The organism is Bacillus sp. Root131 (assembly GCF_001429475.1).
Lineage (GTDB): Bacteria > Bacillota > Bacilli > Bacillales > Bacillaceae_G > Bacillus_A > Bacillus_A thuringiensis_S.
Genome location: NZ_LMJQ01000009.1, coordinates 1 through 57,671, shown reverse-complemented (window position 1 = coordinate 57,671; position 57,671 = coordinate 1). Strand labels below are relative to the sequence as shown.

Sequence of the window (57,671 nt, the reverse complement as noted above, 5' to 3'; positions counted from 1 at the left end):
ATTTTAATTGTCTGTGGATTAACAACTTGAATACCTTCAATTGAAGTTGCTTTTCCTTCTTTATATTCTTTACCACCTTTAACCGCATATTGAGAGATATCTACTTCACCCTCATATGCCTTATCATGTAAAAGCGTCAATGTGAAAGCTACATCATCCGCCGTTAATGGCGATCCATCACTAAATTTCAAATCTTTACGTAAATGGAATGTATATGTTAACTGATCAGAAGAAACGTCCCACTTCTCAGCTAATTCTGGAATTGGTTTCCCTTGTTTATCGGTTGATACGAGAGATGCAAAAATAACTGAAGTTACGTTTCCATCCCAACCATTTTGTTGGAAGTATGGTAAAAATACGCCGCCTGGCTTACTAATACCAACTACTAACGTATCTTTTCTATTCTTCGCTTTGTCTGGCACTTTCGTTTTATCTGTCGCAGCGATCTTTTCAATTTTCACATTTTTTAAATCCTGCTGTTTAACCGGTTCTGTAGAAGCCGCGTCCTCCTGTCCCCCACAAGCAGACAACACAAGCGAACTACTAAGTAATACTGAAAATACACCAGCCCATTTTTTTGTCTTTTTCTTCATTGTCCCCACCCTAACTGTTTAATAGTTATACCCTTTGAACTTATTAGCTTATGTATGCCTCCCACAGCACATTTATAGCCAATCGGAAAAGTCGGTTTTAATCAGAAAAAAATAGATGTTTTTGAGGGGTAACAATCTTATTCCGACCTTTCCGGTAGACTTTATGGTTATTAGCTTATATCGTTCAGTATATTTTGTCAATTCTTTCTAAATAAATATTTTTAGAATTTTTCCAAAATTATCACTCTATCCTTATACTTTAAGAAAACTCAGCTATAATTCGTATTAAAAACTTAAAAATCTACTTCTATTTCTTCAGCATGAAACATAGAATACTAATAACCAATTACCAAAAAGGGGGCGAAAATATGGACAACCTATTCCAATACGTCCTGCACTACGTATTATTAACAATTATGATAGTCGGGGCGCTATTACTATTCCCGTTCTTCCCAAAGTTCGTCCTCTTTTTAGCTTTTTTTATCATGCTCGGGATCGCTATTATAATTTCAACGAGAGAAGATACCACGCAAAAAGAGAGCAGAGTTCAGCGCGTAAAGCTGTAACTTTGCTCTCTTTTCGTTTTCATTCACTAGTCTCTTTTACACATATTTATCCCACTATTTTCCGGTCAGTAAGACCCTCACCTCAAAATTCAGCGAAAGCAAAGAAGTTAGGTGGGGGGCGTGCTGCCCGTAAAAGCCCGATTCGTGAGGACTGATTAAAGTCTCACTTTATCTCTCGGGAAATAATTAGCCTTTGTTTTTGTAATTACTCCTATCGAAAAACCACTAATGACATTTATTTTTCACCTTATCATTTCATATGTTTCACAAGCTATGCAAATTGAGGAACACGGATTTATCTAAGTTACTGTTTCACGTGAAACACATCGCTTTATTTAACCTTTAAAGCCAAATATCATTATGAAAAAAGCCACTTCCTCCAGCAAAACTGAAAGGAAGTGGCTTTCTACTCATTACTCCACAATATTCTCTAATTCATTATATAACTCTGCTCGTAACAACTCTTTCTTCGTTTTTTCCTCATATAATTTTTCAAGTCTTTCAACATCAGCTACATGTTCCATTTCACATTCTATTGCATATACATCTTCTTCTACATGCATTAACTCGTTTTCAATCTCTTCAAGATTCCTAGCTTCTTTCTCTTTTACAGGAACCGTTTCAACACTTTTTTTTCCTTGGCGTTTCTGCTTTATTACTTGCTTCTCAAGCTTTTCTTCCCACTTTTGACGAGCCCATGCATAGTTTCCTGCAAACTCAAATAATTTACATTCATCAATCCAGTACGTCTTTTCAAATAACTTATTTAAAAAATATCGATCGTGTGAAACAGCTAAAATCGTCCCGTTATATTGCTCAAGGGCTTCCTCTAAAACTTCTCTTGATTCAATATCAAGATGGTTTGTCGGCTCATCTAAAATTAGAAAATTGATGTCTTGATACATAAGTTGCGCAAGTCTTAACCTCATTTTTTCTCCACCACTAAGTTGCGTTACTTTCTTAAATACTGCTGGACCATAAAATAAAAACTTAGCTAATATATGTCTTGCTTCTCCCTCTGTTACAGCCACATTCTCCCTGAATGCTTCCAATACATTACTCTTCATATTTTCATACGTATGCTGTGATAAATAACCGATTTTCACACTACTACCAACCCTAATTGCGCCAGCTTCTGGTTCCATTTCTTTTAATAGTAATTTTAGTAAAGTGGTCTTCCCTGTGCCGTTGCGACCAACGATAGCAGCACGCTCTTGAAAACGAACATGTAAATTCGCTTGTTCAAATAAAGGTCGGCCAGCAAAACCTTTACTCACTTCTTTCATTACAACAACATCTTTCCCGCTTCTCTCTTGCCCTTCAAACTGAAGACCCATCTGTTTTCGTTCTAAAATCGGCCTCTTTAATTTCTCTATACGTTCTAACGCACGTTCCATATTTCTCGCTCTTTTATGCAATCCTTCATTCGGAGGGTTCGCTTGATTTGCCCATTCACGTAGACGCTTAATTGCTTCTTTCATTTTCTTTATTTTCTTTTGTTGCTCCTGATAAGCTTGAAACTCTCGAAGTAATCTTTCTTCCTTCTCCTCAACGAACTGAGAATAATTCGTATGGTACACGTGAATCTCTCCATCTTCCAAATCAAAAATTTTCGTTACAACTTCATCAAGGAAATAGCGATCATGTGAAATAACCATAACTGTTCCATTATATTCTTTTAAAAATTGCTCTAACCATTCAACTGCAAACAAATCTAAATGATTTGTTGGTTCATCTAATAGAAGTAAATCTGGTTTCTGCAATAGCATATATGCAAGGCTTACTTTCGTCTGTTCTCCTCCACTTAATTCCGTAAATACTCTTGAAAATAAGTTTGTCACTTGTAAGCCATTTGCTACCTTCATTATATTTGCCTCTATTTCATAACCACCGAGAAATGCAAATTTTTCTTGAATTACTCCGTACCTCTCCATTAGCTTTTGCAAAGAAGATTGTTCCTGCTCTTCTGCCATATTTTTTTCTAGAGTATGCATTTCTTTTTCTAATTCCTTTTCTACTTTAAAAGCGGAACTCAATACATCATATACAGTCATGGCCTCATCAAACTTCGGAATTTGTGCGACATGACCAATACGTGTACCTTTCTTCATATGAATAACTCCTGTATCCAAACTCTCCATTCCCGTTAGAAGCCCAAAGATTGTTGTCTTCCCACTACCGTTACGACCAACTAACCCAACACGTTCACCATTCTTTATTTCAAGCGATATATTTTCAAATATGATGTTTCCACAAAAAGATTTCGTTACATTATTTACACTACAAATAGTCATTTTCCGTACTCCTTTCAATATAAAAAACCATGAGAAAGAAACATTCCCCATGGTTTTCGGCATAGAAAAAGGAAGCCAAATAGCTCCCTTTTCACACGTTTATTAAAAATGGGTGAAGAGATTCCTATCGTTCAATAGTCACTATGCAATTGTTAAAAAAGGGCATACGTATCCCGTTAACAACTACATCATGAAAAATCGCACGACAAAAATAGATAAAATCTAAAAATTTGGCACGTGCAGCTAAAGAACGTTTCATCTCATTCACCCCTTTCGTACGGAATTTAATACTTACTTCTTTATTATACTTCCCTATTTCATGTTTGAATAGTCATTTTTCTGAAAATAATGAAGATAGACTAAACATTTCAATGAGTGACATCAAATCTTACAAAACTGTTATGTTCACGTAATAGAAAGCGATAGTACGAAAAGATGCCTCCCTATACAATAAAGATGTAAACAAGAGAGACAAACAAAAGGAGGAAACAAACATGATAAAAGAAATCGTAAAAGCAATCTTTGAGGTATTAGTGAACGGACAAGCAGTTGTAAAAGAACTAAATGAACTATAAAAAGGAGTGAAGAAATATGATGAACATGGTAAAAATGATTTTACACGCTTTGGTCGATGCAAAAGCAGTTAGCCAAGAATTAAACCAACAATAAAAAGGGGTATATGAATATGAAGAAAGCCATTATTATAATTGCAAGCACAGCAATTACCTTATACACAATAAAAAATAGAAAAAAGAAAAATACTGAAAATGTTCTATATTATCCATACACACTATTAGAGAAAAAATAAAAGACAAGGTACCCTATCGTAATGAGGATATCTTGTCTTTTATTTTTCCCCTTATTCCTTTAGAGGATTTCCTTCTCCTTTTCCCGAATGTATTAAGCGGGATTTTTACACATATTTTAAAGGGGCATATATATAAATGGATACACAACAACTATATTTTTTAAACGATATCGGTAAACAAAAACCAGAAAGTATTCGGAATAGAAGCGCTGCATGTCCATTTTGCGATACAGAACATTTAACGGATATTTTAGCAACTGATGGTTCTATTATTTGGTTAAAAAATAAATTTCCTACATTACAAGATACATTTCAAACAGTGTTAATTGAAACCGATAATTGCGAAGATCATATCGCAACATATACAGAAGAACATATGCGGAAATTAATGCAATTTTCTATTCAACATTGGTTACACTTACAGAAGAAAGAAGAGTTCGCATCTGTAATTTTATACAAAAATCACGGTCCATTTTCAGGTGGAAGTTTGCATCATGCACACATGCAAATTATCGGAATGAAATATGTAGATTATCTTGAAAATATTGAAGAAGAAAATTTCCAAGGGGTAATTGTTCAAAAAAACGAACGCATTGAGCTTAATATTTCAGAGCGTCCCATTATTGGCTTCACTGAATTCAATATAATCATTGATAATATTTCATATATAGATGACATGGCAAATTACATTCAGCAAACTGTACGTTACATACTGACAGATTTCCATAAAGGATGCAGTAGTTATAACTTATTCTTCTATTACTTAAATGGAAAAATCATTTGTAAAGTTGTTCCTAGGTTTGTCGTTTCACCGCTGTATGTAGGATATAAAATACCTCAAGTTTCCACAAAACTAGAATACGTAAAAATACAACTAGCGGAGTATTTCACAAAATGAAACGATTATCAAAAAAAAATAGAGTAGGTATCAAAACCTACTCTTTAATTACACCTTTATTTCGATAGTACACATCTTCTAATCCGATGTTATACTTCATGTTATTATCCGTCCACTCTGGCCCTAAATTCCCTGGCCATCCAGATGTATTCGCTATATATTTCAGTAATGCAAAATCAGTCAAACCTTTTTGCACCCCACGCTTATATCCTTTCATTAAATGCGGCATTGCAATTTGCGCATTTGTACGTGGATCTTTCAGCTCATCATCAGTTAAATGTTCTGGTGCAAGCCCGCCGCCGCGGTGTAGTTGAAACAATCCGAATGAAGTTCCATTATCTCCAACACTTCTTGGATTTAATCGACTTTCATGCTCAGCAATTGCAAGAGGTATCCATTCCGGAAGATTTACTTTCTTCGCTTCCTCTATAATGATTTGTTTCATCTGTTTTGCTTCTTCTGAATCAACATAGCTTGTTCCATTCACTAGCTTATCCATTCCTTCAGACTTTCCTTGGAAATATAAATATACTCCAAGAACAACTAAAAATCCTACAAAGAATTTCTTCACTACCTCTACCTCTTTCTCCGCTGAAATTTGTCCCCTTTCAGCCTTCCCTTTACAATTACCTACATTCTACTACTCTTTTATCATAGCAAATAACTATACATATTATCATCATGCTTTAGACCGATTTTGTGAAAAAAAATCTGGTAAATACGTGCAAAAATGTAACTTTCATAGACTATAACGCGTTTATTGTATATAATTGTAAATTGAATTCTAAATATAAACTAGGAGAATAATAATATGAAAAAATGGCTGTTACTCTTATTTAGTTTACTACTATTAATTCCTGTCCCTATTTCCGCACAAAAAACCGAACAACCAAAAACCCTTATTTTATACAGTTCAAACGATGATCAAATTACAAGTGATATCCAAATACTTAATACACAAGTAGGACATTTCACTAATAATATAACAATTAAAAACATAAAACAGTTAGCTGAAATAACTGATAAATCTTCGTATACACATGTTATTTACATGAGTGAAAAACAAGAAGAACTTTCTACTGAAGCAAAGAAATTTCTAGAAGGATTCCCAGGACCATTACTAGTTTTAGGTCAAAATATAGAACAGTTATCTAATCGTTTTTCATTTATCACACTTAACAATGAAGATATAAACTCTGATACAATTGAATATCCAACACGTAAACTAAAGAATATATTAGAAGAAGAAAGAACAATTAAACAACTTGACACAAATGGAACAATTCTCGCCCATGCTTTAAGAGGAAATAATACTTATCCATTAATTGTACAGCAAAACAATTCTTATTATGTAGCAACTTCTAACCTCTTTGATTGGATATCTTATTATATTGGCGAAAGCCTATTTTCTTATTTTCAGCAAAAACCCGAAACTAATAAAAAATTAGCTTATTTACGTCTTGAGGATGTTCACCCAGCCGCAGATACATATCAATTAAAAGAAATTGCTGAATTACTAAAAGAGAAAAAGATTCCTTACATGATCACTGTTATTCCTGTATATACAGATCCAGATACAGGTAAAACACTACATTTAAAAGATAAACCCGAACTAGTTGATCTTTTACGCTCTATGCAAGATGATGGTGCAGCGATTATTATGCATGGTTACACTCATCAATTTTATGATAGTGAAACTGGGGAAGGTTTTGAATTTTGGGACGTAAAGACAGATCAACCAATTCGCCAACCGAAACATGAAAAACCTAAGACAAAAGATGACTTTCCAAATATAGAGGCATATAACCAATATGTAAAAAAAGGGGAAGAGTTTGAGGAAAAATATACGACAGATCATATCGAAAAGGGGATTCAAGAACTTGTAGATGCTAAACTATATCCTGTCGCCTTTGAAGCACCTCATTACACAATGTCTCAAAAAGGGTATGAAATATTATCAAGATACTTTTCAACTTATGTAGGACAACTACAGTTAAGTGATACAACTTGGAAATCCATGCACTCTCCAGCATATAGAAGTACACCATCATTTCTACATGGAATGAAATTAATGCCTGAAACAGTCGGTTTTATTGAAGAAGATAAGCCACAAGCTATTGCTAAAATGAAAGCAAATGCTTTATCTGTTGCTAAATTATACGATGGGGTTATTGGAGCATTCTATCATCCTTACTTAGGTGTGAAACCATTAAAAGAAGTGTTAAAGGATCTAGAGAGTATTCCAAATATAGAATGGATTGATTTACAAAAGGAAAAGAATGAAGTAAAAATGAAAGATATTCATATTACGACGAATAAAGATGGCATTCACGTTGAAAAACCAACCAGTGCGAATGACATAATTGATTATATAAAGCAATATGGCTTCTTCCTTATACTAGGGTTCGTTATCATTGTCTTTCTTTTATTATTAAAACGTGCGAAAAAATTAGAATCCTAATACAAAACCACCGAGCGGAACGCTTGGTGGTTTTTTATCATATATCAAACCGTGGTATTTTACTAAATAAATTCAACTTTTACTTTTTCCGTTACATGATTAAAACTATAATTCTCCTATCCTTTCAAATAAAATCGACTTGTATTTTCATATATTGTTTCTGCGACCTTATCAATGGATATGTTTTTTATAGAACTAATTTCCTTTAATACCTCTCGAATCATTCTTGGGTGCGTTATAACATCCTCTTGAAATTCCCACGGTCCATCTGTTTCTACCATCATATATTCAAGCGGATAATACGAAACGATTTCTCTAATCTTCTCCTTATGTAAAACATCCGGTGTAATCGAAATATAATAACCATTTCTCATCATCCGTTTCATTGTTTCATCGCTTCCTTTAAACCAATGGAAGTGTGCACGTGAAACTTTATATTTCTCTAGCAAATCACATACAATGTCAGCATCTTCATAAACTGCGTGTAATACAATCGGCAAATTATACTTACTAGCTAGTTCTATAAATTTTTTCAATACAGCTATGTATGGATCTGCAGCAATTCTTTCATCTTCTTTTCTCAAATAATAGGGCAAACCTACTTCACCAATCGCAACAATTCCCTCTGCGTTCTGTTCAATAAGTTGATAAATCTGTTCACACTCCTCTTTATGAATCTGTTGCTCTGGATGAAACCCTATCGCTGGATATATAAAAGGATACTTCTTCGCTAAAGATAACGTTTCCTTACAAGAGTGATAATTTATAGATACTGCAATAAGCCCCTTTATTTCATTACTATTTTCCACCTCTTTTAGTAATCTGCTCTTCTCTTCATCCTTATATTGATCAACATGTATATGACTATCAATCCATTTCATCTTTATGCCCCCATAAAAAAAACAAGAAAGGACTTCCTTTCTTGTTTTAGCATCTATATTATTTAACAATTAAGTTTGTTATGATATCAAATAATCCAATACACACTACGGCAACAGTAAAGTAGCTACAGAAATCTTTAATTGGTAACTTCACTACTTCTTCTTTACGCATCCCATTTTTCTCCCTTCTTACTAGATCCCTAATTATTTTTCTATCTGTATCTATTATGCAAAAAATATGACAAATTTACTATCGAATTAACTTACGTAAACCTTACAATGTTGTAAGGTTTAAAAAAGGATCCTCATCTTTATTCAGATGAGGATTATTAAAAATTAGTTGGTTTTTCATTCTTCATTACAAACAGAAAGTAATACATTAAGACTTTCTAGTTATACTATATGAAAATTACTATCTTTTAACTATCGAATTACATTACAGAAGGCTTACATGTTTGTAAGTTATGTGTAATGTAATTCGATAGTTCCCCTTACTTATATTTCGTACAATAACGTTAGAAAGTAAGCCAAATAAGAAGAACACTCACATAACCAAATTACATTGCTAGTAGCTACTCTTCTTATACCTTTCACCTATGCTACTACAATGTACCCCCTTCCCCTTTATATAATAAAAAAGCCTTAGTCTATATGTACTAAGGATTTTTTATTAATCTCAAAAATACCCTTACCCAGTATTTTTATTTTCGACAAAAAATAGCTGGGGGTATATTTTACTATCTCATCGTTAAAAGTTTGCTCTTCGCATTTATAGGAATATTTGCAACCTCAATCTCTTCAATCGATTCACCGTAACGTCCTTTTGCAAAAACCTTTAATGCTTCATCTCTCTTTAACATATGCTTAACCGTTTTCTTTATTTTCTGCTCTCTACCACGTTCATCGAATGCAATAAATTCATATTCATACCACTCATCACCAATATGCTGACCAATTGTATTCACAACCGTATAGTATTCTTTCGTCTTATAAAATGGATTATATTTATCGATAACCGGCCCAAGTTTCGTAGGCAGTAACATTACTACTATTACTATCATCGCTATTATAGTAGTGATCATTTTTTTCTTCATAATAAACATTCCTCCTCTGCAGGATATATATACATCCATTTTAAAAAGGGGGAATAAAATCTACTATTTAATCTCATTACATTACACTTACATTTTTGTAAGAATTAAAAAAGGTGAACGAATTTACTCGTTCACCTTTTAGCTTGCTTTAAAGCCACCGCCAAGTACATCACGTACATCATGTATAACAACGAAAGCATCTTCATCTACCCGGCTAATAACTTGTTTTAACTTAACAAGCTCTTGTTTATTAATAACAACATATAAAACTTCTTTATTTTTACCAGTATATCCGCCGCGCCCTTCTAATACAGTAACACCGCGTGTCATATTTTTCGTAATAGCCTCACGAATTAAATCTGGTTGATTCGAAATAATCGTAACAGCCGTTTTTGTATCCATTCCTTCTACAATGAAATCAATCACCTTCGCTCCGATGAACACAGCTACAAGTGTATACATTGCCTTTTCTTGCCCTATTATAAATACAGAACCAGCAATTACAACAATATCAATAATTAGTACGCCTTTACCTACGCTCCAACCTAAATATTGATTCGCTAACTGAGCTAAGATTGCTGATCCTCCCGATGTACCTCCGGCTTTGAACATACAGCCTAATCCAATACCCACAAATAAGCCAGCAAATAAAGCTGCTAATAATGTATCACTATTTACATGATATTCAATATGTTCTGTAACGTATAAAAACAAAGATGTTTCTACAATCCCTAAAATTGTATAAATCATTGTTTTCTTATCAAAAAATTTATAACCAACAGCTAGTAAAATTGCATTTATAGCAAAGTTCACAATTCCTGGTGACCAATCAAATAAGTAGTACGTAACAACCGTTAAACCAATAATTCCACCTTCCGATAAACGGTTTGGAATTGCAAAGTAATTAATACCAATTGCGAATAATAATGAACCAATTGTAATTAGTGTTATTTCCTTTATACGTTGATTAACCATAGTTCATACCCTCCCCCCATTTGACATTGTATCACTATCTCCTAGAGGTTTAGAAGTGGTTTTTATTCCGCATTTTCTCTCTTAAAAATTGAAATATTATGTTTAAACAGAGGGTTGATTAATTATTCATATTTGCTCTAACTGCACGGACAAATTGCTCCACATTCCCTTTCTGAATATACTTAGCGCGAATGGTTTCATGATTACAAGTAAACTCAAAATACGGATGAAAATCTATGCTATCTATATGCAAATATGAATACTCTTTAAATGTTGAAGAATAGTACGGAAATTTCCCGTAAAAAAGGAGACGTCTAGTAGTGGCAACAAAAATCCCATGTTGATACGATAATATAAAATTATCCTTCTCAAATATCCCTACCACAAAGGCCAAAATCTTTTCATCATCATCTACATACTTTTTCATACTCAATAAAAGTTCATTCATGCATATTCCTCCAAATTCTATTCACTGCTTTAACACTTGAAAAGAATCCATGGATTATTACAGACCGGTTTAACTCCTTTATAAAGTATGAAACGCGTTTCCTGTCAAAGATATTCCAAAAAAATAATCCGTTATGCGATTATACACATAACGGATTAAGATTAAACTGTAGAGCGTTCCACAAGTTCGTATGGAATTTCCAGCTTTTCTTGTTCAGAACTCTCGTCATTCACTTTTCTATGCAACATTTCAAAAGCAGTTTTCCCTATCTCCTTTAAATTTTGATCAATAGTTGTCAATTGTAACACTTGCGAGATAGGTTGATTATCAAAGCCAATAATCGCTAAATCCTCAGGAACTTGAATCCCTAATTTTTCAACCTCTGTCATAACCCCAATCGCAACTTCATCACCTGCTACTATTAATGCTTCAGGAAGATCCTGCATCTCTTTTAACTTATGAGCCACTTTTACACCATCTTCTAGTGTAAAACATTCTGTAAAAATCCATTCTTCATTAACCTCTTCGTCTATAGATTGCAATTGCTGTTTATAAACATCAAAACGCTTTTGACTACTCGGCCCTAATTTTCTTCCCGTACAATAACCAATTTTTTTATAACCTTTCTCAATCAAATAATCCATTCCTAATTGAAAGGCCGCTGAATGATTCGTATATACACTTGAGATGTTTGAAATATCATTGTCTTCACAAGCAATTATTGCGCCGTAAGAAGCATACGGTTCTATCGTTTCCCAATCATTTGCACGTGAACAAATAATAAGACCATCCAATTGTTTTGTTTTTAACATATGTAAACTTTTCATTTCTTCTTTTTTATTATAATTCGTTTGGCAAAGTAGCACCCTGTAATTATGCGCTAACGCAGTCTCCATCATTCCGCTCACCATCGCATCAAAACACGGATGATTAATATACGGTAAAATCACACCAACAATATTCGTTTTTCCTTTTGATAAATGAACAGCATTTGCGTTTTGCGAGTAATTCAATTTCTCAACTATCTCTATAACCGCTTTTCTTTTTTCTTCACTTACATATGGGTGATCATTCAACACTCTCGAAACAGTCGTAACTGAAACTCCCGCCATCTTTGCAATATCTTTAATATTAGCCATACACTCACCTCTACCTTTAACTTAATGAATCTCATGAACATATGTCAAATCTTCTTATCATTACACCTTCATTCGTTTCTCTTACAAAAGTGTAATTTTTCTGTAAGCTAATTCGATAGTGACTTTCCGCAACATTTCATACAATTGAGTCAGAAACAGGGTAACAACTATTCGAAAAGGAGCGGATTAATATGATGAACAAAATGAAAACAAACAATTTCTTAAATACAATGGGCATGGTATTTTCCGCTCTTATCGACGCAAAAGCTGTTGCTTCTACATTAAACAAGTAAGGAGAATGTATTATGAATAACATCACTTTTAACAAATTAGATTTTTTAGGACTAGCTAGTGGCTCGCTTCTTCTTACTGCTTTTATTTACGCCGCTACGCTTGTATAACTTTGTGTCCCCTTTCCCCTTTATTATAAATAGTAATAGAAAAGACGACCGTCTATGCCCGGTCGTCTTTTCTTATTTTTGATTTGATTGCAAAGCTTCTTTTAACTCCTCAAACTTCTCATTTAATTGATCTGTCATCATTTTCATAGCGGTTTTTCGATCTATTTGTTCTCCAGCCTCAATTTGAATTGGATCTCCAAAAATCAATTGTGCCTTTTTCCCCTTTATTAATTCTTTTACACTTGATGGACCAACATAAGCTGCTGGTACTAACGGAACATTAGAACGCATCGCAATTGTCACAGCACCCGCTTTTAATGAAACATCTTCCGCTGATCTCGTTCCACTCGGAAAAATCCCTACTACCTTTCCTTCTTTTAATAAACGTGATGGAATTTTAAGTGTACTTGGTCCTGGGTTCGCACGATCTACAGGGAATGCATTTACATTTTTAAAGAACCATTTTTTGAATTTCCCTTCAAATAATTCTTTTTTGGCCATGTAATGAATTTGAGTTGGATACATCCCTGTAGCTAACATTAATACATCCATAAAACTTGTATGTGTACATGCAACAACATACGGTCCACCTTCTGGTAGCTTTTCTCTTCCTTGTACTTCTACTTTTCCAGCTGTTTTAAATATATATTTCAACAAAAATGTAATTGGTTTATACATTTGTTTCGTTCCTTTCTAAACATCCGAAGTATAATCATATTCTTATAACAATTATAACACTAAGTTTTAGGAGTTGGTAATAAAATTAAGTATGAATTGTTAAATTTCAATTCTTACAAAAGTGTAATTTTCTTGTAAGCTAATTCGATAGTTACTTCTTACTATATTTCATACAATTAAGTCAGAAACAGGGCAACAATTATTCGAAAAGAAGTGGATTAATATGATGAACAAAATGGAAACGAACAATTTCTTAAATACAATGGGCATGGTATTATCAGCTCTTTTCGATGCAAAAGCTGTTTCTTCTACATTAAACAAGTAAGGAGAATGTATTATGAATAACAGTACTTTTAACAAATTAGATTTTTTAGGATTAGCTAGCGGCTCTCTTCTTCTTACTGCTTTCATTTACGCTGCTACGCTTGTATAACTTTGTGTCCCCTTTCCCCTTTATATAGAAAAAGACGACCGTCTATGCCCGGTCGTCTTTTTAATTTTTTCTTTCTTTCAATTCTTTTAAAAGCTGTATCAGCTCAGCTTGTTGTTTTATCTTTTTACGACCATTTCGATTAATTGCTGCAAGCTCACAGGCAACTCCGACGGCGAAGAAAAACAATAAACTTTCTAACATGTGAAATCCTCCATTTGCCTATTAAACAGCTTGACGTAATTGCTCTTCTTGTAAAACTCTCTTATTTATATTTTCTTCTTTTCTCTGACAAACGTTATTGCGAATAAGCGCTGCAATAACAAGTACAGTCCCTATAATATCAAACATTGTGATTTGATACCCTTGCATCATCATAATAGCTAAAGTCGTAATTGGTACAAAATTAATAAATAAAATCCCATTAATGGATGATAAAATTTTCACACCGTAGTTCCAAGCAAGTAGCGCTACAATACCTGGCAATGTCATCATAAATAACAAATCATATTTTACAATAGAAATCGTTCCCATACTCGGAACTGAAATATATCCAAGCGACGTAATAATTACCGTTATAATTCCTGTAACAGTCGTACCGAATACACACGTCAACGTAGAATAACGTAATGTTGACCAATCACTACAAGTTTGACCACCCATCGTATAAATAACCCAGCCTACAACACCAATAAATATAAATGCTAATGAGAACATATTATCTTTCAATGTTACAAAGAAACTCATGTCACCTTTTGTAATAACAAACACAGCTCCTACAAAAGCAATAACCATACTCGTTATCATATACTTCTTCGGTTTTATATGCTTATATCCCCATAAAATACAAATAGAAATCATCGGCATAAGTGCCTCCATAATGGAAGCTACCATTACACCCGACTTACCCATTAACATTTGCCCTAAAAATATGAGGACATTATATACTGTAAATGCCATCGTTCCAAAAAAGACGAGTAACTTTCCTCTTCCCTCTAAACGAAATGCCTGTTTTCCTTCTTTCATTAACAACAATACAATCAGTACGATCGCCACCGCTCCATAGCGAATAAGCGAAAAATAAAATGGATCTATGTATTCTAGCGCATGATCAGCAACTGGAAACATCGCTCCCCATGACATACTCGCAATTAAACAAGCTAAAGCCCCTATTATCATTTGACCTCTTCTCACCGCAATCCCCCGTTTCTTTCTATTTGCACAAAGAGAATTGTAAAAGAAAAAATATATCACGTAAAATGATTCAAAATGATGTTAACTATCATTTATAATGATAGTTAACATCAAGGGGGATTACAAAATGGAATTAAGAGACTTACAAATCTTTAAAAGCGTTGCCGACCAGGGTAGTGTAAGTAACGCAGCAAAGGAATTAAATTATGTACAATCAAATGTAACTGCACGTATTAAACAACTAGAAAACGAATTAAAAACCCCACTCTTTTACCGCCATAAACGAGGCATGACTTTAACAGCTGAAGGAAGAAAAATGCTCGTTTATGTTAATAAAATTTTGCAAGATGTCGACGAACTAAAACAAGTATTTTTAGATAGTGAAACACCCTCCGGTATATTAAAAATCGGTACAGTAGAAACAGTAAGTACATTACCTACCATTTTATCTTCTTACTATAAAAGCTATCCGAATGTCGATTTATCATTACAAGCGGGTCTAACAGAAGAATTGATTAGAGAAGTACTTGATCATCAATTAGATGGTGCCTTTATATCAGGTCCTATTAAACATCCACTAATCGAACAATACGATGTTAGTACAGAAAAATTAATGCTTGTAACACAAAATAAAGCTTTTCATATAGAAGAATTTACAACAACGCCTCTACTCGTTTTTAACCAAGGATGTGGATACCGTTCCAAACTAGAACGATGGCTGAAAGACGAAGGTTTGCTACCAAAAAGAATTATGGAATTCAATATATTAGAGACAATATTAAACAGCGTTGCACTCGGCCTCGGAATTACACTCGTACCACAGTCTGCTGTCCATCATCTTTCTAAAGCAGGTAAGGTACATTGTCATGCAATCCCTGAAAAATACGGCAGTATTTCAACGGTTTTCATACGCCGTAAAGATAGCTATATGACGAATTCAATGCGTAGTTTTTTAAAAACAATTGAAGAACATCATCATATCAATATGCTGTGAAAGACATTCTTACATGAATGTCTTTTTTTCTTACAAAAGTGTAAGTCTTTCGTAAGCTAATTCGATAGTTGCAAGTGGACATATTTCCTATAATTAAGACATAAGCAGGGCAACAACAATTCGAAAAGGAGCGGATACGCATGATGAACAATATGAAATCAAATAAATTTTTAAATACAATGGGCATGGTGCTATCCGCACTTGTCGATGCAAAAGCTGTTGCAACTACATTAAACAAATAAGGAGAGATTATAATGAACAACATTACTTTCAACAAATCAGACTTTACCCCGCATTAACGGGCAGTAAGACTCCCACTTCAAAATTCAGCGAAATCAAAGAAGTTAGGTTTAGGATCAACTGCCCGTAAAAGCCCGATTGGTTCAACTAATAATCAGCGAGGGATACCCCGCCCTCACTGATTAAAGTTTCACTTTATCGGACTTGCAAGTGGAGCTACTCTTCTTACAGCTTTCATTTACACACTTGCTCAAGGTCTTATTTAATACTTTGTTTCCCCAAACCCCTTTATATATAGAAAAAGCTGTTCGTCTTATAGACAAGCAGCTTTTTAGTTTGTTTCATATATAATTTGACCTGTTTTCTTAGTATCATATCCGCCAATTGCATTTAATTCATTATGAAATTCTTCCGATTGCAGAATGTCTTTCACGACTTCAATCAGCTCTTCATTTTCTTTATTCTTCAAAATTACTAAATCATACTGTTCTTTCATGATTGGAATAAAGTCCACATTTACAATTTGCGAAAACTTTTCTGAACCTACTCCTACATCAGCTTTTCCATTTGCAACTTGCGTGGCAACACCCAGATGATTCGATTCTTCCCATTCATATCCACTAATATCAGCTTTATTTAATTTTTGGATTCGTAATTGTTCATCCACTAACACTCTAATACCAGAACCCTTTTCTCGATTTACAAACTTTATAGTGGATCCGGATATGTCAGCCCATGTCTTTATTTTCTTCGGATTTCCTTTTTGGACATAAAACCCTACATTTCTGGACAATAAATTAATCATAATACATGGTTGACCTACTAAAATGCGTTTTACGTAAGGAACATTATATGTACCCGTTTCACCATCAAACAAATGCAAACTAACGATACTTCCTTCTCCTTGATACATTTTCACTAAACTTGTTAAGCTACCTTGATACGCTCTTAAAACATTAGAACTTGGCAAACGATTTTCTATACGTTTAGCTAACATATCTAACGTTAGTTCTTGACCACTAATAATACACGTGTTCAAGATACTACTACCATCGTTTTTCACAGGAGTAACTTGTACCTTTCCTGTTTTCATTTGTTTTATATATTGATCTAAATCCACTGCATCAATGCGCATCTGTCTACCAACTCTATAAGAAGGAAGTTCTCCTTTTTTAATTAAGTCGTATACAGTTAATTTTGATACCTTTAATCGCTTTGCTACTTCTTCCGTTGTGTAGGAATGATGATCCATAGACGATTCCTCACTTTCTCCTTTCATTGTAACAAAGAAAAGAATATTTCTCCTATTTTTTAAAAATAGATATATGTTCAAATTATATTCAATTATAACTAGTTATATTTAGTTATACTTAGTTATAATTAGTTATATCAAAACGAAAGGGGATTTTTTTATGAATAAATTTACATTACGTTCTATTGGGGCACTTATACTTTCTTTCCTTCTTATATTTAGTGCTGCTTGTACAAGTGGGGAAAAGAATACAAAGTCAGCTGCTAAAGAAGATAAAACAGTTGAACTGACTATCTCAGCTGCTGCAAGCTTACAAGATGCATTAAAAGAAATTGAAAAACAATATAAAGAAAAAGAGCCAAATATCAAACTTTCTTTTAACTTCGGTGCTTCTGGAGCACTTCAACAACAAATTGAACAAGGTGCACCTGCTGATTTATTCTTCTCTGCAGCAGAAGATAAATTCCAAACCCTTGTAAAGAAAGGATTCATTAATGAAAAAGAAGGGAAAAATCTTCTTGGAAATGAACTAGTTCTAGTCATCCCTAAAGATAGTTCTCTTACAAAATTTCAAGATTTAAAAGATGAGAAAATCAAAAAAATTGCACTTGGTACACCTGAATCTGTACCTGCTGGAAAATATGCAAAGGCTTCTCTAACACACGAAAACCTTTGGAATGATGTTCAAAATAAAGTCGTATTTACAAAAGATGTTCGCCAAGTGTTAACATATGTAGAAACAGGGAATATCGATGCTGGTATCGTATACAAAACAGATGCTCTCATTTCAGATAAAGTAAAGATTGGTGAAACAGCAGCAGCTACTTCTCATGAGCCAATCCACTATCCTTTAGGTGTTATAAAGGAATCTAAACATAAGAAAGAGGCGACTTCATTTTATGAGTATTTGCAGTCAAAAGATGCACAATCTATCTTTAAGAAATATGGATTTACAGTCCTGTCGTAATTACTATGAGCATTGATGCTATTATATCGCCTGTCTTTCTATCTTTAAGAGTAGCTGCGTGTGCCACTATTCTCGTTACAATTTTAGGGACGATTGTCGGGCGAGCACTAGCTCGCTCCTCATGGCGATATAAAGTACTATTAGAAACCATATTTTTATTACCAATGGTACTTCCACCAACTGTTATCGGCTTCTTTCTCATTATCATCTTTGGAAACAACAGCCCGATTGGAAGGTGGGTTGAATCATTATTTCAGCAGTCTATTATGTTCACATCTACCGCTGCGATCATCGCTTCTACAGTTGTTGCATTTCCGCTTATGTACCAATCAGCGAAAACGGGATTTTCTATCGCAAATGTACAAATTGAAGAAAGTGCTCGTGACCTTGGCGCAAGTGAATATCAAGTTTTTCTGCACGTTACACTTCCGCTCGCATTTCCTGCATTACTAAGCGGGATGATTTTGAGCTTTGTCCGCGCGCTCGGTGAGTTTGGTGCTACACTCATGTTTGCCGGGAACATTCCTGGTAAAACACAGACAATCCCAACTGCAATTTACATGGCCATTGACGCAAGTAATATGCAACTCGCCTGGACACTTGTGGTTATCACTATTAGTATGTCACTCCTATTTCTGCTATGTATTCAGCTTATTAACAAAAGAATTACTAACCTTTAAAGCAGCTTTTTTGGAAGCTGCTTATTTATTTCTTAGGAAATAAATAAGTCGTTGGGAAATAACTGAATTTTACCTCTTATTGAAATATACATTTTATTTGAATTCACTTTCTAAAATAGGCAATTTCCTGTTATTATATGGAGGTGTTTCAAAAAATGAAGAAATGAAAACGCATTTATATCGTGAATTCTTCATCCTGTTTTAGCGATCGGTAATCTTCTACTCTATTAGTGGGGCATTACCGATCGTTAGAACGATATGTAATTATATTGGTATAGGAAACCGAAGGGAGTCTTGTAATGGACATTTTATTAGCGCTTCTTCCTGCAATTGCATGGGGAAACATCTTATTAGTAAGCGTAAAAATGGGCGGTGGTGCATATAGCCAAACGGTAGGTATGACAATCGGTGCTCTATTCTTCGCAACAATTATGTATGTATTTACTCAACCAGCTTTAACAATGACAGTCTTAATTGTTGGTTTTATTTCAGGTTTATTCTGGGCTTTAGGACAAGTAAACCAATTAAAAACAGTTGAAAAACTAGGTGTTTCAACTACCGTAACAATTTCTACTGGTATGCAACTTGTTGCAACTTCTATCTTTGGGGTTATCGCTTTCCGTGAATGGACTACTACGACAACAATTGTTCTGGGAACGATTGCAATCCTATTAATCGTAGTTGGTGTTGTATTCACATCACTAGATGATAAAGAAAATGCTCAGCCACCAGGACAATTGAAAAAAGGACTTCTTACTTTAATTGTTTCTACTTTCGGCTATCTTGTATATGTAATTATTATTCGTTGGTATAATATCGATGGTTGGTCTGCTATTTTACCACAAGCAGTTGGTATGTTTGTTGGTGCGGTTGTACTGACGTCTAAACATAAACCATTTAACAAATATGCAATTCGTAATGCTTTATCCGGTTTACTATGGGGAACGGGAAACTTATTCTTACTTCTTTCATTACCACGTGTCGGAGTAGCAACAAGCTTCCCATTATCTCAAACTGGAATCGTTATCTCAACATTCGGTGCAATTGTCTTCTTAGGTGAAAAGAAAACAAAACGTCAATTGATCTTTATTGCACTAGGCAGTGTTTTAATTATCGGCGGTGCTGTATTACTTGGTATGACAAAAGCATAATCTTATATTCTATCAGTAAACCCCTGAAGCATATATGCTTCAGGGGTTTTTCAATTCTAATTATTTTCTAGATATAATTATTTGTATGTTCTTGCCCCTTATAATTGCTCTTCCACTCTAGCAAACCAGCTACACATATAAAGAGATTAATAACAGCTAATATTAGTATGACGTAGAAACCAGTATAAGTAATAGCCCTTTCCTTTACCATGAATTTCCGCCTTCCCATTATCCATTCCATCTACGGTAAGTCTTTTCTTTTTACAAAATTCTCTTAAAGATGATATCGTTTTTATAACATATCTCTACTAGAAAGGAATAAAGGATATGCTAACTAAACATCGAATTTTATTTATTGGTGCCGGTCGTATGGCCGAAGCTATATTTTCCGGATTACTTAAAACAAGCAAAGAGTACATCGAAGAAATTATCGTCTCTAACCGAAGCAACGCAGAAAAACTAAAACAGTTACAACATCGATATAATGTGTCTACTGCAACAGATTGGAAGCAGCATGTTACATCTGTCGATACGGTTGTTTTAGCAATGCCACCTTCTGCTCATGAAGAGTTATTAGCTGAGCTATCTCCGTTAATATCAAATCAACTTGTCGTAACAGTAGCAGCTGGCATTGGACCATCTTATTTAGAAGCTAGACTCCCAAAAGGCACGCCTGTTGCTTGGATTATGCCTAATACAGCTGCTGAAATTGGAAATTCTATCTCCTTATATACAATGGGACAATCAATAAAAGAGATGCATCAAGAAACCCTGCAACTGCTTTTAAGAGGTATTGGTACTTCGCAACTTTGTACTGAGGAAGAAGTTCATCAGCTTACTGCAGTTACTGGAAGTGCACCAGCCTTCCTTTATTACTTTGCTGAAAGCTTAATTGAAGCAACAAAAAGTTATGGAGTCGATGAAGAAACCGCAAAACATCTTGTCATTCAAATGATTTCTGGCTCTGCTTCTATGCTCGAACAAACGCAAGATCCAGCTAACCTCCGCGAACAAGTAACAACGCCAGGTGGTTCCACAGCTGAGGGTCTCAAAACTTTATATGAATATAATTTTTCAGAGGCAATTCAAAAAGCAGTAGAAGCAACAAACAAAAAAGCTAGGGGGAAATAATATGACTTTAACAAGTTTAAAGGACTATACAACATTACATAACGGTGTAAAAATGCCTTGGTTTGGTTTAGGTGTTTTTAAAGTAGAAGATGGTTCAGAAGTAATTGATTCTGTAAAAGCAGCAATTAAAAATGGCTACCGCAGCATCGATACTGCAGCAATCTATCAAAATGAAGAAGGCGTTGGACAAGCGATTCGTGAATCCGGTGTTTCACGTGAAGAATTATTTATTACCTCAAAAGTATGGAATAGCGATCAAGGATATGAAACAACACTTCAAGCATTTGAAACTACATTAGAGAAATTAGGTCTAGAATATTTAGATTTATATTTAGTACATTGGCCTGTAAAAGGGAAATATACCGAATCATGGAAAGCATTAGAAAAGCTTTATAAAGATGGCCGTGTTCGCGCTATCGGTGTGAGTAATTTCCACATTCACCACTTACAAGACTTATTTGAAATTGCTGAAATTAAGCCAATGGTCAACCAAGTGGAATACCACCCACGTTTAGCACAAGAAGAGTTACACGCTTTCTGTAAAGAACATAATATCCAGCTTGAAGCTTGGTCACCATTAATGCAAGGACAACTACTAGATAATCCAACGTTACAAGAAATTGCGACAAAATATAATAAATCAACTGCGCAAATTATTTTACGCTGGGATTTACAAAACGAAGTTGTAACAATCCCTAAATCAATTAAAGAACATCGCATTATTGAAAATGCAAACATCTTCGACTTTGAATTAAGTGCTGATGATATGAAAGCAATTCAAGCTTTAAATGAAGATCGTCGCGTTGGTCCAGATCCAGATAACTTTAACTTCTAAGCGAAAAACCACTGCCATATGCAGTGGTTTTTTCATTTGAGATAACTGAAAATTTAAACTATATTCCATTTGGTTGACACTTCATTGTTCAAGGTGTAAGATTTTGAATTATCAAAGAAACACAAAAATTAATAAAATTTATTCGTTTACTCATTGTATCAAGAGAGGTGGAGGGACTGGCCCTTTGAAACCTCGGCAGCAGGTTCATTTTGAATACTGTGCCACTTCCTGCAAGCTTTATGCTTGAAAGATAGAATGAGGGACTTCGTTTATATACGGGTGCATAACTTGTACGTAAAAATCCCTCTTTCTCAATATGAAAAGAGGGATTTTTTATTTTTCATTTCCCTCATCATCATCCAAACTTAATTATTTAGGAGGAAAATCAAATGAAAAAGAAGTTTGTACCCGGTATTGCATCAGTTGTAGGAGTAAGTATTTTATTAACTGGTTGCGGTAGTTATAAAAACGAAGCAAGCGGAGCAAATGCAAAAGACGAGGCACCTAGCAAACAGGTTTTAAATTTATCTTCACCTACTGAAATACGAACAATGGATACGGCCCGTGCTACAGATACTGATTCTGGTCAAGTAATGAGAAACGTATTTGAAGGTTTGTATAATCTTGGTGAAGGTAACAAACCTTTCCCTGGCGTTGCAAAATCTCATGAAGTAAGTGGCGATAAAACAAAATACACATTCCACCTGCGAGATTCAAAATGGTCAAACGGCACTCCTGTTACAGCGAAAGATTTTGTGTTCGCTTGGCAGAGAGCCGTAGATCCAGCAACAGCCTCTGAATATGCATTTCTATTCTTTGATATTAAAAATGCAACAAAAATTAACAACAAAGAACTTCCAGCCGACCAACTTGGTGTAAAAGCAGTTGATGACCATACGTTTGAGGTAGAATTGGAGCGTCCTGTTCCGTATTTTATTAGCTTAACAGCGTTCCCAACATTTCTACCAATTAACGAGGAATTCTTTAGAGCACAAGGTGATAAGTACGCTTTAGAAGATCATACAATCTTGTACAATGGAGCTTTTACACTAAGCGATTGGAAGCACGAACAAAGCTTTAAATTCAAGAAAAACCCTACCTATTGGGATAAAGATACTGTCAAACTAGAAGAAATCAATTTTAACGTCGTAAAAGAAAAATCAACAGAAGTAAATTTATTCGAGTCAAAACAATTAGATCGTATAAAACTAACATCTGACTTTGTCGATAAATATAAAAAGGATGCTAACTTTAAAGAACGTCCAAACGTAGGCGTACAATTTTTACGTATGAATCAACAAAACAAAGTACTTCAAAATGTTTCTGCACGCCAAGCAATTAATCAAACAATTGATAGAAAATCCTTTGTAAATACGTTATTAAATGATGGCTCTACATCAACACTTGGTCTCGTTCCAAAAAACTTTGCAAAAGGACCTGAAGGAAAAGACTTCCGTACTGCAAACGGCGATTTAACAAAAGTTGATACAAAATCTGCACAAGAGTTATGGAAAAAAGCTAAACAAGAGCTTGGTTCTGAAAAGATAACATTAGAATTATTAACGAGTGATGCTGACCTTGATAAGAAAACTGGTGAATTCTTAAAAGGGCAACTAGAAAAGAATTTAGATGGATTAACAGTAAATATAAAACCGCAACCGCGTAAGCAACAAGTTTCGCTTTTATTAAAAGGTGACTACGAAATCGGAATTGACGGCTGGAGCCCTGACTTTGCGGATCCAATTACATTCCTTGAGCTATTTACAACGAATAACCCTTATAACTTAGATCATTACTCTAATAAGGAATTCGATGAAACAATAGCAAAAGTGAAAACAACTTTAGCTGGTGATGAAAAAGCTCGCTGGGAAGCATTACTAGCATCCGAGAAAATATTATTTAAAGACTCTGTTATCGCTCCTCTTTACCAAAAAGGCGAATCTTATTTAGAACGTTCTTATGTGAAAGGAATTGTGCAAGTAGACTTTGCGGGTCAATTAAATTTCAAGTGGGCAAAAATTGAAAAATAAAGTAAAACCGTAATAAGTGAGGGTTCTTCATCCCCACTTATTATTAGCCCACACCAATTGTTTTTTTAGCAAAATATATTAAAAGCGGGTTCTCTCACACAAGAGAATCTACTTTTTTAATATATTATTCTAAGAAATTAACATTCTATTTTTATTATTGACATATAGTTCTTTCCAGTGTTAATATTCTAAATAATCAAAGAAACAAAATATTTCACCATCAAAATATAATGTCTACTACGTTGAAACATATAACGATAGATTATAGCTCAACATGTATATACATATAGAACACCTGATTACCTATAAACAAATATTTATAATAGGTTTCATCTCCTTCTATAGCTACTTCAAGACATGGACATTATGACGTTACGAACAACACATTTAGGGAGGAACGAACAATGAAGAAAAAAGTTGTACCTGTTGTTGCATCTGTTTTAGGGGCAAGTCTATTACTAACTGCTTGCGGGGGAAATAAAGATAATGCAGGCGGAGCGAAAGCAAACGATAAAGTACCTGATAAACAAGCAATTAACTTATCATTCGCTTCAGAAATTCCAACAATGGATGTTGCAAAAGCAACGGATGGGGAATCCATGAATGTAATGCGCAATGTTTTTGAAGGTTTATATGCAATGGGAGAAGATAATAAACCGATTCCTGGTGTTGCTGAGTCGGTTGACACTAGTCCCGATAAAACAAAATATACATTCCATCTGCGTGATTCAAAATGGTCAAACGGTACTCCTGTTACAGCAAAGGACTTCGTCTTTGCTTGGCAACGTGCCGTAAATCCTGATACAGCAGCTGAATACGCATTCTTATTCTTCGATGTACAGAATGCGAAACAAATAAACCAAAAACAATTACCAATTGATCAACTAGGGGTCAAAGCTGTTGATGACAAAACGTTAGAAGTACAACTAGACCGTCCTGTTCCTTACTTCTTAAGCTTAACGACATTCTCAACATTCTTGCCAATTAATGAAGAGTACTTAAAGTCTCAGGGCGATAAATACGGTTTAGAAACAAATCATTTAATTTACAACGGTGCTTTCACATTAGATAACTGGAAACACGAACAAAGTTTCCAATTGAAGAAAAACCCTAACTATTGGGATGCTAAAACGGTAAAATTAGAAGAAATCAACTTCAATGTCGTTAAAGATAAGTCTACAGAAGTGAATTTATATGATTCAGGACAAATTGATCGCGTTGCTTTAACTGCAGAGTTTGTTGATAAATATAAGAGCGATCCAAACTTCAAGGAACGCGCTGAAGTCGGCATTCAATTCTTACGACTAAATCAGAAAAATGAAACATTAAAAAATCAACATGCACGCCTTGCTATTAACGGCGCAATGAATAAAAAAGCATACGTAGAAACAATTTTAAATAACGGTGCTGTTCCAGCTGAAGGAATGGTTCCTGCGAAATTTGCAAAAAGTCCAGAAGGCAATGACTTCCGTAAAGAAAATGGAAATCTAGTCAAGGATGATGTGAAAACAGCGAAAGAAAACTGGAAAAAAGCAAAACAAGAACTTGGTACTGACAAAGTAACAATCGAACTATTAACAAGTGACAATGCTTTAGCTAAAAAGACTGGCGAATATTTAAAAGGTGAGTTAGAAAAGAACTTAGATGGATTAACAGTGAATTTAAAACCGCAACCACGTAAACAACAGTTGAAACTACTATTAAGTGGTGACTATGAAATTGGTATTGACGGCTGGGGCCCTGACTTCGCTGATCCAATTACATTCTTAGATTTATTTACAACAGATAGTGCTTATAACTTCGATAAGTACTCTAACAAAGAGTACGATGAGCTCATTCATAAAGTGAAAACAGATTTAGCTGGCGATGAAAAAGCACGCTTTGAAGCAATGAAGCAAGCTGAAAAAATTCTATTACAAGACGGCGCTGTCGCTCCTTTATACCAACAAGGTCGTTCTTACTTACAACGCTCTTTCATTAAAGGACTTGTAACGACTGACTTCGGCGGTGAATTTAACTATAAGTGGACAGAAGTTGCAAAATAACAAAAGTAAAAGGTATCCTACGAAGGATACCTTTTACTTTTATACAACTTTAACTACAGAGCTTCCTCTTCCCTTTACCATTCCTTTTATAGCTAAAGTCGTCACTGCTACTAATTGTGTAACCAATACAATAACTAATAATGAAATAATATTTCTCTCTAAACTAACTCCTCCGAATATTATTGTATAATAGCCATTTGCTGCATATGTTGCTTGAAATAATTCACCGATCGTTTGATACGTTTTAGAAAGCATTTCAGTACCTCCTCACAACTTCAATTTACCATATACATACAAATCATTTTTGATTTAAATTGCGGATGAGCCCTTGTGACTGCAGGATAATAATTTATTTTCAACACATACATAATTACATGTTTTTGGGAAAAACTTGTATAGAATGAATTTACATAAGGAGGAATTTATAATGAGAATTCTACTATCAGTTTTATTAGCTCTTATGCTAGTACCTGCATTAACAGGATGTAAAGCCCCTGCAAAAGAAGACACAACTTCTAATAAAAAGACGACTGAAGAAGCAAAAAATGAGGCTCCTGCAGATTTAAAACTAAACTTTAATGAATTTAGTTTAGATGCAGACTATCAAGATACGAAGAAAGACTACGAAGCTGATTATAAGAATGTAGCCGCTGATAAGAAAATGGAAGCAAAGCTTGAAGACCATAAAACAAATGCAAAGTTTACAGGTGACGAGGCTATTACAAAATTAAGCCCACTTCTACAAGAATTAAAATTTGATAAAGATACTCCTGACCAAGAAGTAATCGATCAAGTAGTGAACGTGTTCAAACTTGATAAAGACTACCAAAAATTCGATTTAGAAGTTGTCTTCTCTGATGGAACGAAAAAAGAATATAAAAGAGAAATAAAATAAAGAAGTAGGCGATTGCCTACTTCTTTATTTTTGCATATCTTAAATCTGGTTTAGATCCAACATAATATTGAAGTCCAGATACCGTTTGTTTTTGTAAATAGGAATCCGACGGGAATATAATTGGAATTAATGGTGAATCTGTAAACATAATATCTTCCGCTTTATGCAATAAGTCAAAACGCTTATCTTCATTTTGTTCAACTTCTGCTTCCTTCACTAAAGCATCAAATTCTTTATTATGCCATTTTGCATAATTGTTTGGACCATCACCTGCATATAAATCTAATTTAGTAATTGGATCTAATAAAGAACCGCCCCATCCCATATAAGCCAATTGGAAATCACTTTGCTTATATGTGTCGATGTAACTCTTCCACTCTTTATTTTCTAATTTAATATCTACGCCAAGATTTTTCTTAAACATTTCTTGCATTGCTTCTGCTACTTTTTTATGTTGTGTATCTGTAGTGAATTTTAATGTTACTTCAGGTAATGTAGACCAGCCTTGTTCTTTCATGCCTTCTTCTAATAATTTTTTCGCTTCTGCTGGATCAAATTTAACGTAACCACCTTTTTCTTTACGGAAATCACGCCCACTTTGTGTTTTTGCTCCTTCTGGAACGAATGCATTTGCTTCTTGTGCATTGTTTTTATACAGTTTTTCAACAATAAACTTACGATCAACTGCTAATGAGAATGCTTTACGTACTTTCGCATTTGTGAATGGCTCTTTTTCTACGTTAAACGAATAAATATAAGATGAAAATCCTGCAACACGTTTATATTCTTTATTTCCTTTTTCTTTTTCAATCATTTCTTGCGGTAAACCGCTTAGTAAATCTAATTCTTTTGATTTATATAATTGGTACGCTGTTTTAGAATCTGGAATAATACGAAACTCAATTTCTTTTAATGTTACCTTTTTATCATAGTATTCTTTATTTTTTTGTACTGTAATAGCCTGATTATGCTTCCATTCTTTTAATGTGAATGGCCCGTTCGTAATTAACTCTTTTGGATCTGTTTTTAATTTATTATTATCATCAATCGACTTTTTAGCTAATGGAATAAATAATGAGCTTGCTAATTTCTGTTTAATAGAAGCAACTGGATGTTCAAGAGTTACCTTTAATGTTTGAGGATCAACGACTTGAATACCAACTTGTCCTTCTTCACCTTTTCCAGTATTGTATGCCTCTGCCCCTTTAATAAAATACATTTCTGTTGCATTCATAGAACCCGTTTTCGGATTCAATAATCGCTTCCATGCAAATTCAAAATCATTTGCTGTAATAGCAGAACCATCTGACCATTTAATATCTTTCTTTAAATGAATTGTATACTCAGTTCCATCAGCATTTACTTCTTCTTTCTCTGCTAATTCATTTTGATATTTCCCATCACTATCTTGCGTATATAAGCTTGAGAATAAATGTCCAATTACATAACCTGACGTGCTATCTGTCGCAATAGCGGAATCAAGTGTATATGGATCGCTACCAATATTCGTTACTAATCGATCTCCTTCTCCCTTACCAGCACTCGCCTTTTGCGTCTCTTTCTTACCGCAAGCGACAGAAGTAATTGCTAAAACAGTCATAATGACAAACAGTAAAAACTTCTTCATCCTACATTCTCCTTTAACCTGAAATTTTTGGTGTTGATGCCAATAGTGTTTTTGTATAAGAATGTTGTGGATTACAGAACACTTCGTCCGTATTTCCAAATTCAACAAGTTCTCCTTTATATAAGACAGCCACTTTTTCACATAAATAGTGAACCATCGGCAAATCATGTGCGATAAATAAATATGTATAGCCTTGTTCCTTTTGAATCTTTTGCAGCAGATGTACAATTTGAATTTGCAATGAAACATCTAATGCTGAAATTGGTTCATCAAGAATCAATACTTCTGGCTCACACAATAACGCTCTTGCAATAGCAATTCGTTGACGTTGTCCTCCGCTAAATTCGTGCGGATAGCGATCGATATATCGTCTATCTAATCCCACACGTTCTAGCGCATCACCTGCTACTTTATCCTTTAATCCTTTATCACCTAAACCGAATGAAATATAACCCTCCGTTACGCTATCGCGTACTTTCCAGCGCGGATTTAATGCTGCTGTGGAATCTTGAAAAATGAACTGTACTTTCTGTAAAAAATCTCGCCTATGAGCTGATTTCAGCTTGTGAACGACTTGACCGTTATAATCAATTTCACCAGACGTTGGACTCTCAATCCCTGCTATGAGCTTTCCAAGTGTTGTTTTTCCTGAACCACTTTCACCAATAATGCCAAGTGTTGTTCCTTTCGGAATAGAAAGTGATATGTCTTTTAACGCTGTGATTTCTTTACTTTTACTTCCATACGTTTTCGTTACTTGCTTTATAGTAATTAAATCTGTCGTCATGAGGCATTCACCTTCTCTTTTGATTTCGCTTTATTATGCTCTAGAACATGTTGCCAACAATGTGAACTATGCTCCTTAGAATATGTGGTTCTCTCTGGAAAACGATGAATACATTCTTTTATCGCTACTGGACAACGATTTACAAAAGGACAACCAAAGCTATTTAATGTTTCAATGGAAGGTGTCGTTCCTTCTATAGCACGTAATACCTTTTCGGAATCATCCATATTCGGAATTGCTTGTAATAAACTTTTCGTATATGGATGTTTAGGAGAACCTATTACCTCCTGTATCGTTCCTTTTTCAACAACACGTCCCCCGTACATAACAACTACTCGATCAGCTACTTCACGTACAAGTGCCAAATCATGTGTAATTAATAAAATACTCGTATTTTGTTTTTCTTTTCTTTCTTTTAATAGCCCCATAATTTGTTTCTGAATCGTTACATCTAACGCTGTTGTCGGCTCGTCTGCAATTACAAGCTTTGGGTGACAAGCAAACGCAATTGCTAAACAAATACGCTGCCTCATACCTCCGCTTAATTGATGTGGGTACTGTTCAAAGCGTTTCTCTGCTTCATGTATCCCTAAACCCATTAACAAGTTAATCGCAATTTCCTTTGCTTCTCTTTTCGATTTTTTCCCATGTTGCAAAACTACTTCTGTAATTTGTTTGCCTACCTTCATCGTTGGGTTTAAAGATGAAAGCGGATCTTGAAATATAAAGGAAATATCTTTTCCGCGAATTTGATTCCATTCTGACTCTTGTAAATTCGTTAATTCATTTGCTTGGAAAGCTATATTCCCATCATCGATATGAATAGATTCTTGATTTAATCCGACAATAGATTGTGCTGTAACACTTTTTCCTGAACCACTTTCTCCTACAAGTGCAACGATTTCACCTTCATTAATAGAAAAGGAAACATGCTTCACAATTGCTTGCTTACTATTCTCTTTTTCAACGGTCAATGTTACGTTTTCTAAAGATAAGAGCTGTGCCATGTTTTTTCTCCTTTCGATTCCGTTTGACGATTTTTGGATCAATCGCATCTTGCAAACCATCACCAATTGCATTAAATGCGAACATAATGAGTGCAATCATGATTGCCGGGAAAAATAGCTGCCACCATTCTCCGCTCAATAATGTCCCGAGTGCATCATTCGTCATCGTCCCCCAACTTGCCGCTGGTGATTGTACTCCAAGTCCTATAAAGCTTAAAAATGATTCTGAAAAAATAGCTGCTGGAATTGTAAATGATAAATTTACGATAATAATGCCTGTTAAATTCGGAATGATATGTCCGTATATAATCTTCATATGCGATGTACCTAATCGCTCTGCTGCAATAACAAATTCTCTTTGTTTTAAAGACAAGACCTGCGCTCTAACGAGACGTGCCATGCCAATCCATCCTGTTAACGCAAGAGCGATTATAATTGTAAAAAGTCCTGGTTTCATCACGATCAATAGTAAAATAACAATTAATAAATATGGGATACCATATAACACTTCAATCCCTCGTATAATCCATTCATCTATTAACGTTCCAAGACGATTACGCCCTCTCACATATCCACTAAATCCACCAATCAGTACACCAAACCCTATATCGAGGGCAGCTGCTACTAATCCAACTGTTAGTGAAATCTTCCCACCAGCCCAAGTACGTGCCCAAATATCTCTCCCTAGATCATCTGTTCCAAACCAATGTTCACTACTCGGCGGTAAATTTGTTGCCTCTTTTACTTGTTCACTCGCAGTAAATGAAGTTAAACTTTCGCCAATAAGCGAGAAAACAATAATTAGCAATAACGTCACTGTTCCTAAAACTGCGATTGGATTCGATATAAACTTACGAAACACTTCTTTCTTTCTGCTAATTGTTTGCTGATTTTTATTTATCGTTAATTCTTTTTTCTCTTCTTTCGTTAATAACTGTTCATTAATCTCATAAGCTCCCATTTAAATATCCCCCCTCCTTATGTAATAGAACGAATACGCGGATCAACAATGCGATGAATAATATCTGTAATGAAAATACAAGAAATTAATAATGCACTATAGAAAATCGTTGTTCCCATAATGACCGGATAATCCCGGTTAAAAATACTATCTACAAAATATTTTCCTAGACCAGGAATGGAAAATATTTTTTCAATAACGAAAGTCCCTGTTAAAAGTCCAGCCATTAACGGTCCAACAAATGTAAGTACTGGAACAATCGCATTTCGAAGAGCGTGTCTTATAATAATCTTCTTAATTGGTATACCTTTTGCTCTTGCTAGCTTAATATAATCACTCTGCAGTACTTCGATCATATTAGAACGAACAAACCTTGTAATAACTGCGATTGGCCCTAACGCTAATGCAAAGGATGGCAATACCGTATGTTCGAATGTTCCCCAAGAGGCTACTGGTAAAAACTCAAATTGGATAGCGAATACTTGTATAAATAGTGGTGCTAAAATAAAACTTGGAATAGAAATACCTAAAATTGCGAGCAAACTCACACTATAGTCAATTACTCTCCCATGATATAGAGCAGCAAATGTCCCTGCCGCAATTCCTACTAACAATGAAATAACAAGTGCTTGTAGACCAATAATTGCTGATGGACCAAAGCCAGTTGTTATAATTTCTGATACACCTTGCCCGGTTGATTGAACCGATTCACCAAAATCAAAATGAACTACACCGTCTAAATAAGCAACATATTGATTCCATAACGGTTCATCAAGGTGATACTTCGCTCTCATGTTTTGGATCACTTCTTCAGGAAAGATTTTTGCATCTGATGAAAATGGATCTCCCGGAATAATATGCATAATTAGAAATGTCACTGTCGTAATAACCCATAGTGTGAACACCATAACCGATAATTTTTTAATTACATACACTTCAATAACCACCTAAACACATGAATTTACTTTGTTTTATGAATGTACTTTTTCCATTACTCCCTTTTCTCTTTTTAGAATACAAAAAGCCTTGATCTTAAAAAATAAGATCAAGGCTTAACAAACAAAGGCCCATCACTTATCTTTCAAGACTTGCTTGCTGGAATTAGCACGGTGTTCCTATTACAGAACCCGCTGCTGAGGTGTCATAGGGCCAGTCCCTCTACCTCTCTGGATAAGTAAATTGCTATATTATTATTTGGTTCAAATTGTATATTTCGAATTATAATTCTGAAAAATTGAAAAGTCAATCGAATTGGATAAATTTAGAAAAATCAGTTTTTAATTCGTTTATCGAAATTACAGTTTTCGGCTTATCATAAAAAGAAATGATGTTAAAGGAGTTATAAGATGGACCCCTTACTTCTTGCTACTATAGGATTACCCTTAACAATCGTTATACTTGTCATCATCGGCTCCTATAAACTCTTTATTAAAAAGAAACGTATTACTTCTTTTTATACTCCTTTCGATAATATTACCGGGCAAACTATTTCCGAATTTCACGAAGAACAGAAAATATTAGTATCTGAGGATGAAGACAGAGATGGCAAGAAGAAAAAATAACCTTGCACAGGCAAGGTTATTTTTTCGTTTCTGCTTGAAAACGTTTATAGTATGTCGATGCTGTTGCAAAGTTAATTTCTATATCACGAATCAACGATGAATCTTCTTCTTTAGCTAACTTCTGTAATTTTTTCATCGCTTGTTCTGATTCATTCAAGAAACCAACATATACCTCATGTTCTTGCTCTTTCGACTTCGGAACACGAATTTCTTTACGTATATGATCAATATCTTCTAACATGCTCGTTGTTACCTTTTGCACGTCTTCTTTATATGTTGCATTCGTTATTTCCTTACCGCCCTTTTCTTTTGCCACTTCAAATAAATGCAGTGCTTTATTAATTTCTTTATTCATTTTTATATCGTATTTTTCATGTACTGCAAGGTATTCTTTCATCTCTTCTGTTTGTTCAGTAGATTGCTCTACCTTTTCTTTCGGTTCTTTCGTATCTTTATTTCCATTACATCCTGCTAGAAGGATCATACTTCCCATTACAGCAATACCCAAAACCTTCTTCATCTCTTCTTCTCCTTTTATCTACAGCTATTACTCATTATAGTTTCTTTTATCTCCACTTGTTATTATACCGAGAACGCCCTACTTTTTACACTTAAGACGACATCGTAATATATATACCAACATGTTTGTCACAGTATCGTCACTTTATACAAATAACTTTTGCAATGCTTTACTACATCACCTTACAAAACTGTAAGCACACATAAAGAACAAACCATGCTAGACTTACATATGCATAACGCAAACATATGTAAGGTTTTAAGGAGAATCATCTATGTACAACACAATGCCTTTTATGGGAGAAGATATTCGTGTCCTTATTCGCGAAAAATCACTTCATATCGAAAATACAGAGAGCCTTCGCCGCGTATTAAAGAAGAAGCATGCTCCATTTAAGTTAGCTCAATATTTAAAACAACAACATACAAATCAATTTCATACCGTGCTAAATATATCGGATAAATCATTAACAATCGAAATCATCGGTCATGTCTACATTGGAAACTTTGCAGATACCTTAAAGGAAATCCCACGTATACCGAAGATTGCTCCTATTATCGTTAAAAAAGCGTATAAAATTACTGACCATACCGATATTATCGACTGTGGGGAAAAAGAAGTCGATAGTAATCGCTGGGTGTGGGATAAACTTGCTGTTTTATATGATACGATCATGAATAATATGTATGAGGTATTTCAAAGAAATGAAAAAAAGAACTGATTCAAACATTCCCTTTGAATCAGTTCTTTTTTGTTAAGCCTCTAAATTTTGTCTTTGTTGCAGTTCAAACTGCTTCTCACTTCTTCTGGCCATAAATAGATAACATAATACTGCCCCTACTTCACAAAGCGCAATAACAACACCCATCGGTAACGCTGTATTACTCCCACCAATACCTACTAGCGGAGCGACAAGCGCTCCTGAAATGAACTGTAATAAGCCTAATAAAGCTGACGCTGTTCCTGCAGCTTGCTTCTGATTTCTCATCGCTAATGAGAACCCAGTTGTTGATACAACCCCGACACTTGATACAACAAGGAATAACGAACATAAAACACCGATTAAACCTATTCCTAGTACGATTGTCAGTAGTAAAGATAGGCCACCAACAGCTGCGATAATAATACCAGCAACAAATAATGTCTTCTCATTCACTTTCCCCGCTAAACGACCCGTTACCTGACTAGCAATAATAATACCGATGCCGTTAATCGCAAAGAATAAACTAAATTGCTGTGGTGATGCTCCGTATATGTTCTGCAACACAAATGGTGAGCCCGAAATGTATGCAAACATTGCCGCTGTTACTAATCCTTGTGACAATGCATATCCCATAAACAGACGGTCCTTTAACAATTTTCCGTACGTCGCCAAAGTCCCTGACAAACCACCCGTTTCTCTTTCTTCAGGAGGTAATGTTTCACGCAATACAAAAGTAGCTGAGATTAACATGAATACGCTAATTGCTCCAAGAACGATGAAAACACCGCGCCACGTTGTAAACTGTAATAATTGCCCCCCAATAATCGGTGCCAAAATAGGTGCTGCTCCGTTTACTAACATAAGCAGTGAGAAAAACTTCGTCATTTCAGAACCTGAGTACATATCACGTACCATCGCACGTGATATAACAATCCCGGCTGATCCTGAAGCTCCTTGTAGGAAGCGCAATAACACTAATGTCCAAATAGATGGCGCAACAGCACAAAGTAAAGAAGAAGCAACATAAATAATAAGAGCAATAATAAGTGGTTTGCGTCTTCCGTAAATATCACTAATTGAGCCAACAAATAATTGTCCTACTGACAGCCCAAGCAGACAAGCTGTTAATGTAAGCTGCGCTAGGGATGCACCTGTTTGCAAGTCATCCGTTAACTTCGGTAATGAAGGCAAATACATATCAATAGATAATGGCCCAATCGCCGTAAGTGTTCCTAATACAAGAATCATCCATAACCTGTTTGCCTTTACAGGTTTATATATTTCGTGATTAACTTCATTCACTTTTTCAATTCACCCTTTCCTATACACACTGAATCGTAACAATTATAGTTACATCATAAACATACGTCAAGTACAGCGCATTTTCCTCTTTCATAATGTAAAAAAAGCGATAGAAATTCTATCGCTTTACTTTTTCACATTGCTATTCGTAAATTTAGATACTGAGGCCATCGTCTCTCCTGTATCTAAATATGTAATTTGAATTGGGTCTCCTACTTCTGTAAACATAGCATACGGGAATTTCTTCACCGGTATCATAAATACCTTTTGTTCATTCTCTAAAAGTACGTACACGATTGTATTTTCACCTGATTTCTCTTTATATACACGTTGTACAATACCTTCTTTTTGCGCTTCTTTTCCTGTTGAGGTTGGTCTAAAGGTATCACCATTACCACTCATTACGTTTTTATAATTCTCAAGCGCTTCTTTCTGCGAAGAACCTGTCGCAAATATTTTTGCATTAGCAGCATATACAACTGTATGTGCACGTACTAGGCCTCCATCATCAACAACCGGAATAATCCAAGCTGGTTTACCGTATACGTTATAAATGACAGGCATTGTCCCATGCCATTTCTCTCTCTTAAAGGAATTATCCACTACTTCTGTAGCTGCTGAACCATCCATAATCCCCTTCACTTCTTTTCCATTATAGTAATATAGCTTGCCTGTGCGTGCATCTACTAATGAATAGCCTAGGGCTGAATCTACTCCTTCTTTTGGAGAAGTAAAGTCTGTAAAATAATATAGTGTTCCATCTTTACCAAAGATCGGGGTCACGCCTTCTTTCGTTCCCCACTCAGTCGGAATCTTCATATCAGTTTGCGAGAATTTCGTATTCCAAAATCCGTGAATATATTTACCAAAGTACGTATTTAACGTAGATGCAGTCTCATGATTTAATACACCATCAACAAATTTAGGTGCCTTTCCTTTATCATACCTTTTCACTTCACCTGTTTGTGCGTCTACTACGACAACACCCTCTACCTCAAATCCAGATCTTCCTGAAATAAATTCACCATACGTCATTGTATAATATGGTTTCCCTTTATCATCAACCTCAAATTTAGGTTTTCCTTTAAAGATTAAATCTGGTTCTGCTTGCCTTACCACACGCTCTAAATTATTACCAAAAAACATGCTTGGCACATATTTCATTTTATAACCGAGGTGCAGTTTCGCTTCCGCATCAGGATTTGTACCTGACATCGTTACATACCCTGGAATTGTCTCAGCTTTACGCGCTTTAAAAAATCCTGAAACTTCAATCGGCGCTACATATAAAGCTTCGCCGTTTACCATTTGTGGCGTTAATTCTCCTAGCTCAAAATAAGCTACTTTCGGAATATCACCAAATACTTTTTTCATCTTATTCTCCGCTGTCTTTGGCGGCACTGTAAACGGCTGGTCATTTTCAGTAAATGGCTCTGAAATATCTTTCTCTACCTTAACAACAGAATCATATTTCTTTTGCGAGATTACTATATCGTGCAAATAACCAAAGTAACCGTAACTTGCGAGTAAAATAAACATTAGAAGTCCTTTTAACGTACCTTCTAATTTACCTATTTGATCTTGTGAAAATAAAACAAGCCCAATTAAAATTGCTACTGCAACAGAATAATGAGTAAGAATCGAATCTACTCGATCATCAATTAGCCAAAAGTATTCATAGATTGCAATACCTATCCAAAATAAAACAGGAATAACTAAAATAGATGATTTCTTACCCTTTACAACCTTCTTATCTCCCTTCTTATCCACTGCTCGAAGCTTACTACTACTTCTTGTCCATGGAATCAAAAACAAAGTAAGAATAGCTAAAACTACAAATTTCATCAAAGGCACTGTCCCCTTTTCTTTTGTATTCCCTTTAGTATAACAAATAAAGGGTATTAAGGTGAAAATAGGAATAGTTATATTTTTTTACTACTTAATACAATCCCGCTTACTACATATAGAATAGATGCAATATAAAAAATTGTACCAATCGTAAAGAAATCTACTAAATATCCCGTGGCAATAACCGCTACTGCTCCGCCAATGGATGTCCACACATGGTATTTTCCAATCTCATAACCAGCCTTTTCCTGCGCAACCTTTCGTGCTAACGAAGTCTTCTCAGTATTACGCTGCACAGCACCTAAAACTCCCATTACAATTTGAAGAAGATACACATGCCATACTTCCGTGGCAATCGGAAAACAAAGCATTAAGATTGCCATGGACCAAGCGTATATTATTAATAATTTTTTATCACCTACTTGATCAGATACCTTTCCCACTAGTGGATATACAAGTGCTGATGTTAAAGCAAATAAGCCATACGCCCAGCCAAATTGCGAGAAGCTATTTCCAACGTTTCGAAGCAATAATATATAAAAAGGAAATACCATACTTCCTGCCATCATGATGATACTTTGCGAAGCTACAAATCTTCTATATGTCATTTCGTATACTCCCTATAAAATAAATTCACAAATCTCTCTTCTGAATCTACTTCCTTCTTTTTCTTGAGAAATTCTTCAATACGAGGATATGCCTTCTTTAACTGCTCTTTCGTTGGATAAGAATAATACGGCAAATAGTAACTACCGTTATGCTTTAAAGTAACATCAATCATCTTCCGAATGACATCCTCTGTTTTCTTTATCTCACTATCTGAGCGTCCCTGGTTAATTAAAAGAACCAGCGCAAACATATCATCTTTCGCATAGGACAAAACTGCATTTTCATTCTTTTCCACGTAACGAATCGTAATGTTGAGCAAATTAAACTCTTCTTCATTTAATACGTTACGTAAATCATCTATATACTCCGTGAAAGCATCTATAGGCACAAAGTATTCTTGTAACACTTCGGTCCTATTTGGATTTTCATATTCCATAAAAGCACTATCTGATCTCATAACATTATTACGCGTCTCATACTTTCCATCTGTACGTTCAAAATAACCTCTTTGTATATTCCAAAATGTATTCTTTCCCCAATCACTATAACGTGATAACCCAAGTAAAAATTTCGGTGCAGCTATAATATTTTCTTCCTTTAATTCACTGTACTCTTCTCTCATATTTTGATTTTGTGCCAAAGTATAATCTGTCACATACATCTCTTTTAAAAATGAATTTGGAGCAACAGAAATACGTGCTAAGTGCATACGAACATTCTCATCTCTTTTCACTTTCTCTTTGAAATAAGATGCGTATTCTTTATAATCTATCATTCTCGTGTGCATTTCATATAATTCATCATCTGTTAACTTCAGCGTCACATCTAAAATAACTCCAAATAAACCGTAACCACCAATGACATATGGAAATAACGCTGCATTTTCTTCTCTACTTACATTACGTACCGTGCCATCTGCCATTAACAATCTAAATGACTCTATTGTATCAATCAGTGCCTCATGACGAATATCACGCCCGTGTACATTTACACTTAATGAACCACCAACAGTAAAAATATTTTGAGACTGCATGACCTGTACCGCAAGGCCATATGGATTTATTTTCTTCTGAATATCATTCCACGTGACACCACTTTGAACTGTAATCCGCTTCTTCTCTGGATCAAATTCTAATATTTTATTATATCCTTTCATATCGAGCATCGTACCATTCGGATAATATGTCTGTCCTCCTTGGCTATGTTGCATACCTGCAATGGAAATTTTCTCTCCTGAAACTTTTGCATCTCGCACTAATTTTATTAACGAGTGCTCTTCCGTAGCACTTTCAACTCGTTTTATTTTTGTCGGAAGCAATTTACCTACATCACTCATAATAGGATGATCAATTTGTTTTTTATACGTATGTACAGACGTTGCAAGCAAAACCGTATATGCCGCAATGACCACTGCTATCTTTCTTTTTTTCAAAGGACACTCTCCTTATTAGCAACAAAAAGAGATACCCGTTCTTTCAGGTACCTCTCTTGACAGTGATTACTTTGCTGCTGGCAATTGTATTGGATCAAATTTATCATACGATGTAAACTTTGCATCCGTAATAATGTGCGCTTTATCTTCACCATTGCTACTCATAACCATATCTATCTTTGCTGATTCATATTTAAAATCTTTTGTAATAATATATTCCCCATCTATTTCTTCTATTTTTGCATTTTGGCCTTGTAGCATTTGTTTCTGCTTTTCATCCATACTAGCTAGCATACTCTCTGTCTCTTTCCCTTTTAATGCAAACTTCAGCTTATAATTATCTCCACTTTTCTCCATCTTCACTTTATTTAAAATTTCCGATGGAATCTCTAAATTATCTACCATTCCTTGAGTCGCATTCATTCCGTTAGCATTTAATTGTTCCTCTGGTACAGACATAACTTCACCCGAATTAGGATTTTTCACCTGACCAGCAATTTTTCCACCCACATCATAAACAATAACCTCTGTACCAGAAACATTCATTTCAGAACGAGAGTTTTTTTTCTTCGGCTCTAGTTGCATTTTAGCCTTCATTACATTCATCTCTGTTCCTTCAGCCTTTATTCCCACATCATATGTCATCGTTACATTTTCTTCGTTTTTAAAAGCTTCATTCGCTTTATTGAAAACATCCTTCGCTGTTAATTCCTTTTCTTTCTGCACAGCTTCTTTTTTCGGTTCATCAGTCTTTTTTGTTTCCTCATTACTACACCCTACTCCTAGACCAACTGCAAGTACTAAACTTGAAATTAAAATAAGTTTTTTCATAACGTCCCCTCCTTCCCAAAAATAATATCATCTCTTTTCCTATGAAATCTATATAATTCGTAATATTCTTCTTTAATTTTTTTCCTATATAGCAACATGTTTGAGAAAAAGTTTAAATATGATGTAAATAATAACAACTCATTTCAGGAGGTCATTATGAAAGCAATTATTTGCACAAAGTATGGACCACCTAATGTTCTCCAGATTCAAAATGTAGAAAAGCCTAAACCTAAAAAAAATGAAGTATTAGTTAAAATTCACGCAACAAGTGTATCGACTGGAGATTGTAGAATACGTGGCTTTAATAGCCCCCTCTTATTTTGGATTCCTATGCGGATCATATTAGGTTTCAGAAAACCGAGGAAACCTATACTTGGCGTAGAGTTATCCGGTGAAATCGAAGACATTGGAACAGATGTAACACAATTTAAAAAAGGAGATCCAGTTTTTGCATTAACAGAACTAAACCTTGGTGGTTATGCCGAATACACATGCGTGCATGAAAGTGGATTAATAGCATTAAAACCTACCAATGTGACATATGAAGAAGCTGCCGTTATTCCTTTTGGCGGAACTTCAGCATTGCACTTCCTTAGAAAAGGACAGATAAAAAAAGGGCAACGAGTACTTATATACGGCGCCTCTGGTTCAGTAGGGACAGCTGCCGTACAACTTGCTAAATACTTCGGGGCGACTGTCACAGCTATTTGTAGTAGTTCGAATTTCGATTTAGTTACAGCCTTAGGGGCAGACAACGTAATTGATTATATGAAAGAAGATTTTACTAAGCGGGGCGAGCACTATGATATTATATTTGATGCAGTTGGAAAATATAATAAGTCTCTTTGTACAGATGCATTAATGCCTAATGGAAAATATGTATCTGTGAACGGAATGATGGCAAAAGTCAGTAAAGAAGATATGAACCTACTAAAACAACTAGCTGAAACAGAAAAGCTAAAGCCTGTTATTGATAGAACTTACCGATTAGAAGAAGTTGTAGAAGCCCATACGTATGTAGAAATGGGCCATAAGAAAGGAAATGTTTCGATTACCTTAAAATAAAATATATTCTGAAAATATCATTGACAATTCTTTTTGTACGATTTACTATTAGTACCATATTCAAAACTACATACACATACTCTTATCAAGAGTGGCGGAGGGACTGGCCCGATGATGCCCGGCAACCGAGCTTATAACATATAAGCTAAGGTGCTAATTCCTGCAAAACGAGTTTTCGTTTTGGAAGATAAGAGAGGAATCTATTTCGTCTATTCGGCACCTCTCTTATTTTTGGGAGGTGCTTTTTATTTTGGAACGTATATGAAGGGGGATTTATAGATGAAAAAGGTATTATTAAGCATTGTAAGCGGAGCAGTATTATTATTAGGCGCCTGTAGCGTGAGTTCAGATAAAGAGGTAAAAGCATTAGACGAGAAAAAGATTACTGTCGGTGTAACAGGTGGACCACATGAACAAATTTTTGAAAAGGTAAAAGAAGTTGCAGCAAAAGATGGTCTCGAAATTGATATAAAAGTATTTAATGATTATGTAGCGCCGAACGTATCTTTAGATGAAAAAAGCCTTGATGTAAATAGCTACCAAACAAAATCGTATTTAGATGTATTTAAAGCTGAACGCAATATGAAATTAGCTGAAGTATTTTCAACAGTAACATTCCCTATGGGCATATATTCTAAAAACATAAAAGATGTAAAAGACTTAAAAGAGGGCGATGCAATTGCTGTACCAAATGACCCAACGAATGAACTGCGAGCTTTAAAATTATTTGAAAAAGCAGGGGTTTTAAAAGTTGATCCGAAGGCTACAGAAAAAGCGACTGCGAAAGATGTAATTGAAAACCCGAAAAATTTAAAGATTGTTGAATTAGAAGCTTCTCAATTACCAACGCAACTAAGTGAAGTGAAAGCAGCTGCAATTAACACAAACTTTGCATTAGGTGCAAAATTAAGTCCAGCGAAAGATTCTATTTTCCGCGAAGGAAAAGATTCACCATATGTGAACTGGGTCGTTGTTCGTACTGAAAATAAAGATGATGCCGTTGTAAATAAATTAAAGAAAGCTTATCAATCTAAAGAAGTAAAAGAGTTTATCGAGAAAAAATTTGATGGTTCAGTTTTACCATCTTGGTAGGAGCTGACGATAATGATTGAATTAAAAAATATATCCAAAGTATTTACAACAAAAAAAGGGAATGTTGAGGCTCTTAAGTCTACTTCCCTTAAAGTAGAAAAAGGCGAGGTATTTGGAATCATTGGGTATAGTGGCGCTGGTAAAAGTACATTGATTCGATGTGTAAATTTATTAGAAAAACCAACGACAGGAAATATCATTGTAAACGAACAAGACTTAACAACGTTATCGACAAAAGAACTAGCAAAAGCGAGACAAAAAATCGGAATGATCTTTCAAGGATTCAATTTACTTAAAACTGTTAGCATCTATGAAAACATTGCATTACCTTTACGCCTTGCTGGTATTCCAAAAGTGGAAATTAAAAAAAGGGTAGAAAAATATTTACGCATTGTCGATCTTTTCAATCGAAAAGATGCTTATCCAAGTGAACTTTCTGGCGGTCAAAAACAGCGCGTTGCAATTGCACGTGCACTATCACATGAGCCTGAAGTGTTATTAAGTGACGAAGCAACGAGTGCTTTAGATCCAGAAACAACTGATTCTATTCTTGATTTGTTATTAAAGATTAACGAAGAAATTGGAATTACGATTTTACTCATTACACACGAAATGAATGTTATCCAACGTATATGCGACCGCGTTGCCGTTATGGAACATGGATCTGTAGTCGAAAGCGGGACTGTGAAAGATATTTTCACAAACCCACAACATGTAACAACGAAGAAATTTGTAAATAGCGCCTTTGCAGCTAAAATTCCAGAAGAGGTACAGAAAGAACTACAGAATACTGGAGAAATTGTAACACTTTCTTTTATAGGAAGTTCTTCAGGGGAACCAGCACTAGCTGTCGCCACAAAACGTTTCCAAGTATATCCAAATATTTTATCTGGTAATATTACACAGTTAAAACATGAGGCATATGGGAAACTTGTCGTTCATATGCAAGGTGAAAAAAATGAAGTAAACCGTGCTTTAGCATTCTTACAAGAGAAAGGTATCATCGTAGAGGGAGGGAAAACAGACTATGGAAAACAAGTCCTTTTTGGATGAATGGAGTAAAGTCATATGGGAAGCCACAATCCAAACCTTTCAAATGACATCTATTTCATTACTCATCTCGATCCTTATTGCACTGCCACTTAGTGTAACACTTGTTTTAACAAGACCTGGTGGACAGCACGAAAATAAAATCATTTATCCTATTCTTAATACAATTATTAATATAATTCGCTCTCTTCCATTTATCATTCTATTATTCTTCATCTTACCTTTTACAAAGTTTCTAATGGGAACATCCATTGGCGTGCAAGGTGTGATCGTACCGCTTGTCGTCTTCACAGCTCCTTATATCGCACGTTTAATGGAGACAGCCTTACTAGAAGTAGATCGCGGTGTTATTGAGGCCTATCAAGCAATGGGTATCTCTACTATTAAAATCATTTGGCACGTCATGGTGAAAGAAGCTCGTCCCTCCCTTGTACTTGGATTAACAATTGCAACAATTGGCTTAATTGGCGCAACAGCAATGGCTGGACTCGTAGGTGCTGGAGGGCTAGGGGACTTGGCATACCGCTTCGGACATTTACGCTATGAACCTGAAGTAATGTATGCAACAGTCTTTATTTTAATTATCCTCGTTCAAGGATTACAGTCTTTAGGGAATGGTGTTGCACGAAGATTGAAGAAAGATTAAAAAAAGAAGGCATCTCACCAGGGTGAGATGCCTTCTTTTTTTATCTTTTAAATCCACCTTCTGAATGAATAACTTGCCCAGTAATCCACTCAGCTTCTTCACTTACTAAAAATTTAATGAGTCTAGCTGCATCCTTTGGCTCACCAATTCTGCCAAAAGGAAACATCGGCTTTAACCCTTGTGTTATCTCTTCAGTCATCCATCCTGTATCGGTTGGTCCTGGATTAATTGCATTCACTGTTATTCCTAAATGAGCTACCTCTGCTGACAATGTACTAGTAAGAGCATCAATAGCTCCCTTCGTTGTCGCATAAGCTAGTTCTCCTGCCATAGGACCTTGAAATTGCCCCGAAGTAATATTAACAATTCTACCACCAGATTTCTTACCAAATCTCCGGGCAAATTGACTACTTAACAATGTAGTCGCACGGATATTTACCATGTAATGCTTATCTAGTTCTTCAGCAGTCAACGTAGAGAAATCATTATTCGTAGAGTACGCTGCATTATTAATTAATATATAAGGGTACCCTAATTGTTCAGTAACTTTATTTATAAGCTCTTTCGGTGCATCATTCCGAGTTAAATCTAACTCCATGCTCGATACTCTAACACCGTTTTGCAATAGCTCTTCTTTTAATTGTATTTGTTCATTTTTATCGACGCCCCAAGGCATCTCTTTATCGTAAGCTGTCCAATACGTAAAAAACATATCGTATCCTGCTTCAGCTAATTCTTTACAAATCGCTGCCCCAATACCATCTAGACGACTTACCCCTGTAACAATTGCTACTTTATTTTTTAATTGATTCATCATATACTCCTCCAAGTTTAAAGGGCGCATACTTTATATAAGAGATATAAAATTTCCCACAAAAAAAGACAGATACATAAAATAGGCATCTATCCTTACAAAAGGGATGTACAAGCCAAATATGCAGTCCTTGGATGATTTACAGATAGCTAAATAAACCCTCACTTATGAGAGAAAAATTCATCTATCTAATTTCTAATCATTACAAGTTCATCCACATATTAAGTCTTTGTCCCCTTTACATATATCTCTATTCTTAGTTTACCAAAACAGATAAAATGTTACAAAAAATAAAACAATTACTCACAACCTATCCTTGTTCACATTCTCTTCATTGTGAATCTTTTCACATTGAATATATAATAAACTTGTAAATACAATATTGGAGGGATTTCAATGATTATCAATTTTTTAAGAACTGATAAACGTGCTACTTTCATATTATTACTTTTACGTCTTTACATAGGATATACATGGCTCGCTGCTGGGATAGGCAAAGTCTTCGGACAATCTTTTGACGCAAGTGGTTTTCTAAAGGGTGCTATTGCTCAAGCATCAGGTGACCACCCTGCAGTACAAAGTTGGTGGGCAGATTTTCTTCAACATTTTGTCCTTCCAAACGCAGACCTATTTAGCTTTTTAGTTCAATGGGGAGAAATTTTAGTAGGTCTAGGTTTAATTTTAGGCGGATTAACAAAAACAGCTGCATTTTTCGGAATCATAATGAATCTTTCATTTTTATTAAGTGGAACTGTTAGTGTAAACCCAAACCTGCTTATTTTGACTATATTCATTTTAGTTGCAGGGCAGAACGCTGGACGTATTGGATTAGATGGCTATATTTCCCCTAAACTTTTCCATAAAAACAACCACGGAACATATAAATTAAGTAAAACTGCGTAGTAACAGTTTACTTTTAAAATATAAATAAGAAAAAGAGCCTGAGTATAGGCTCTTTTTCTTATTTATCCTAATTTAAACTTTTAACGAGCCACGAAAACCTCTGGCAGCATAGTAAGAGTCTGCTCCATTGTGGTACACGAAAACATGTCCGAAGCGATAATCGCAAAATAGAGCACCACCGAGTTCTCGAATATCTGAAGGTGTTTGTACCCAGCTTGATGATTTCATGTCGAAATCCCCAAGTTTTTGCAATTCCCGATATTGTTCTTCAGTTAATAGTTCAATGCCCATAGCATTTGCAACATCAATAACGTTATTTTCTGGTTTATGTTTTTTTCTTGATTCTAACGCTTCAAGATCATAACAAAGACTCCTGCGGCCTTTAGGACTCTCCTTTGAACAATCATAGAAAGTATACTCGTCCTTTTCTTCATCATAACCAACAACATCCGGCTCACCGCCAGTTACTTCCATTTCATTAAGTGACCACAATTTTTCATTATTAGTAGTCAGCTTCGCTTCAACTTTAGCCCATTCAAGACCTTCATGGCGGTTCATGTTTTTCTCAAAACGAGCTTTCAATACTTTCAATAACTCTTCACGTTTTTCTACTAGTAAGTCATTTTTATTTCCTGTCATATTAATCCTCCCTGATATGTGTACGGATAGTAGTTTAAGTATATATTTTATAATAAATCATCTCAATATGAAGAGCGTTTCAACCTTATGTCTTTTACAAACATCCATTATAAAGTCCTAAAACCCTCTACACTCTCTCCAAGAATATAGTGTGAAAACCACATCAAATTCTGCTTCATAATAGCTACATTCATTCCCGGCTGATTAGGACTATATGCCATTCCTTTAAATATAATTAATTCTGTATCAACTTCCATATCCTTTAATCCTTGATATAGATCATATGCATTTGTAATTGGAATTCTTGCATCCTTTTCCCCATGTTGAATTAAGGTAGGCGTACAAGCTGATTTAATATACGTCATAGGTGATGTCTTCGTATATATCTCTCGATCATTCCATGGGGTATTTCCTAAATACATTCTAATAAAATAAGGGATATCTGTATTTACATAATGAGTACTCCAGTTCGTGATTCCGCCTCCAACTGAAATAGCTTTAAACCTGCTACTAAATGTAGAACAGAAAGCTGATATATATCCTCCGTTACTCCATCCCATAACTCCTACTTTATCATTATCTACAATCCCTTGATCAACTAGTTTATCCACCCCTGATATAACATCATCATAGTCAGCGATTCCCTGTTTTCTATAGTTTGCTTTTAAAAATTCATTACCATAACCAGAACTTCCTCTGTAGTTTGGCTCTAAAACGATAAAGCCTTTTTCGATAAACTGTTCAATCGGATATTTCTCATTGAAGCAGTCTGAAAATATCGGAAAGGATGCCCAAGCCGGACCGCCGTGAATTACTACTAATAAAGGATATTTTTTATTTACGTCAAACTCTACTGGCGTTGATAAAACACCTTCTATTTCAAGACCATCACTACTTTTCCATGAGATGATTTCCCTGTTACTTTTAAGTTTCCCTTTGAAAAAGTTATTTTCATCCGTTATTTTTTTATCGTCTAAATAGATTTCAAAGGTTTCATTTGTTATAGCCTTATTATAGGATATATGTTTTCCATCCTTTGTTATAGAAGCATCCATTATAAAGCCATCTACTTTTTCGCTTAATGCTTCTACAGTACCATCTTCAGCTAGTAATCCAATACGATAATTCGTTTTATCCTGCCATCTAATTAAAATTCCTTTAGCTGTCCACTGTAATGGCATAACAGTACTATCAAAATCTGTTACAGGTTGAATTACCTCTCCTGTATTTATATCATATACCTCTAACGTACTGTCTTGTATATGGTTTCTATAGTAATCCTTCTCTCTTATACTTGCTGTGTAACATATTTTACTGCCTTCAGGAGAAAAGCAGACGCTACCGCCCAACAACTTATCCACATTCAGCTTTTGTAGCTCTCCAGCTTTAGTATGGAGTATGTATAAATCTCCATTTATATAATCCGCCATATTTGAGCTTGGTGTCGCCATAAACACAATCTTCTTCCCATCATTTGAAATATCAAATTCATGGATATGAAAATCCTTACCATCAGTTAATTGATAAACAACTCTTTTCTCGTGTTCATATGTATCACTTTGTATCACCTTTTCTATTTCAATGTAATATAAACAATTATTCTGGTGTTCCTTACCTATATGTTGAAACTCTCCATATAGATCCCTACGCTTCTTTATCTCCACACATTCTTTTGACTGCGTAACATAATAAAGACCCTTGCCAGTAGGACCCCATTTGAATGTACTGACTCCTTCTTTCTCATCAGTAATTTGAACCCCTTCATAACCATCTAGTGACTTAACAAAGATCTGATTTTTCCCATTACCAACGGGGCTAAGATATGCTATATCCCTAGAATTTGGAGACCATAATGGGCATGTACTTTCTATATCTCCATTTATCAATAAACAACTCTGTCCCTTTTCTTTTCCATATATCCATACATGATTCCTATATGTATTGTCTTTCCAGTTAGCCGTCTTCTTAACAAACGCTACGTTTTTACCATCATCACTTATGTTTGTACTTGATAAGGTTGGTAATGAAATAATCTCTTCTATACTTAGATATGTTTTTTTATTCACTTTCATCAATATCCCCCCTTGAAATGTCCATAAATCTCTCGTCTCTTTTTGTCGTAATAAAGGAGATTTTTCACAGATACTTAAAATGATAACGGAAAATTCAGATAAATAAAAGTAAAACATTAATCTATAGGGTTCTATCCACTTACCAATTCTAGATGTTCTTTTTCGGCACAAAAACACCCCTTTAGATAAAATATCTAAAGGGGTGCAAATTTGTAAATTTATTTTAAAGCTATAACTATATTTATTAACCTACCAATCTCCTACTCAACAGTAACAGATTTAGCTAAGTTACGTGGCTTATCAACGTCACACTCGCGGTGAAGTGCTGCGTAGTATGAGATAAGTTGTAATGGAATAACTGCTACTAGCGGTGCTAGTGCTTCATGGACAGCTGGTAATACGAAGCTGTCACCTTCCATTTCTAAGCCTTTCATTGAGATGATACATGGGTTAGCACCGCGTGCTACTACTTCTTTCACGTTACCACGAATTCCAAGGTTTACGTGCTCTTGTGTAGCAAGTGCGATAACTGGTGTACCATTTTCGATTAAAGCGATTGTACCGTGTTTTAACTCTCCTCCAGCGAATCCTTCTGCTTGGATGTAAGAGATTTCTTTTAGTTTTAACGCACCTTCTAATCCTACGTAGAAGTCTACGCTACGTCCGATGAAGAAACAGTTACGCGTTGTTGCTAAAAATTGTTTTGCTAATGCGTCCATTTCTTCTTTTTGATCACAAAGTTCTATCATTGCATTTGCTACAAGTCCTAGTTCGTGTGTTAAATCGAAATCAAGAACTTCACCTTTTGCTTTAGCAATATCAGCTGCTAAAATTGAAAGTACTGCAAGCTGTGCTGTGTAAGCTTTCGTTGATGCAACTGCAATTTCTGGTCCAGCGTATAATGGAAGTGTATAATCAGCTTCACGAGAAAGAGTAGAACCAGGCACGTTTGTAATTGTTAATGCTTTATGACCCATTTCATTTGTTTGTACAAGTACTGCACGGCTATCAGCTGTTTCACCACTTTGTGAAATGTAAATGAAGAATGGTCTTTCTGTTAATAATGGCATGTTGTAAGAGAATTCACTTGCTACATGTACTTCAACTGGCATTTTTGCAAACTTCTCGATAAATTGTTTTCCAACAAGACCTGCATGATAACTCGTTCCACATGCAATGATGTAAATACGATCGCTATCTAAAATCGCATTGCGGATGTCTTGATTTAATTCAATTTCGCCATTTTCATCTTGATACTTTTGAATTATATTACGGATTACAAGTGGTTGCTCATCGATTTCTTTAAGCATGAAGTGAGGATATGTTCCCTTTTCAATATCACTTGCGTCTAATTCCGCTGTAAAAGGTGCACGTTCAATCGTTTCACCTTGTAAGTTTTTAATTGTAATACTTTCTTTCGTTACGATTACGATTTCTTTATCCATTAACTCAATAAATTGATCTGTAACTTGTAACATCGCCATAGCGTCGCTTGCCACAACATTAAAGTTGTCACCAACACCTACTAATAGCGGGCTTTTGTTTTTAGCAACATAAATCATGTTTGGATTTTCAGCATCAAGTAATCCGATTGCATAAGAGCCATGTAAAAGAGATAGCGTATTACGGAACGCTTCTTCTACACTTAATCCTGTGCTCACTTGTTGTTCCATAAGCTGTACGATAATCTCTGTATCTGTTTCACTTACGAACGTTACATCTTGTAAATATTCCTTTTTCACTAATTCATAGTTTTCAATTACACCGTTATGAACTAGTGTAAAGCGTTTTGATGTACTTTGATGCGGATGCGCGTTTACTTTACTTGGAACACCGTGTGTAGCCCAGCGTGTATGTCCGATACCTACGCTTGCTGCTACGTTCTCATCTACGATTTCACGAAGTTTTGCGATACGGCCTTTTTCTTTGTATACAACAACACCGTTCTCTGCTTGTACTGCAATACCTGCTGAATCATATCCACGATATTCTAGCTTTTCTAAACCTTTTAATAAAATTTCCTTTGCATCTTGCTCTCCAATAAATCCTACGATTCCACACATGTTTAGTCGCCGTTACAAATGCTTACACTGCTCTGCGAACATGTAACGACATAGTCCGATACCATTTTTATTTATACTAAAAAACGGATTACATATTGCTAGCCCTGTAAGCTTGTAACGGCTTTCACCTTCCTCTCGATTGGGTTTAAGTCCGTATATACTTATACAGCTAGTTTTCATCCGTTCCTCTTCTCTCATCACACTTTCACCTTTGTCCACTAAGTCACCTTAATGATTTAAGTAAAAGTTTGCGGTTGTGATGAACAACCGGGAGTCATCCGCCGAAATCTCGATAAACCCCACCTCGTCAACTACACTATTTGTAGTTCTGGCGCTTTTATAATTTACAATATTTCCTTTGAGAAAAAGAACAAGACCATCTTATAACAAACATGGATAAACCGTCAATGAAATTTTTTTCATCGTCTATAAAACATATGAAAAAGGAGCACTTATTGTGCTCCTTTTTCATATAAATTCAGCTAATTATTCAGCGCCAACTTCAGCTTTCACAACTTCTACAATGCGATGTACAAATGCATCACAAACTTCTTGTGTTGGTGCTTCTGCCATTACACGAATAAGTGGCTCTGTTCCAGATGGACGAACAAGAATACGGCCATCACCGTTCATTTCTTCCTCTACAACACGAATAATTTCTTTAATTTTTTCATTTTCTAATGCTAATTTTTTATCTGTTACACGAACGTTTACTAGCAATTGTGGGAATTTCGTCATTTCTCCTGCAAGCTCAGATAATGGTTTTTTCGTCATTTTCATGATGTTTACAAGTTGAAGTGCACTTAACATTCCGTCACCAGTTGTAATGTAATCAAGTAAGATAATATGGCCTGATTGTTCTCCACCTAAGTTGTAACCACCGCGTTTCATCTCTTCCATTACGTAGCGGTCACCAACTGCTGTTTTATCGCTTGTAATATTGTTTGCTTCAAGTGCTTTGTAGAAACCTAAATTACTCATAACAGTTGAAACAACTGTATTATGTTTTAATTGACCAGTTTCTTTCATGTATTTCGCACAAATAAACATAATTTGATCACCGTCAACGATGTTTCCTTTTTCGTCTACAGCAATTAAACGGTCGCCATCGCCATCAAAAGCAAGTCCGATGTCAGCACCTTTTTCTTTTACTAATTCAGCCAATACTTCTGGATGTGTAGATCCTACACCTTCGTTAATATTCATACCGTTCGGTGAAGTCCCCATTGTTGAAATATCAGCTTCTAAATCTGCAAATAAGTATGGAGCTAAAGAAGATGTGGCACCATGTGCACAATCTAAAGCGATATGTAGGCCAGAGAAGTCTTCTTCAACAGTTTGTTTAATGTATTGTAAATATTTTTGTCCACCTTCAAAGTAATCGCTCACTTGTCCAAGGTTAGTACCTGTTGGACGTGGTAGTTCATCAACTTCTTTGTCTAATAAAGCTTCAATTTCAGCTTCTTGCTCATCTGTTAATTTAAAGCCGTCTGAACCAAAGAATTTAATACCGTTATCTTGTACTGGATTATGAGATGCAGAAATCATAACACCCGCTTGTGCGTCTAGTGCTTTTGTTAAATAAGCAACACCCGGTGTAGAAATAACGCCAAGGCGCATTACTTCTGCTCCAGTTGATAATAGACCTGCTACTAAAGCTCCTTCTAACATATGGCCAGATACACGTGTATCACGACCGATAATTACTTTTGGACGATCTGTATCTTTTGTTAATACATAACCACCAAAACGCCCAATTTTGAAAGCTAATTCAGGTGTTAACTCCTTATTTGCAACTCCGCGTACTCCATCTGTACCAAAATATTTACCCATTATGATTCGCTCCTTTTTCTTGCTCTTTTTGATTATGGTTATCTACTGTTGGTTCTTGACTAGTTTCTTTATCTTTATCTTGATTTTGGTTTTGATTATTTTCCTGTTCCGTTTCCTTTTCTGGATCGGGTTCAGGATTTTTTGGCTTCTCATTTTGATTTTCTTGATTGGTGTTTGAATCCGGTTGTTGACCGTTACCCTGTACTTCTTTATCTGGTTTTTCTTTCTTTACAATAGTAACTTTAGCACTTTTTTGTTTTGGCTCTATTGAAATATTACCAGGACCACTCACTTGAATAGAAATATCTTTCGTCCCTGAAGATACATTTTGCAGATTAATTACCGCTGTTATTTGAGCAGCTGTTATTTTATCTACTATACTTGCTTCTCCTGAAATATCAACACTTATCTTTTCATCTTGCGGCAAAATTAGCTGAGCCGTAACATCTTTAGAAAGTCCATTTTTTTGGATTGGGATACCATCAATCGTTTTTGTTTTCGTTTGTTTTGTTTTTTGTACTCCCACCGAAACCTTCACTTGATTCGGTTTTGCACTTGTTACACCCTTGGGTAATAAAACAGAGGCATCGAATGTTGTAGACTCTGTCAATTGACTAAAATCTACTTCGACCCCCTCTAGCGATTGTATATTATCCAAAATATCTTTTGGACCAGCTATCGTTACTTCTCTCGGCTCGACACTGATATTTGTAACTGCCAACCCTTCTGCTAAACTCCCCTTCTTCGTATACGTTACAGGAACAGTTTTTTCAGTATTATTGGCTGTAGTTTGCGTTGCCACATTCAACGTTACACTAATCTTAGATGGACTTGTTCTTACATTTAAACGTTTTCCTTCTTTATTGTATAATGTAACTTCGGGCGTTTTTGTAACAGTTTTATTAACACCTTTTAAATCAACATACGCTTTGGCAGATGAAATGCTTTCAATTTCTTCTTTCGTCCCAACTACCTCAACAGTATCCGGTTTAAGGCTTGATTTTTCGAGAGTAGCCCCCGCTGGCATCTGATCCTCATTTGATAATTTCAAATCTACATGAACATATTTTCTCGCCTTTTCATGAAGAGTAACTTTAATTGTTGATGGCTGAACTGTTCCTTTCACATCATCTGGAAGCCCGTTCGTTTTTAAAGAAATCTCATAAGTTCCTTTTGGACTATCTCGCAAATCAATTGGTATGTCAAATTGTTTTTTTGCTTTTACTGTAGCAACTGATGCTTTTGGGCCTTCTAACTTCACCTTAACGCCCTCTGCTGGAATACCACTTACAATATATTTCTCCTCATCATACTTAAGGTTAATCGCATAATTAGTTAATGTTTCTTTCGTATCATTTGCAAAAGGTAATATACCTGATGTCGTATTTTTTTCAGTTAACGTCGCTGACATAAAAAGCATACACGCCAATAGTAATGAGATCCCTTTTAAAAACCAATGATTCTCCATTAACTTATCCATGACGCTTTCTCCTCCAATTCCATAAAGACGAAGAAGTCGTTTTTTCGTTCCCACTAAATTCAGCTAATAACATATCCTTCAGCTGTTCTGTCTTCAAATCACGATGCAACTTACCATTTTTCGTTAAAGAAATTTGACCAGTTTCTTCAGACACAACTACTGTAATACTATCAGTAACTTCACTAACTCCCATTGCAGCACGATGTCTAGTTCCTAATTCTTTAGAAATAAACGGACTTTCTGATAATGGAAGATAGCATGCTGCTGCTTTAATTGTACTTCCTTGCATAATTACCGCTCCGTCATGAAGAGGTGTATTTGGAATGAAAATATTAATAAGTAATTCCGATGATACGTTTGCATTCAGCGGAATACCCGTTTCCACATAATCACCCATACCGGTCTCTTTTGACAAAGTAATTAATGCACCAATTCTACGTTTCCCCATATATTCGGTTGCTTTTGCTATCGCTGTTGCAACCATTTCAGGTTCATCATCCTCATGCGGTCCACCACGCGAAAATAAACTCCCGCGCCCTAGCTGCTCAAGTGCTCTTCGCAATTCTGGCTGAAAGATAATAATAACGGCTAAAAATCCCCATGTTAATACTTGTTCAGTTAGCCAAGATAACGTATGCAATTCAAGGAAAATACTAATCATCTTAACGACAATGATAACTGTAATCCCTTTTAAAAGTTGAACAGCTTTCGTCCCTCGGATTATGAGAATCAGCTTATATATAATAAACCATACAATGGCAATATCTAATGCCGTACTAAGATATTTCAAAATGGTCGTATCTTCAAAAGGCATGCTATCCCTTCCTCCTACTTACGAGCAATTCTATCCATATATTGAAATATTGTTTTATGCTCTATCTGTATGTATTTCCAACAACTAGTTAATTATACCATACATGAAACAAACGACAATTACAAACAACCCCCTTTAGCTCAAATTGGTAAGATGTCAAACATTTTTATCTTACAGTATAATATAAATCATTATTATACGCCTATTTTCAAATAAAAAAAGCAACTTCTCAGTTGCTTTTCTTACATTTATTTTAGTTTTTCACCGAATAAAGAACCCATTAAAGCAACTGCTGTTGTTGCCGTTCTATTTCTCTCATCTAAAATCGTATTTACCTCAACAAATTCAGCAGATGTGATAATATCAGCTTCCGCTAACATTTCCATCGCCAAGTGGCTTTCACGATAAGATAGACCACCAATTACAGGCGTTCCAACACCTGGTGCATCATGAGGATCAAGACCATCTAAATCTAATGATAAGTGTACACCATCAGTATGAGATAAATATGCGATTGTTTCTTCCATAACAGCCGTCATCCCCATACGATCAATTTCATGCATCGAGAACACTTTAATACCTTCATTGCGAATGAAGTCTTTTTCTCCTTCATCTAATGCACGCGCACCGATAATTACAACATTCTCTTTTTTCACCTTTGGATATGCTCCGTATAAATCTACAAGTGAAGAATGTCCATAACCTAAACTTGCTGCAAGTGACATACCGTGAATATTTCCAGATGGTGAAGTTTCCTCTGTATTTAGATCACCGTGTGCATCATACCAAATAACACCTAAGTTTTTATAATGTTTGGCTACACCAGCTAATGTACCGATAGCAATACTATGGTCACCACCTAATACAAGTGGAAAACGACCTTCTTCTATAATATGATCCACCTTACTTGCTAATTCATTACATACAGTTGCAACTTGTGTAAGGTTTCTTAATTTTGTATTTTCATCTACCTCTTTTTCTCTCTCTATACATATATCTCCCATATCTTTAACGTCATATCCAATTTCTTCAATTCTTTCAATTACCCCTGCATAACGGATCGCGCTCGGTCCCATATCAACTCCACGACGCATCTGTCCTAAATCCATTGGAACTCCAATAACTGAAATTTCTTTTTTCATAGATAGTATCCCCCTTTTATGCCTTCACTAAATATTTTAAATCTTTTATATAGTCTGACTCAACTCGACATTTTTTTGTATGGATATACAATTTATTCACTTATATTCACGTTGAAAATCAAATTTCAAGACTATTCTATGTATAAAGTTAACTTAATGAAACAATCGCAATCACTATTATCAAATAATAATAATAAAACACTCCTACATTTAGAAGTGTTTTTCTGACGCTATTTTCCATACTGCTGCAATATTCTTCGTTGTCATTTCAATATTTTCTTCTGCTACTCTATATGCTTCTTCTAGTGTCATCGGTCTTGTTGTAATACTAAATACCGCATCTATTCCTTTCTCGTAAACAGCTGGATAATCAGATGATACAGACCCTCCAATAGCAATTACAGGCACAGAAAAACGTTTCGCACGCCCCGCAACACCAACAGGAGCCTTCCCATATGCAGTTTGTTCATCTATTCTACCTTCACCAGTTATAATGAGATCTGCATCTTCTATATGTTTATCGAAATTTGTATAATTCAATACAATTTCAATGCCCCTTCGCAACTCTCCCTTTAACACTGAAATAACAGCCGCTCCCATTCCTCCTGCTGCCCCTGCACCAGGTATTTCAGATACATCAAAAGATACATATCGTTTAAGGATATTCGCGTAATGTTTTAAATTCTCATCTAGCTCTTTCATCATCTCTACATTCGCACCCTTTTGTCTCCCAAATACGAAAGATGCCCCCTGCATTCCGACTAATGGATTATCCACATCACAGGCCGCTTCTATCTTTACTCCCTTTAAGCGTGGGTCCAGTTGTGAAAAATCAATAGCATCAATTGAATGTAATGCGCCTCCAGATGGATCTATTACTTCACCCTTGTCATTTATAAATCTTACTCCTAAAGCTGCTAACATACCTGCCCCACCATCATTTGTAGCACTTCCTCCAAGTCCTAAAATTATGTACCCCACTCCTTGATCTAGCGCATGTAATATAAGTTCTCCTGTTCCTTTTGTCGTTGTAATAAGTGGGTTGCGCTTTTCAACTGGAACGTGCTGTAATCCTGATGCTGCTGCCATTTCAATAAACGCTGTCTTTTTATCTTTAGAAATGCCATAAAAAGCTTGTACACCTTCTCTAAGCGGTCCTGTCACACTAATTGATATAATTCTCCCCCCTGTAGCATCAACAAGTGATTCAACCGTCCCTTCTCCTCCATCTCCAATTGGTATTTTCACATACTCTGCATTAGGAAAAATCGCTCTAAAACCTCTTTCAATAGCTCCACATACTTCTATAGCTTTTAGGCTTTCTTTATATGAATCAGATGCAATAACAACTTTCACAATTATCCCCCCATCCCTTATTTTTACGTTTTCTTCATTTTAAACGATAAATATAAAAGTTGTCTTTTTAAACACAAAAAAGCTTACATCGTATGATGTAAGCTTTTTCTATTTAGATGGAGCCTAGCGGGATCGAACCGCTGACCTCCTGCGTGCAAGGCAGGCGCTCTCCCAGCTGAGCTAAGGCCCCTTAGTAATAAAGCGGAAGACGGGATTCGAACCCGCGACCCCAACCTTGGCAAGGTTGTATTCTACCACTGAACTACTTCCGCGAAAATGGTGAGCCATGAAGGATTCGAACCTTCGACCCTCTGATTAAAAGTCAGATGCTCTACCAACTGAGCTAATGGCTCGTAAATGGCTGGGCTAGCTGGATTCGAACCAGCGCATGACGGAGTCAAAGTCCGTTGCCTTACCGCTTGGCTATAGCCCA

General features: G+C 35.4%; 57 protein-coding genes, 4 tRNA genes, 1 pseudogene and 3 riboswitches (1 of these 65 running past the window's edge). Of the genes and pseudogenes, 23 read left to right on the top strand and 39 right to left on the bottom strand.

Features of this window, described 5'->3' with window-relative positions; genetic code table 11:
* Window positions 1-593: the 5' portion of an ABC transporter substrate-binding protein gene (locus tag ASE54_RS19990; RefSeq protein ID WP_000730664.1), read on the bottom strand. It extends 1,135 nt beyond the left edge of the window; only the first 593 of its 1,728 coding nucleotides appear in the window; the start codon lies at window positions 591-593; the stop codon falls past the left edge of the window.
* Window positions 594-961: 368 nt separating this feature from the next.
* On the opposite strand from ASE54_RS19990, the gene ASE54_RS19985 reads away from it, so the two are divergent.
* Window positions 962-1,159: a hypothetical protein gene (locus tag ASE54_RS19985; RefSeq protein WP_000369259.1), complete on the top strand. Its 198-nt coding sequence runs from the start codon at window positions 962-964 to the stop codon at window positions 1,157-1,159.
* Between the two features lie 413 nt (window positions 1,160-1,572).
* Here ASE54_RS19985 and abc-f read toward each other — a convergent pair whose 3' ends face one another.
* The gene (gene abc-f, locus ASE54_RS19980; protein ID WP_114365440.1) at window positions 1,573-3,504 is read right to left on the bottom strand and encodes a ribosomal protection-like ABC-F family protein; all 1,932 of its coding nucleotides are present in this window, start codon (window positions 3,502-3,504) and stop codon (window positions 1,573-1,575) included.
* Between the two features lie 73 nt (window positions 3,505-3,577).
* Window positions 3,578-3,712, bottom strand: a complete 135-nt coding sequence (locus ASE54_RS37180; protein ID WP_000830643.1) for an RAxF-45 family protein — start codon at window positions 3,710-3,712, stop codon at window positions 3,578-3,580.
* A 420-nt stretch (window positions 3,713-4,132) separates the two neighbouring features.
* Between ASE54_RS37180 and ASE54_RS19975 the strand changes: the two genes are divergently transcribed.
* On the top strand, window positions 4,133-4,261 hold the full coding sequence (locus ASE54_RS19975; protein ID WP_002083998.1) for a hypothetical protein: 129 nt from the start codon (window positions 4,133-4,135) through the stop codon (window positions 4,259-4,261).
* 136 nt (window positions 4,262-4,397) lie between these two features.
* The gene (locus tag ASE54_RS19970; protein ID WP_002162952.1) at window positions 4,398-5,159 is read left to right on the top strand and encodes a DUF4931 domain-containing protein; all 762 of its coding nucleotides are present in this window, start codon (window positions 4,398-4,400) and stop codon (window positions 5,157-5,159) included.
* A gap of 37 nt (window positions 5,160-5,196) precedes the next feature.
* On the opposite strand, the gene ASE54_RS19965 is transcribed toward ASE54_RS19970, so the two are convergent.
* Window positions 5,197-5,730, bottom strand: coding sequence for a transglycosylase SLT domain-containing protein (locus tag ASE54_RS19965; protein ID WP_000713249.1), 534 nt, complete (start codon window positions 5,728-5,730; stop codon window positions 5,197-5,199).
* A gap of 240 nt (window positions 5,731-5,970) precedes the next feature.
* On the opposite strand from ASE54_RS19965, the gene ASE54_RS19960 reads away from it, so the two are divergent.
* The gene (locus ASE54_RS19960) at window positions 5,971-7,620 is read left to right on the top strand and encodes a polysaccharide deacetylase family protein (RefSeq protein WP_000759042.1); all 1,650 of its coding nucleotides are present in this window, start codon (window positions 5,971-5,973) and stop codon (window positions 7,618-7,620) included.
* Window positions 7,621-7,736: 116 nt separating this feature from the next.
* Here the strand turns inward: ASE54_RS19960 and ASE54_RS19955 are convergent, their stop codons facing one another.
* From ASE54_RS19955 to ASE54_RS19930, 5 genes are all read right to left on the bottom strand, one after another.
* The gene (locus ASE54_RS19955; RefSeq protein ID WP_000871104.1) at window positions 7,737-8,501 is read right to left on the bottom strand and encodes a TatD family hydrolase; all 765 of its coding nucleotides are present in this window, start codon (window positions 8,499-8,501) and stop codon (window positions 7,737-7,739) included.
* A gap of 737 nt (window positions 8,502-9,238) precedes the next feature.
* Window positions 9,239-9,595: a YxeA family protein gene (locus tag ASE54_RS19945; RefSeq protein WP_000728422.1), complete on the bottom strand. Its 357-nt coding sequence runs from the start codon at window positions 9,593-9,595 to the stop codon at window positions 9,239-9,241.
* A gap of 138 nt (window positions 9,596-9,733) precedes the next feature.
* On the bottom strand, window positions 9,734-10,570 hold the full coding sequence (locus ASE54_RS19940) for a YitT family protein (protein WP_000248045.1): 837 nt from the start codon (window positions 10,568-10,570) through the stop codon (window positions 9,734-9,736).
* Between the two features lie 118 nt (window positions 10,571-10,688).
* A complete protein-coding gene (locus ASE54_RS19935) occupies window positions 10,689-11,018 on the bottom strand; it encodes a PH domain-containing protein (RefSeq protein ID WP_001004219.1) in 330 nt (109 codons plus the stop codon).
* Between the two features lie 161 nt (window positions 11,019-11,179).
* Entirely contained in the window at window positions 11,180-12,157 is a 978-nt protein-coding gene (locus ASE54_RS19930; protein WP_001273903.1) for a LacI family DNA-binding transcriptional regulator, read from the bottom strand.
* 305 nt (window positions 12,158-12,462) lie between these two features.
* Here ASE54_RS19930 and ASE54_RS34920 point away from each other — a divergent pair, with 305 nt between their 5' ends.
* Entirely contained in the window at window positions 12,463-12,558 is a 96-nt protein-coding gene (locus tag ASE54_RS34920; RefSeq protein ID WP_001060007.1) for a DUF3948 family protein, read from the top strand.
* 72 nt (window positions 12,559-12,630) lie between these two features.
* Here ASE54_RS34920 and ASE54_RS19925 read toward each other — a convergent pair whose 3' ends face one another.
* On the bottom strand, window positions 12,631-13,236 hold the full coding sequence (locus ASE54_RS19925) for a 1-acyl-sn-glycerol-3-phosphate acyltransferase (RefSeq protein WP_000277776.1): 606 nt from the start codon (window positions 13,234-13,236) through the stop codon (window positions 12,631-12,633).
* 337 nt (window positions 13,237-13,573) lie between these two features.
* Between ASE54_RS19925 and ASE54_RS35890 the strand changes: the two genes are divergently transcribed.
* A complete protein-coding gene (locus tag ASE54_RS35890) occupies window positions 13,574-13,669 on the top strand; it encodes a DUF3948 family protein (RefSeq protein WP_001066117.1) in 96 nt (31 codons plus the stop codon).
* Window positions 13,670-13,729: 60 nt separating this feature from the next.
* Here the strand turns inward: ASE54_RS35890 and ASE54_RS34910 are convergent, their stop codons facing one another.
* Window positions 13,730-13,870 carry a YrzO family protein gene (locus tag ASE54_RS34910; RefSeq protein ID WP_000894065.1) on the bottom strand — a complete coding sequence of 47 codons (141 nt, stop codon included), beginning with the start codon at window positions 13,868-13,870 and terminating at the stop codon, window positions 13,730-13,732.
* A gap of 21 nt (window positions 13,871-13,891) precedes the next feature.
* Window positions 13,892-14,860, bottom strand: a complete 969-nt coding sequence (locus ASE54_RS19920) for a DMT family transporter (RefSeq protein ID WP_016083974.1) — start codon at window positions 14,858-14,860, stop codon at window positions 13,892-13,894.
* A 127-nt stretch (window positions 14,861-14,987) separates the two neighbouring features.
* Between ASE54_RS19920 and ASE54_RS19915 the strand changes: the two genes are divergently transcribed.
* Complete coding sequence (locus ASE54_RS19915) at window positions 14,988-15,854, top strand: LysR family transcriptional regulator (protein WP_000423024.1); 867 nt, start codon at window positions 14,988-14,990, stop codon at window positions 15,852-15,854.
* Between the two features lie 434 nt (window positions 15,855-16,288).
* Window positions 16,289-16,360 (top strand): annotated as a pseudogene (locus ASE54_RS35885) (DUF3948 family protein); the annotation flags it as partial.
* A 65-nt stretch (window positions 16,361-16,425) separates the two neighbouring features.
* On the opposite strand, the gene ASE54_RS19910 reads toward ASE54_RS35885, so the two are convergent.
* The gene (locus ASE54_RS19910; RefSeq protein ID WP_014895373.1) at window positions 16,426-17,346 is read right to left on the bottom strand and encodes a substrate-binding domain-containing protein; all 921 of its coding nucleotides are present in this window, start codon (window positions 17,344-17,346) and stop codon (window positions 16,426-16,428) included.
* 160 nt (window positions 17,347-17,506) lie between these two features.
* Between ASE54_RS19910 and modA the strand changes: the two genes are divergently transcribed.
* The 7 genes from modA to ASE54_RS19870 all read left to right on the top strand — a co-directional run bounded on the left by modA (window position 17,507) and on the right by ASE54_RS19870 (window position 26,185).
* Entirely contained in the window at window positions 17,507-18,313 is an 807-nt protein-coding gene (modA, locus tag ASE54_RS19905) for a molybdate ABC transporter substrate-binding protein (RefSeq protein WP_001032237.1), read from the top strand.
* Between the two features lie 5 nt (window positions 18,314-18,318).
* Window positions 18,319-18,993, top strand: coding sequence for a molybdate ABC transporter permease subunit (gene modB / locus ASE54_RS19900; protein WP_000020519.1), 675 nt, complete (start codon window positions 18,319-18,321; stop codon window positions 18,991-18,993).
* 299 nt (window positions 18,994-19,292) lie between these two features.
* The gene (locus tag ASE54_RS19895) at window positions 19,293-20,144 is read left to right on the top strand and encodes a GRP family sugar transporter (RefSeq protein WP_000353549.1); all 852 of its coding nucleotides are present in this window, start codon (window positions 19,293-19,295) and stop codon (window positions 20,142-20,144) included.
* Between the two features lie 327 nt (window positions 20,145-20,471).
* On the top strand, window positions 20,472-21,275 hold the full coding sequence (proC, locus tag ASE54_RS19885; RefSeq protein ID WP_000956242.1) for a pyrroline-5-carboxylate reductase: 804 nt from the start codon (window positions 20,472-20,474) through the stop codon (window positions 21,273-21,275).
* A 1-nt stretch (window position 21,276) separates the two neighbouring features.
* Window positions 21,277-22,110, top strand: a complete 834-nt coding sequence (locus ASE54_RS19880) for an aldo/keto reductase (protein WP_000176911.1) — start codon at window positions 21,277-21,279, stop codon at window positions 22,108-22,110.
* Window positions 22,111-22,262: 152 nt separating this feature from the next.
* A riboswitch (SAM riboswitch) is annotated at window positions 22,263-22,367 on the top strand.
* A 132-nt stretch (window positions 22,368-22,499) separates the two neighbouring features.
* The gene (locus ASE54_RS19875; RefSeq protein WP_000726450.1) at window positions 22,500-24,140 is read left to right on the top strand and encodes a peptide ABC transporter substrate-binding protein; all 1,641 of its coding nucleotides are present in this window, start codon (window positions 22,500-22,502) and stop codon (window positions 24,138-24,140) included.
* Window positions 24,141-24,544: 404 nt separating this feature from the next.
* The gene (locus tag ASE54_RS19870; protein WP_000731067.1) at window positions 24,545-26,185 is read left to right on the top strand and encodes a peptide ABC transporter substrate-binding protein; all 1,641 of its coding nucleotides are present in this window, start codon (window positions 24,545-24,547) and stop codon (window positions 26,183-26,185) included.
* A 39-nt stretch (window positions 26,186-26,224) separates the two neighbouring features.
* Here ASE54_RS19870 and ASE54_RS19865 read toward each other — a convergent pair whose 3' ends face one another.
* A complete protein-coding gene (locus ASE54_RS19865) occupies window positions 26,225-26,440 on the bottom strand; it encodes a hypothetical protein (RefSeq protein ID WP_000949587.1) in 216 nt (71 codons plus the stop codon).
* Window positions 26,441-26,612: 172 nt separating this feature from the next.
* On the opposite strand from ASE54_RS19865, the gene ASE54_RS19860 reads away from it, so the two are divergent.
* Window positions 26,613-27,080, top strand: coding sequence for a YusW family protein (locus ASE54_RS19860; protein WP_001221557.1), 468 nt, complete (start codon window positions 26,613-26,615; stop codon window positions 27,078-27,080).
* Between the two features lie 16 nt (window positions 27,081-27,096).
* Here the strand turns inward: ASE54_RS19860 and ASE54_RS19855 are convergent, their stop codons facing one another.
* The 5 genes from ASE54_RS19855 to ASE54_RS19835 are packed head-to-tail and all read right to left on the bottom strand — an operon-like array spanning window position 27,097 to window position 32,397.
* Window positions 27,097-28,707, bottom strand: a complete 1,611-nt coding sequence (locus ASE54_RS19855) for a peptide ABC transporter substrate-binding protein (protein ID WP_000714110.1) — start codon at window positions 28,705-28,707, stop codon at window positions 27,097-27,099.
* Window positions 28,708-28,720: 13 nt separating this feature from the next.
* Window positions 28,721-29,494: an ATP-binding cassette domain-containing protein gene (locus tag ASE54_RS19850; RefSeq protein ID WP_000205646.1), complete on the bottom strand. Its 774-nt coding sequence runs from the start codon at window positions 29,492-29,494 to the stop codon at window positions 28,721-28,723.
* The gene (locus tag ASE54_RS19845) at window positions 29,491-30,501 is read right to left on the bottom strand and encodes an ABC transporter ATP-binding protein (protein WP_000057891.1); all 1,011 of its coding nucleotides are present in this window, start codon (window positions 30,499-30,501) and stop codon (window positions 29,491-29,493) included. Before ASE54_RS19845 ends, ASE54_RS19850 begins: the two co-directional genes overlap by 4 nt.
* A complete protein-coding gene (locus ASE54_RS19840) occupies window positions 30,458-31,462 on the bottom strand; it encodes an ABC transporter permease (RefSeq protein ID WP_000501536.1) in 1,005 nt (334 codons plus the stop codon). The genes ASE54_RS19845 and ASE54_RS19840 overlap by 44 nt, the downstream gene beginning before the upstream one ends.
* Window positions 31,463-31,479: 17 nt before the next feature.
* Window positions 31,480-32,397, bottom strand: a complete 918-nt coding sequence (locus ASE54_RS19835; RefSeq protein ID WP_000289327.1) for an ABC transporter permease — start codon at window positions 32,395-32,397, stop codon at window positions 31,480-31,482.
* Window positions 32,398-32,533: 136 nt separating this feature from the next.
* Window positions 32,534-32,639, bottom strand: a riboswitch (SAM riboswitch).
* A gap of 169 nt (window positions 32,640-32,808) precedes the next feature.
* On the opposite strand from ASE54_RS19835, the gene ASE54_RS19830 reads away from it, so the two are divergent.
* Entirely contained in the window at window positions 32,809-33,024 is a 216-nt protein-coding gene (locus ASE54_RS19830; RefSeq protein WP_000371396.1) for a DUF3951 domain-containing protein, read from the top strand.
* Between the two features lie 16 nt (window positions 33,025-33,040).
* Here ASE54_RS19830 and ASE54_RS19825 read toward each other — a convergent pair whose 3' ends face one another.
* Window positions 33,041-33,544 (bottom strand): hypothetical protein, encoded by a 504-nt coding sequence (locus ASE54_RS19825; RefSeq protein ID WP_000756521.1) that lies wholly within the window; start codon window positions 33,542-33,544, stop codon window positions 33,041-33,043.
* 274 nt (window positions 33,545-33,818) lie between these two features.
* Between ASE54_RS19825 and ASE54_RS19820 the strand changes: the two genes are divergently transcribed.
* Window positions 33,819-34,265 (top strand): hypothetical protein, encoded by a 447-nt coding sequence (locus tag ASE54_RS19820; RefSeq protein ID WP_000282869.1) that lies wholly within the window; start codon window positions 33,819-33,821, stop codon window positions 34,263-34,265.
* Window positions 34,266-34,298: 33 nt separating this feature from the next.
* Here the strand turns inward: ASE54_RS19820 and ASE54_RS19815 are convergent, their stop codons facing one another.
* From ASE54_RS19815 to ASE54_RS19795, 5 genes are all read right to left on the bottom strand, one after another.
* On the bottom strand, window positions 34,299-35,558 hold the full coding sequence (locus ASE54_RS19815) for a multidrug effflux MFS transporter (protein ID WP_223266695.1): 1,260 nt from the start codon (window positions 35,556-35,558) through the stop codon (window positions 34,299-34,301).
* 117 nt (window positions 35,559-35,675) lie between these two features.
* On the bottom strand, window positions 35,676-37,394 hold the full coding sequence (locus ASE54_RS19810) for a DUF3981 domain-containing protein (RefSeq protein ID WP_000674043.1): 1,719 nt from the start codon (window positions 37,392-37,394) through the stop codon (window positions 35,676-35,678).
* 77 nt (window positions 37,395-37,471) lie between these two features.
* The gene (locus ASE54_RS19805; RefSeq protein WP_000222368.1) at window positions 37,472-38,005 is read right to left on the bottom strand and encodes an MFS transporter; all 534 of its coding nucleotides are present in this window, start codon (window positions 38,003-38,005) and stop codon (window positions 37,472-37,474) included.
* On the bottom strand, window positions 38,002-39,438 hold the full coding sequence (locus ASE54_RS19800) for an FAD-binding oxidoreductase (RefSeq protein ID WP_000746278.1): 1,437 nt from the start codon (window positions 39,436-39,438) through the stop codon (window positions 38,002-38,004). The genes ASE54_RS19805 and ASE54_RS19800 overlap by 4 nt, the downstream gene beginning before the upstream one ends.
* 66 nt (window positions 39,439-39,504) lie before the next feature.
* Window positions 39,505-40,269: a DUF6612 family protein gene (locus ASE54_RS19795; protein WP_000733608.1), complete on the bottom strand. Its 765-nt coding sequence runs from the start codon at window positions 40,267-40,269 to the stop codon at window positions 39,505-39,507.
* A 156-nt stretch (window positions 40,270-40,425) separates the two neighbouring features.
* On the opposite strand from ASE54_RS19795, the gene ASE54_RS19790 reads away from it, so the two are divergent.
* The 4 genes from ASE54_RS19790 to ASE54_RS19775 all read left to right on the top strand — a co-directional run bounded on the left by ASE54_RS19790 (window position 40,426) and on the right by ASE54_RS19775 (window position 44,122).
* Entirely contained in the window at window positions 40,426-41,334 is a 909-nt protein-coding gene (locus ASE54_RS19790; protein WP_000643850.1) for an NAD(P)-dependent alcohol dehydrogenase, read from the top strand.
* A 79-nt stretch (window positions 41,335-41,413) separates the two neighbouring features.
* Window positions 41,414-41,528, top strand: a riboswitch (SAM riboswitch).
* An 85-nt stretch (window positions 41,529-41,613) separates the two neighbouring features.
* The gene (locus ASE54_RS19785) at window positions 41,614-42,426 is read left to right on the top strand and encodes a MetQ/NlpA family ABC transporter substrate-binding protein (RefSeq protein WP_000756989.1); all 813 of its coding nucleotides are present in this window, start codon (window positions 41,614-41,616) and stop codon (window positions 42,424-42,426) included.
* 12 nt (window positions 42,427-42,438) lie between these two features.
* Window positions 42,439-43,479 carry an ATP-binding cassette domain-containing protein gene (locus tag ASE54_RS19780; protein WP_000571309.1) on the top strand — a complete coding sequence of 347 codons (1,041 nt, stop codon included), beginning with the start codon at window positions 42,439-42,441 and terminating at the stop codon, window positions 43,477-43,479.
* Entirely contained in the window at window positions 43,454-44,122 is a 669-nt protein-coding gene (locus ASE54_RS19775) for a methionine ABC transporter permease (RefSeq protein WP_000428878.1), read from the top strand. The genes ASE54_RS19780 and ASE54_RS19775 overlap by 26 nt, the downstream gene beginning before the upstream one ends.
* 40 nt (window positions 44,123-44,162) lie before the next feature.
* Here the strand turns inward: ASE54_RS19775 and ASE54_RS19770 are convergent, their stop codons facing one another.
* Window positions 44,163-44,939, bottom strand: coding sequence for an SDR family oxidoreductase (locus ASE54_RS19770; RefSeq protein ID WP_014895372.1), 777 nt, complete (start codon window positions 44,937-44,939; stop codon window positions 44,163-44,165).
* Window positions 44,940-45,332: 393 nt separating this feature from the next.
* On the opposite strand from ASE54_RS19770, the gene ASE54_RS19765 reads away from it, so the two are divergent.
* Window positions 45,333-45,839 carry a DoxX family protein gene (locus tag ASE54_RS19765; protein WP_000586149.1) on the top strand — a complete coding sequence of 169 codons (507 nt, stop codon included), beginning with the start codon at window positions 45,333-45,335 and terminating at the stop codon, window positions 45,837-45,839.
* 72 nt (window positions 45,840-45,911) lie between these two features.
* Here ASE54_RS19765 and ASE54_RS19760 read toward each other — a convergent pair whose 3' ends face one another.
* The 13 genes from ASE54_RS19760 to ASE54_RS19700 form a co-directional block, all read right to left on the bottom strand.
* Window positions 45,912-46,478: a DUF4256 domain-containing protein gene (locus tag ASE54_RS19760; protein WP_000147385.1), complete on the bottom strand. Its 567-nt coding sequence runs from the start codon at window positions 46,476-46,478 to the stop codon at window positions 45,912-45,914.
* Between the two features lie 107 nt (window positions 46,479-46,585).
* The gene (locus ASE54_RS19755; RefSeq protein ID WP_000867577.1) at window positions 46,586-48,550 is read right to left on the bottom strand and encodes a S9 family peptidase; all 1,965 of its coding nucleotides are present in this window, start codon (window positions 48,548-48,550) and stop codon (window positions 46,586-46,588) included.
* A gap of 260 nt (window positions 48,551-48,810) precedes the next feature.
* The gene (glmS, locus tag ASE54_RS19750; RefSeq protein ID WP_000334155.1) at window positions 48,811-50,613 is read right to left on the bottom strand and encodes a glutamine--fructose-6-phosphate transaminase (isomerizing); all 1,803 of its coding nucleotides are present in this window, start codon (window positions 50,611-50,613) and stop codon (window positions 48,811-48,813) included.
* Window positions 50,614-50,625: 12 nt separating this feature from the next.
* Entirely contained in the window at window positions 50,626-50,811 is a 186-nt protein-coding gene (locus ASE54_RS19745) for a hypothetical protein (RefSeq protein WP_001206405.1), read from the bottom strand.
* Window positions 50,812-51,099: 288 nt separating this feature from the next.
* Window positions 51,100-52,446 (bottom strand): phosphoglucosamine mutase, encoded by a 1,347-nt coding sequence (gene glmM / locus ASE54_RS19740; RefSeq protein WP_000521478.1) that lies wholly within the window; start codon window positions 52,444-52,446, stop codon window positions 51,100-51,102.
* Window positions 52,439-53,926, bottom strand: a complete 1,488-nt coding sequence (locus ASE54_RS19735) for a CdaR family protein (protein ID WP_000359603.1) — start codon at window positions 53,924-53,926, stop codon at window positions 52,439-52,441. Before ASE54_RS19735 ends, glmM begins: the two co-directional genes overlap by 8 nt.
* The gene (gene cdaA / locus ASE54_RS19730; protein ID WP_001115692.1) at window positions 53,919-54,740 is read right to left on the bottom strand and encodes a diadenylate cyclase CdaA; all 822 of its coding nucleotides are present in this window, start codon (window positions 54,738-54,740) and stop codon (window positions 53,919-53,921) included. Before cdaA ends, ASE54_RS19735 begins: the two co-directional genes overlap by 8 nt.
* 248 nt (window positions 54,741-54,988) lie before the next feature.
* Complete coding sequence (gene rocF, locus ASE54_RS19725) at window positions 54,989-55,882, bottom strand: arginase (protein ID WP_000711565.1); 894 nt, start codon at window positions 55,880-55,882, stop codon at window positions 54,989-54,991.
* A 210-nt stretch (window positions 55,883-56,092) separates the two neighbouring features.
* Complete coding sequence (locus tag ASE54_RS19720; RefSeq protein WP_000869594.1) at window positions 56,093-57,238, bottom strand: glycerate kinase; 1,146 nt, start codon at window positions 57,236-57,238, stop codon at window positions 56,093-56,095.
* A gap of 117 nt (window positions 57,239-57,355) precedes the next feature.
* A tRNA-Ala gene (locus tag ASE54_RS19715) sits at window positions 57,356-57,428 on the bottom strand.
* A 10-nt stretch (window positions 57,429-57,438) separates the two neighbouring features.
* A tRNA-Gly gene (locus tag ASE54_RS19710) sits at window positions 57,439-57,510 on the bottom strand.
* A 5-nt stretch (window positions 57,511-57,515) separates the two neighbouring features.
* Window positions 57,516-57,591, bottom strand: a tRNA-Lys gene (locus ASE54_RS19705).
* A 5-nt stretch (window positions 57,592-57,596) separates the two neighbouring features.
* Window positions 57,597-57,671, bottom strand: a tRNA-Gln gene (locus ASE54_RS19700).

Coding starts and splice junctions, on each gene's coding strand:
- ASE54_RS19985 (WP_000369259.1), top strand. CDS start 962: ATGGACAACCTATTCCAATACGTCCTGCACTACGTATTATTAACAATT.
- abc-f (WP_114365440.1), bottom strand. CDS start 3,504: ATGGGGAATGTTTCTTTCTCATGGTTTTTTATATTGAAAGGAGTACGG.
- ASE54_RS37180 (WP_000830643.1), bottom strand. CDS start 3,712: ATGAAACGTTCTTTAGCTGCACGTGCCAAATTTTTAGATTTTATCTAT.
- ASE54_RS19975 (WP_002083998.1), top strand. CDS start 4,133: ATGAATATGAAGAAAGCCATTATTATAATTGCAAGCACAGCAATTACC.
- ASE54_RS19970 (WP_002162952.1), top strand. CDS start 4,398: ATGGATACACAACAACTATATTTTTTAAACGATATCGGTAAACAAAAA.
- ASE54_RS19960 (WP_000759042.1), top strand. CDS start 5,971: ATGAAAAAATGGCTGTTACTCTTATTTAGTTTACTACTATTAATTCCT.
- ASE54_RS19955 (WP_000871104.1), bottom strand. CDS start 8,501: ATGAAATGGATTGATAGTCATATACATGTTGATCAATATAAGGATGAA.
- ASE54_RS19945 (WP_000728422.1), bottom strand. CDS start 9,595: ATGAAGAAAAAAATGATCACTACTATAATAGCGATGATAGTAATAGTA.
- ASE54_RS19940 (WP_000248045.1), bottom strand. CDS start 10,570: ATGGTTAATCAACGTATAAAGGAAATAACACTAATTACAATTGGTTCA.
- ASE54_RS19935 (WP_001004219.1), bottom strand. CDS start 11,018: ATGAATGAACTTTTATTGAGTATGAAAAAGTATGTAGATGATGATGAA.
- ASE54_RS19930 (WP_001273903.1), bottom strand. CDS start 12,157: ATGGCTAATATTAAAGATATTGCAAAGATGGCGGGAGTTTCAGTTACG.
- ASE54_RS34920 (WP_001060007.1), top strand. CDS start 12,463: ATGAATAACATCACTTTTAACAAATTAGATTTTTTAGGACTAGCTAGT.
- ASE54_RS19925 (WP_000277776.1), bottom strand. CDS start 13,236: ATGTATAAACCAATTACATTTTTGTTGAAATATATATTTAAAACAGCT.
- ASE54_RS35890 (WP_001066117.1), top strand. CDS start 13,574: ATGAATAACAGTACTTTTAACAAATTAGATTTTTTAGGATTAGCTAGC.
- ASE54_RS34910 (WP_000894065.1), bottom strand. CDS start 13,870: ATGTTAGAAAGTTTATTGTTTTTCTTCGCCGTCGGAGTTGCCTGTGAG.
- ASE54_RS19915 (WP_000423024.1), top strand. CDS start 14,988: ATGGAATTAAGAGACTTACAAATCTTTAAAAGCGTTGCCGACCAGGGT.
- ASE54_RS19910 (WP_014895373.1), bottom strand. CDS start 17,346: ATGGATCATCATTCCTACACAACGGAAGAAGTAGCAAAGCGATTAAAG.
- modA (WP_001032237.1), top strand. CDS start 17,507: ATGAATAAATTTACATTACGTTCTATTGGGGCACTTATACTTTCTTTC.
- modB (WP_000020519.1), top strand. CDS start 18,319: ATGAGCATTGATGCTATTATATCGCCTGTCTTTCTATCTTTAAGAGTA.
- ASE54_RS19895 (WP_000353549.1), top strand. CDS start 19,293: ATGGACATTTTATTAGCGCTTCTTCCTGCAATTGCATGGGGAAACATC.
- proC (WP_000956242.1), top strand. CDS start 20,472: ATGCTAACTAAACATCGAATTTTATTTATTGGTGCCGGTCGTATGGCC.
- ASE54_RS19880 (WP_000176911.1), top strand. CDS start 21,277: ATGACTTTAACAAGTTTAAAGGACTATACAACATTACATAACGGTGTA.
- ASE54_RS19875 (WP_000726450.1), top strand. CDS start 22,500: ATGAAAAAGAAGTTTGTACCCGGTATTGCATCAGTTGTAGGAGTAAGT.
- ASE54_RS19870 (WP_000731067.1), top strand. CDS start 24,545: ATGAAGAAAAAAGTTGTACCTGTTGTTGCATCTGTTTTAGGGGCAAGT.
- ASE54_RS19865 (WP_000949587.1), bottom strand. CDS start 26,440: ATGCTTTCTAAAACGTATCAAACGATCGGTGAATTATTTCAAGCAACA.
- ASE54_RS19860 (WP_001221557.1), top strand. CDS start 26,613: ATGAGAATTCTACTATCAGTTTTATTAGCTCTTATGCTAGTACCTGCA.
- ASE54_RS19855 (WP_000714110.1), bottom strand. CDS start 28,707: ATGAAGAAGTTTTTACTGTTTGTCATTATGACTGTTTTAGCAATTACT.
- ASE54_RS19850 (WP_000205646.1), bottom strand. CDS start 29,494: ATGACGACAGATTTAATTACTATAAAGCAAGTAACGAAAACGTATGGA.
- ASE54_RS19845 (WP_000057891.1), bottom strand. CDS start 30,501: ATGGCACAGCTCTTATCTTTAGAAAACGTAACATTGACCGTTGAAAAA.
- ASE54_RS19840 (WP_000501536.1), bottom strand. CDS start 31,462: ATGGGAGCTTATGAGATTAATGAACAGTTATTAACGAAAGAAGAGAAA.
- ASE54_RS19830 (WP_000371396.1), top strand. CDS start 32,809: ATGGACCCCTTACTTCTTGCTACTATAGGATTACCCTTAACAATCGTT.
- ASE54_RS19825 (WP_000756521.1), bottom strand. CDS start 33,544: ATGAAGAAGGTTTTGGGTATTGCTGTAATGGGAAGTATGATCCTTCTA.
- ASE54_RS19820 (WP_000282869.1), top strand. CDS start 33,819: ATGTACAACACAATGCCTTTTATGGGAGAAGATATTCGTGTCCTTATT.
- ASE54_RS19810 (WP_000674043.1), bottom strand. CDS start 37,394: ATGAAATTTGTAGTTTTAGCTATTCTTACTTTGTTTTTGATTCCATGG.
- ASE54_RS19805 (WP_000222368.1), bottom strand. CDS start 38,005: ATGACATATAGAAGATTTGTAGCTTCGCAAAGTATCATCATGATGGCA.
- ASE54_RS19795 (WP_000733608.1), bottom strand. CDS start 40,269: ATGAAAAAACTTATTTTAATTTCAAGTTTAGTACTTGCAGTTGGTCTA.
- ASE54_RS19790 (WP_000643850.1), top strand. CDS start 40,426: ATGAAAGCAATTATTTGCACAAAGTATGGACCACCTAATGTTCTCCAG.
- ASE54_RS19785 (WP_000756989.1), top strand. CDS start 41,614: ATGAAAAAGGTATTATTAAGCATTGTAAGCGGAGCAGTATTATTATTA.
- ASE54_RS19780 (WP_000571309.1), top strand. CDS start 42,439: ATGATTGAATTAAAAAATATATCCAAAGTATTTACAACAAAAAAAGGG.
- ASE54_RS19775 (WP_000428878.1), top strand. CDS start 43,454: ATGGAAAACAAGTCCTTTTTGGATGAATGGAGTAAAGTCATATGGGAA.
- ASE54_RS19770 (WP_014895372.1), bottom strand. CDS start 44,939: ATGATGAATCAATTAAAAAATAAAGTAGCAATTGTTACAGGGGTAAGT.
- ASE54_RS19765 (WP_000586149.1), top strand. CDS start 45,333: ATGATTATCAATTTTTTAAGAACTGATAAACGTGCTACTTTCATATTA.
- ASE54_RS19760 (WP_000147385.1), bottom strand. CDS start 46,478: ATGACAGGAAATAAAAATGACTTACTAGTAGAAAAACGTGAAGAGTTA.
- ASE54_RS19755 (WP_000867577.1), bottom strand. CDS start 48,550: ATGAAAGTGAATAAAAAAACATATCTAAGTATAGAAGAGATTATTTCA.
- glmS (WP_000334155.1), bottom strand. CDS start 50,613: ATGTGTGGAATCGTAGGATTTATTGGAGAGCAAGATGCAAAGGAAATT.
- ASE54_RS19745 (WP_001206405.1), bottom strand. CDS start 50,811: ATGAGAGAAGAGGAACGGATGAAAACTAGCTGTATAAGTATATACGGA.
- glmM (WP_000521478.1), bottom strand. CDS start 52,446: ATGGGTAAATATTTTGGTACAGATGGAGTACGCGGAGTTGCAAATAAG.
- ASE54_RS19735 (WP_000359603.1), bottom strand. CDS start 53,926: ATGGATAAGTTAATGGAGAATCATTGGTTTTTAAAAGGGATCTCATTA.
- cdaA (WP_001115692.1), bottom strand. CDS start 54,740: ATGCCTTTTGAAGATACGACCATTTTGAAATATCTTAGTACGGCATTA.
- rocF (WP_000711565.1), bottom strand. CDS start 55,882: ATGAAAAAAGAAATTTCAGTTATTGGAGTTCCAATGGATTTAGGACAG.